Source organism: Streptomyces sp. NPDC002911 (genome assembly GCF_053591835.1).
The window spans coordinates 284,055-341,585 of sequence record NZ_JBSFUO010000006.1 but is presented as its reverse complement, the minus strand read 5'-3'; the positions used below and the strand labels follow the sequence as shown (position 1 = coordinate 341,585).

Annotated in this window: 49 protein-coding genes (1 of these 49 cut by a window edge); 19 read left to right on the top strand and 30 right to left on the bottom strand. The window is 71.1% G+C overall.

Features of this window, described 5'->3' with window-relative positions; genetic code table 11:
* Positions 1-202: 202 nt before the first annotated feature.
* The 3 genes from ACWD04_RS12990 to ACWD04_RS12980 form a co-directional block, all read right to left on the bottom strand.
* Positions 203-1,570, bottom strand: coding sequence for a phosphomannomutase/phosphoglucomutase (locus tag ACWD04_RS12990; RefSeq protein WP_451131104.1), 1,368 nt, complete (start codon positions 1,568-1,570; stop codon positions 203-205).
* Between the two features lie 61 nt (positions 1,571-1,631).
* Positions 1,632-3,248 (bottom strand): L-lactate permease, encoded by a 1,617-nt coding sequence (locus ACWD04_RS12985; protein ID WP_451131102.1) that lies wholly within the window; start codon positions 3,246-3,248, stop codon positions 1,632-1,634.
* Positions 3,249-3,428: 180 nt separating this feature from the next.
* Positions 3,429-3,800 carry a DUF3499 domain-containing protein gene (locus ACWD04_RS12980; RefSeq protein WP_053929176.1) on the bottom strand — a complete coding sequence of 124 codons (372 nt, stop codon included), beginning with the start codon at positions 3,798-3,800 and terminating at the stop codon, positions 3,429-3,431.
* 321 nt (positions 3,801-4,121) lie between these two features.
* Between ACWD04_RS12980 and ACWD04_RS12975 the strand changes: the two genes are divergently transcribed.
* Positions 4,122-4,550 carry a metallopeptidase family protein gene (locus ACWD04_RS12975; RefSeq protein WP_451131152.1) on the top strand — a complete coding sequence of 143 codons (429 nt, stop codon included), beginning with the start codon at positions 4,122-4,124 and terminating at the stop codon, positions 4,548-4,550.
* Between the two features lie 43 nt (positions 4,551-4,593).
* Here the strand turns inward: ACWD04_RS12975 and ACWD04_RS12970 are convergent, their stop codons facing one another.
* From ACWD04_RS12970 to ACWD04_RS12960, 3 genes are all read right to left on the bottom strand, one after another.
* Positions 4,594-6,108 carry a DUF5719 family protein gene (locus tag ACWD04_RS12970; protein ID WP_451131100.1) on the bottom strand — a complete coding sequence of 505 codons (1,515 nt, stop codon included), beginning with the start codon at positions 6,106-6,108 and terminating at the stop codon, positions 4,594-4,596.
* Positions 6,105-9,968 carry a glycosyltransferase gene (locus ACWD04_RS12965; RefSeq protein ID WP_451131098.1) on the bottom strand — a complete coding sequence of 1,288 codons (3,864 nt, stop codon included), beginning with the start codon at positions 9,966-9,968 and terminating at the stop codon, positions 6,105-6,107. Before ACWD04_RS12965 ends, ACWD04_RS12970 begins: the two co-directional genes overlap by 4 nt.
* Before the next feature lie 294 nt (positions 9,969-10,262).
* Entirely contained in the window at positions 10,263-10,526 is a 264-nt protein-coding gene (locus ACWD04_RS12960) for a WhiB family transcriptional regulator (RefSeq protein WP_018846780.1), read from the bottom strand.
* 653 nt (positions 10,527-11,179) lie between these two features.
* Here ACWD04_RS12960 and ACWD04_RS12955 point away from each other — a divergent pair.
* The 3 genes from ACWD04_RS12955 to ACWD04_RS12945 are packed head-to-tail and all read left to right on the top strand — an operon-like array spanning position 11,180 to position 13,998.
* A complete protein-coding gene (locus ACWD04_RS12955; RefSeq protein ID WP_451131096.1) occupies positions 11,180-11,677 on the top strand; it encodes a cysteine dioxygenase in 498 nt (165 codons plus the stop codon).
* Between the two features lie 45 nt (positions 11,678-11,722).
* Complete coding sequence (gene cofD / locus ACWD04_RS12950) at positions 11,723-12,679, top strand: 2-phospho-L-lactate transferase (RefSeq protein WP_451131094.1); 957 nt, start codon at positions 11,723-11,725, stop codon at positions 12,677-12,679.
* On the top strand, positions 12,676-13,998 hold the full coding sequence (locus ACWD04_RS12945) for a coenzyme F420-0:L-glutamate ligase (RefSeq protein ID WP_451131092.1): 1,323 nt from the start codon (positions 12,676-12,678) through the stop codon (positions 13,996-13,998). The genes cofD and ACWD04_RS12945 overlap by 4 nt, the downstream gene beginning before the upstream one ends.
* Positions 13,999-14,022: 24 nt before the next feature.
* Here the strand turns inward: ACWD04_RS12945 and ACWD04_RS12940 are convergent, their stop codons facing one another.
* The 3 genes from ACWD04_RS12940 to ACWD04_RS12930 form a co-directional block, all read right to left on the bottom strand.
* On the bottom strand, positions 14,023-15,027 hold the full coding sequence (locus ACWD04_RS12940; protein ID WP_451131090.1) for a DNA-3-methyladenine glycosylase family protein: 1,005 nt from the start codon (positions 15,025-15,027) through the stop codon (positions 14,023-14,025).
* A 60-nt stretch (positions 15,028-15,087) separates the two neighbouring features.
* The gene (locus ACWD04_RS12935; protein WP_451131088.1) at positions 15,088-16,179 is read right to left on the bottom strand and encodes a sugar phosphate nucleotidyltransferase; all 1,092 of its coding nucleotides are present in this window, start codon (positions 16,177-16,179) and stop codon (positions 15,088-15,090) included.
* An 80-nt stretch (positions 16,180-16,259) separates the two neighbouring features.
* Positions 16,260-17,717, bottom strand: coding sequence for a peptidoglycan recognition protein family protein (locus ACWD04_RS12930; protein WP_451131086.1), 1,458 nt, complete (start codon positions 17,715-17,717; stop codon positions 16,260-16,262).
* Between the two features lie 140 nt (positions 17,718-17,857).
* Between ACWD04_RS12930 and ACWD04_RS12925 the strand changes: the two genes are divergently transcribed.
* From ACWD04_RS12925 to ACWD04_RS12910, 4 genes are all read left to right on the top strand, one after another.
* The gene (locus tag ACWD04_RS12925) at positions 17,858-18,610 is read left to right on the top strand and encodes a TIGR03089 family protein (RefSeq protein ID WP_451131084.1); all 753 of its coding nucleotides are present in this window, start codon (positions 17,858-17,860) and stop codon (positions 18,608-18,610) included.
* A gap of 203 nt (positions 18,611-18,813) precedes the next feature.
* Positions 18,814-20,133, top strand: a complete 1,320-nt coding sequence (locus ACWD04_RS12920; protein ID WP_451131082.1) for an LCP family protein — start codon at positions 18,814-18,816, stop codon at positions 20,131-20,133.
* 558 nt (positions 20,134-20,691) lie between these two features.
* Positions 20,692-20,832, top strand: a complete 141-nt coding sequence (locus tag ACWD04_RS12915; protein WP_451131080.1) for a hypothetical protein — start codon at positions 20,692-20,694, stop codon at positions 20,830-20,832.
* A 154-nt stretch (positions 20,833-20,986) separates the two neighbouring features.
* Positions 20,987-22,660 carry an LCP family protein gene (locus tag ACWD04_RS12910; RefSeq protein WP_451131078.1) on the top strand — a complete coding sequence of 558 codons (1,674 nt, stop codon included), beginning with the start codon at positions 20,987-20,989 and terminating at the stop codon, positions 22,658-22,660.
* Between the two features lie 78 nt (positions 22,661-22,738).
* Here the strand turns inward: ACWD04_RS12910 and ACWD04_RS12905 are convergent, their stop codons facing one another.
* A complete protein-coding gene (locus ACWD04_RS12905; RefSeq protein ID WP_451131077.1) occupies positions 22,739-23,761 on the bottom strand; it encodes a glycosyltransferase family 2 protein in 1,023 nt (340 codons plus the stop codon).
* Positions 23,762-23,902: 141 nt separating this feature from the next.
* Between ACWD04_RS12905 and ACWD04_RS12900 the strand changes: the two genes are divergently transcribed.
* Together ACWD04_RS12900 and ACWD04_RS12895 are read left to right on the top strand one after the other, a co-directional pair.
* A complete protein-coding gene (locus ACWD04_RS12900) occupies positions 23,903-25,453 on the top strand; it encodes an LCP family protein (RefSeq protein ID WP_451131075.1) in 1,551 nt (516 codons plus the stop codon).
* Positions 25,454-25,502: 49 nt separating this feature from the next.
* Positions 25,503-25,694 (top strand): hypothetical protein, encoded by a 192-nt coding sequence (locus tag ACWD04_RS12895; protein ID WP_451131073.1) that lies wholly within the window; start codon positions 25,503-25,505, stop codon positions 25,692-25,694.
* Positions 25,695-25,880: 186 nt separating this feature from the next.
* On the opposite strand, the gene ACWD04_RS12890 is transcribed toward ACWD04_RS12895, so the two are convergent.
* The gene (locus tag ACWD04_RS12890) at positions 25,881-26,429 is read right to left on the bottom strand and encodes an acyl-CoA thioesterase (RefSeq protein WP_451131071.1); all 549 of its coding nucleotides are present in this window, start codon (positions 26,427-26,429) and stop codon (positions 25,881-25,883) included.
* 119 nt (positions 26,430-26,548) lie between these two features.
* Here ACWD04_RS12890 and ACWD04_RS12885 point away from each other — a divergent pair, with 119 nt between their 5' ends.
* On the top strand, positions 26,549-27,817 hold the full coding sequence (locus tag ACWD04_RS12885; RefSeq protein ID WP_451131069.1) for an LCP family protein: 1,269 nt from the start codon (positions 26,549-26,551) through the stop codon (positions 27,815-27,817).
* A gap of 79 nt (positions 27,818-27,896) precedes the next feature.
* Here the strand turns inward: ACWD04_RS12885 and ACWD04_RS12880 are convergent, their stop codons facing one another.
* Positions 27,897-28,106 (bottom strand): DUF397 domain-containing protein, encoded by a 210-nt coding sequence (locus ACWD04_RS12880; protein WP_451131067.1) that lies wholly within the window; start codon positions 28,104-28,106, stop codon positions 27,897-27,899.
* Positions 28,103-28,981 (bottom strand): helix-turn-helix domain-containing protein, encoded by an 879-nt coding sequence (locus ACWD04_RS12875; protein ID WP_451131150.1) that lies wholly within the window; start codon positions 28,979-28,981, stop codon positions 28,103-28,105. The genes ACWD04_RS12880 and ACWD04_RS12875 overlap by 4 nt, the downstream gene beginning before the upstream one ends.
* A gap of 395 nt (positions 28,982-29,376) precedes the next feature.
* On the opposite strand from ACWD04_RS12875, the gene ACWD04_RS12870 reads away from it, so the two are divergent.
* Both ACWD04_RS12870 and ACWD04_RS12865 read left to right on the top strand, forming a co-directional pair.
* Positions 29,377-30,345, top strand: coding sequence for a helix-turn-helix domain-containing protein (locus ACWD04_RS12870; RefSeq protein ID WP_451131065.1), 969 nt, complete (start codon positions 29,377-29,379; stop codon positions 30,343-30,345).
* A 35-nt stretch (positions 30,346-30,380) separates the two neighbouring features.
* Entirely contained in the window at positions 30,381-31,298 is a 918-nt protein-coding gene (locus ACWD04_RS12865; protein WP_451131063.1) for a hypothetical protein, read from the top strand.
* Between the two features lie 79 nt (positions 31,299-31,377).
* Here the strand turns inward: ACWD04_RS12865 and ACWD04_RS12860 are convergent, their stop codons facing one another.
* On the bottom strand, positions 31,378-32,535 hold the full coding sequence (locus ACWD04_RS12860; RefSeq protein ID WP_451131148.1) for an acyl-CoA dehydrogenase: 1,158 nt from the start codon (positions 32,533-32,535) through the stop codon (positions 31,378-31,380).
* Positions 32,536-32,732: 197 nt separating this feature from the next.
* On the opposite strand from ACWD04_RS12860, the gene ACWD04_RS12855 reads away from it, so the two are divergent.
* Positions 32,733-34,076, top strand: coding sequence for a UDP-glucose dehydrogenase family protein (locus tag ACWD04_RS12855; RefSeq protein ID WP_451131061.1), 1,344 nt, complete (start codon positions 32,733-32,735; stop codon positions 34,074-34,076).
* Between the two features lie 56 nt (positions 34,077-34,132).
* Here the strand turns inward: ACWD04_RS12855 and ACWD04_RS12850 are convergent, their stop codons facing one another.
* From ACWD04_RS12850 to ACWD04_RS12840, 3 genes are read right to left on the bottom strand one after another with little or no spacing between them, the layout of a single operon-like run.
* Positions 34,133-35,335: a dipeptidase gene (locus ACWD04_RS12850; RefSeq protein ID WP_451131059.1), complete on the bottom strand. Its 1,203-nt coding sequence runs from the start codon at positions 35,333-35,335 to the stop codon at positions 34,133-34,135.
* A gap of 8 nt (positions 35,336-35,343) precedes the next feature.
* Positions 35,344-35,880, bottom strand: coding sequence for a 5-(carboxyamino)imidazole ribonucleotide mutase (gene purE, locus ACWD04_RS12845; protein ID WP_451131057.1), 537 nt, complete (start codon positions 35,878-35,880; stop codon positions 35,344-35,346).
* Complete coding sequence (locus tag ACWD04_RS12840; RefSeq protein WP_451131055.1) at positions 35,877-37,028, bottom strand: 5-(carboxyamino)imidazole ribonucleotide synthase; 1,152 nt, start codon at positions 37,026-37,028, stop codon at positions 35,877-35,879. Before ACWD04_RS12840 ends, purE begins: the two co-directional genes overlap by 4 nt.
* A gap of 170 nt (positions 37,029-37,198) precedes the next feature.
* Between ACWD04_RS12840 and ACWD04_RS12835 the strand changes: the two genes are divergently transcribed.
* Positions 37,199-37,717 (top strand): GtrA family protein, encoded by a 519-nt coding sequence (locus ACWD04_RS12835; RefSeq protein ID WP_451131053.1) that lies wholly within the window; start codon positions 37,199-37,201, stop codon positions 37,715-37,717.
* Between the two features lie 21 nt (positions 37,718-37,738).
* Here the strand turns inward: ACWD04_RS12835 and ACWD04_RS12830 are convergent, their stop codons facing one another.
* Both ACWD04_RS12830 and ACWD04_RS12825 read right to left on the bottom strand, forming a co-directional pair.
* Entirely contained in the window at positions 37,739-39,007 is a 1,269-nt protein-coding gene (locus tag ACWD04_RS12830) for an ATP-binding protein (protein ID WP_451131051.1), read from the bottom strand.
* 14 nt (positions 39,008-39,021) lie between these two features.
* Positions 39,022-39,699 (bottom strand): response regulator transcription factor, encoded by a 678-nt coding sequence (locus tag ACWD04_RS12825; protein WP_451131049.1) that lies wholly within the window; start codon positions 39,697-39,699, stop codon positions 39,022-39,024.
* A 488-nt stretch (positions 39,700-40,187) separates the two neighbouring features.
* Here ACWD04_RS12825 and ACWD04_RS12820 point away from each other — a divergent pair, with 488 nt between their 5' ends.
* On the top strand, positions 40,188-41,678 hold the full coding sequence (locus ACWD04_RS12820; protein WP_451131047.1) for an oligopeptide:H+ symporter: 1,491 nt from the start codon (positions 40,188-40,190) through the stop codon (positions 41,676-41,678).
* Positions 41,679-41,755: 77 nt separating this feature from the next.
* Here ACWD04_RS12820 and ACWD04_RS12815 read toward each other — a convergent pair whose 3' ends face one another.
* The gene (locus tag ACWD04_RS12815) at positions 41,756-42,247 is read right to left on the bottom strand and encodes an ATP-binding protein (protein WP_451131045.1); all 492 of its coding nucleotides are present in this window, start codon (positions 42,245-42,247) and stop codon (positions 41,756-41,758) included.
* Between the two features lie 202 nt (positions 42,248-42,449).
* Complete coding sequence (locus tag ACWD04_RS12810) at positions 42,450-42,818, bottom strand: STAS domain-containing protein (protein WP_451131043.1); 369 nt, start codon at positions 42,816-42,818, stop codon at positions 42,450-42,452.
* A gap of 293 nt (positions 42,819-43,111) precedes the next feature.
* Here ACWD04_RS12810 and ACWD04_RS12805 point away from each other — a divergent pair, with 293 nt between their 5' ends.
* From ACWD04_RS12805 to ACWD04_RS12795, 3 genes are all read left to right on the top strand, one after another.
* Positions 43,112-44,104 carry an RNA polymerase sigma factor SigF gene (locus ACWD04_RS12805; RefSeq protein WP_451131041.1) on the top strand — a complete coding sequence of 331 codons (993 nt, stop codon included), beginning with the start codon at positions 43,112-43,114 and terminating at the stop codon, positions 44,102-44,104.
* A gap of 186 nt (positions 44,105-44,290) precedes the next feature.
* Entirely contained in the window at positions 44,291-45,451 is a 1,161-nt protein-coding gene (locus ACWD04_RS12800) for a DegT/DnrJ/EryC1/StrS family aminotransferase (RefSeq protein WP_451131039.1), read from the top strand.
* Positions 45,444-47,570, top strand: a complete 2,127-nt coding sequence (locus ACWD04_RS12795) for a lipopolysaccharide biosynthesis protein (RefSeq protein ID WP_451131037.1) — start codon at positions 45,444-45,446, stop codon at positions 47,568-47,570. The genes ACWD04_RS12800 and ACWD04_RS12795 overlap by 8 nt, the downstream gene beginning before the upstream one ends.
* Here ACWD04_RS12795 and ACWD04_RS12790 read toward each other — a convergent pair.
* The 9 genes from ACWD04_RS12790 to ACWD04_RS12750 form a co-directional block, all read right to left on the bottom strand.
* Positions 47,545-48,687 carry a glycoside hydrolase family 26 protein gene (locus ACWD04_RS12790; RefSeq protein WP_451131035.1) on the bottom strand — a complete coding sequence of 381 codons (1,143 nt, stop codon included), beginning with the start codon at positions 48,685-48,687 and terminating at the stop codon, positions 47,545-47,547. The two genes, ACWD04_RS12795 and ACWD04_RS12790, sit on opposite strands and share 26 nt — an antisense overlap.
* Positions 48,684-49,106, bottom strand: coding sequence for a hypothetical protein (locus ACWD04_RS12785; RefSeq protein ID WP_451131033.1), 423 nt, complete (start codon positions 49,104-49,106; stop codon positions 48,684-48,686). Before ACWD04_RS12785 ends, ACWD04_RS12790 begins: the two co-directional genes overlap by 4 nt.
* 70 nt (positions 49,107-49,176) lie before the next feature.
* On the bottom strand, positions 49,177-51,078 hold the full coding sequence (locus ACWD04_RS12780; protein ID WP_451131031.1) for a hypothetical protein: 1,902 nt from the start codon (positions 51,076-51,078) through the stop codon (positions 49,177-49,179).
* 118 nt (positions 51,079-51,196) lie between these two features.
* Complete coding sequence (locus ACWD04_RS12775; RefSeq protein ID WP_451131146.1) at positions 51,197-51,976, bottom strand: polysaccharide deacetylase family protein; 780 nt, start codon at positions 51,974-51,976, stop codon at positions 51,197-51,199.
* A gap of 62 nt (positions 51,977-52,038) precedes the next feature.
* On the bottom strand, positions 52,039-53,310 hold the full coding sequence (locus tag ACWD04_RS12770) for a glycosyltransferase family 2 protein (protein ID WP_451131144.1): 1,272 nt from the start codon (positions 53,308-53,310) through the stop codon (positions 52,039-52,041).
* Positions 53,311-53,393: 83 nt separating this feature from the next.
* Positions 53,394-54,476, bottom strand: a complete 1,083-nt coding sequence (locus tag ACWD04_RS12765; RefSeq protein WP_451131142.1) for a GNAT family N-acetyltransferase — start codon at positions 54,474-54,476, stop codon at positions 53,394-53,396.
* A 144-nt stretch (positions 54,477-54,620) separates the two neighbouring features.
* Positions 54,621-55,796 carry an imidazolonepropionase gene (gene hutI / locus ACWD04_RS12760; RefSeq protein ID WP_451131029.1) on the bottom strand — a complete coding sequence of 392 codons (1,176 nt, stop codon included), beginning with the start codon at positions 55,794-55,796 and terminating at the stop codon, positions 54,621-54,623.
* A 77-nt stretch (positions 55,797-55,873) separates the two neighbouring features.
* Positions 55,874-57,244, bottom strand: a complete 1,371-nt coding sequence (locus ACWD04_RS12755; RefSeq protein ID WP_451131027.1) for a formimidoylglutamate deiminase — start codon at positions 57,242-57,244, stop codon at positions 55,874-55,876.
* Positions 57,235-57,531, bottom strand: the 3' portion of a protein-coding gene (locus tag ACWD04_RS12750) for an allantoate amidohydrolase (RefSeq protein ID WP_451131140.1). It continues 927 nt past the right edge of the window; 297 of the gene's 1,224 nt are visible here — the last part of the coding sequence; the start codon falls outside the window, past its right edge — the gene reads right to left on this strand; the stop codon is at positions 57,235-57,237. Before ACWD04_RS12750 ends, ACWD04_RS12755 begins: the two co-directional genes overlap by 10 nt.

Here is a 57,531-nt window from a genome sequence, read left to right as displayed (position 1 = left end):
CGGTGCGGATCCGGTCCGGACCCGGTTCGGGTCCGCGGAGCGTGGGGCGTGGTCAGCCTACCGCCGGGCCGGGAGGGTCGCGGCCCGGCAGGCCACGCCCGACGGGGCATGCGTCGGGCGGCACGCCACGCGGCGGGCGCGGGCACCGTGGGTACACGCACCCCGGGCGCCGCACGGTGCGTGTGCCCAGGAGGCGCACCGTTCACGCACGGACGAGGGCGAGAACGTCGTCGCGTACCGCCGTCATCGTCTTCTCGTCCCGCGCCTCGACGTTCAGGCGCAGCAGCGGCTCGGTGTTGGAGGCACGGAGGTTGAACCACCAGTCGTCGCTGGTCACCGTGAGTCCGTCGAGCTCGTCGAACCGCACGTCGTCGCGGCCGTCGTACACCGCCCTGATCGCCGCCAGGCTGCCTGCCTGATCGGCCACGGTGGAGTTGATCTCGCCGGAGCCCGTGTAGCGGTCGTACCGGTCGAGGAGTCCGGAGAGCGGGCCCTCCTGGCAGCCGAGCGCGGCGAGGACGTGGAGGGCGGCGAGCATGCCCGTGTCGGCGTTCCAGAAGTCGCGGAAGTAGTAGTGCGCGGAGTGCTCGCCGCCGAAGATCGCGCCGTGCTCGGCCATCTCAGCCTTGATGAAGGAGTGGCCGACGCGGGTGCGGACGGGGGTGCCGCCGTTCTCGCGTACCACCTCGGGGACCGACCAGGAGGTGATGAGGTTGTGGATGACGGTGCCCGTGCCGCCGTTGCGGGCCAGCTCGCGGGCGGCGACCAGGGCCGTGATCGCGGACGGGGACACACCCTCACCGCGCTCGTCGACGACGAAGCAGCGGTCCGCGTCACCGTCGAAGGCGAGGCCCAGGTCGGCGCCCTCGGCGAGGACGCGGGCCTGGAGGTCGATGATGTTCTTCGGGTCGAGGGGGTTGGCCTCGTGGTTCGGGAAGGTCCCGTCGAGCTCGAAGTACATGGGTACGAGGTCGAGGGGCAGGCCCGCGAAGACGGTGGGGACGGTGTGGCCGCCCATGCCGTTGCCCGCGTCCACGACGACCTTGAGCGGCCGGATCCCGGAGAGGCCGACAAGGCCCAGCAGATGCGCGGCGTAGTCGGTGAGGGTGTCGCGCTCGGTGACCGTGCCCGGGGCGGTGGCGGCCGTGGCGGGGAGGCCGTGTTCCGACCACTGCTCGACGAGTGTGCGGATCTCGGTCAGACCGGTGTCCTGGCCCACCGGCGCGGCCCCGGCGCGGCACAGCTTGATGCCGTTGTACCGCGCCGGGTTGTGCGAGGCGGTGAACATCGCTCCGGGCAGGTCCAGCGCCCCGGAGGCGTAGTACAGCTGGTCCGTCGAGCAGAGCCCGATGAGGGTCACATCGGCACCGCGGGCCGTAGCACCGCGGGCGAAGGCCGCGGCCAGGCCGGGCGAGGACGGCCGCATGTCGTGGCCGATCACGATCGCGTCCGCCCTGGTGACTTGGACGAAGGCGGCGCCGAACAGTCCGGCCAGCGGCTCGTCCCACTGATCGGGCACGACTCCGCGGACGTCGTACGCCTTCACGAGCTGCGACAGGTCAGCAACCACGGCCGGTCCTCCTGGGGTCATTACGGAGCGTCCAAACTACCGGGCTCATGCGGCCCCCCGGTCAGGGGAGCATCCAGCCCAGTACCGCCGTGCTCTGGGCCATGACGACCAGGCACATCAGTATCAGCAGCCCCAGGCTCCACGGCAGGACCTTGCGTAGCAGATCGCCCTCACGCCCGGCGAGACCGACGGCCGCGCAGGCGATCGTCAGGTTCTGCGGCGAGATCATTTTGCCCAGCACTCCGCCGGAGCTGTTGGCGGCGGCGAGGAGTTCCGGCGAGAGGCCGGACTCCCGTGCGGCGGACACCTGGAGGGCGCCGAAGAGGGCGTTGGCCGAGGTGTCGGAGCCGGAGACGGCGACGCCGAACCAGCCGAGCACCGGGGAGAGGAAGGCGAGTCCGGCGCCCGCCGCCGCGACGGACTGGCCGATGGTGGCGGCCTGTCCGGAGAGGTTCATGACGTAGGCGAGGGCGAGCACGGACGTCACGGTGAGGATCGCGTAGCGCAGTTCGTGCACGGTGGCCGCCCACTCCCGCGCCGCGGTGCCGGCCCGTACGCCGATGACGACGGCGGTGACCAGGCCCGCGAGCAGGACGAGGGTGCCGCCCGTCCCGAGGAGCGGGAGGGAGAACACGTTGGCGCCGACCGGTTCGCCGTCGGGGCCCGCGACGTCGAGGAACGGCCAGTCGAAGACCTGTGTCGCCTCGGCCAGCAGCCGCTTGACGGGCGGGATCTGGGCGGCGGAGAACACCGCGACGATCAGTGCGTACGGTGCGTAGGCGCGCAGCACCTCGCGGCGCGGGTCCTCCTGGTCCAGGTCCTCGCTGCGCACGCCCGTCAGCACGGCCGCGCGTACGGGTTCGTCGGCGGGCCTGCGTGCGCCGGGGACGCCGATGAGCGCGCCGGCGCCCACCAGCGCCGCCGCGATGTCGGCGAGCTGCGCGGAGACGAAGTTGGATGCGGCGAACTGCGCGACGGCGAAGGCCACTCCGCAGACGAGCGCGGGTGTCCACGTCTCTCGCAGCCCTCGTTTGCCGTCGACCAGGAAGACCAAGATCAGCGGGACGACGAGCGCGAGCAGCGGCGTCTGGCGGCCGACGACCGTGGCGACGTCGTCGAGCGGCAGACCGGTGACCTGTGCGAGGGTCACCACGGGCGTTCCCATGGCGCCGAAGGCGACGGGCGCGGTGTTGGCGACCAGCGAGACGACGGCGGCCTTCACCGGGTCGAAGCCGAGAGCTACGAGCATGACCGAGCAGATCGCGACGGGTGCGCCGAAGCCGGCCAGTGCCTCCAGGAGCGCGCCGAAGCAGAAGGCGATGACCAGCGCCTGGATGCGGGGGTCGTCGGAGACCCGGCCGAAGGAGCGTCGCAGGATGTCGAAGTGCTGGGTGCGCACGGTCATCCGGTACACCCAGAGGGCGTTGACGACGATCCACATGATGGGGAAGAGCCCGAAGAGGACGCCTTGCGCACCTGCGGACAGGGTCTGCCCGACGGGCATGCCGAACGCCGACCAAGCGACGAGCACGGCGACGGCGAGCCCGATGAGTCCGGCGCGGTGGGCCTTCACACGGGTGGCGCCGAGCAGCACCAGCACGGTCACCAAGGGCAGGGAAGCGACAAGAGCAGACAGAGCGAGCGAATCGGCTACGGGTTCGAGTTGTTGGACAAACACACAGACCTCCCCGGATTCCGTGCTGCGGAAGCGATCTCTCACGGGTGGGGGAATAGTCGTGTCCGCGACAATCCAACGTCAATGATCCGTGCCGGGAAATCTCCGTCCGGACAGATACCGGACAGAGTCCGGACGGATATCAACGGAGGTGACGGGTGGCGCAGGAGTGCGGGAAGGGTTTCAGGAGTCCGGGGAGCGCAGCACCCGGAGATGCCCCCGGCGCGCGACCTCCACCGGGTCCGCCGCTCGCGGTCCCCTGCCGCCCTGCTGCCGGTCCTGGGGCCGCGCGGCCTCGCGCACGGCGTTGGCGAGCGCTTCGAGATCGTCACCGCTGGGGCGGGTGGGAGCCGAGGGGTCGGACAGCCGGACGACTTCCCAGCCGCGCGGCGCGGTGAGGCGCTCACCGTGCTCGGCGCAGAGGTCGTAGCAGTGGGGCTCGGCATAGGTGGCGAGCGGGCCGAGGACCGCGGTCGAGTCGGCATAGACGTACGTCAGTGTCGCGACGGCGGGACGGCCGCACGCGGTTCGCGAACAGCGACGTACAGGGCTCACGATGATGGACGGTACCGCACTCTTGAGCGGGCTGCGACGACTCTCCCCAGCCTCGCCCCCTCGTGTCGCCCCGGAAGCCGGGCCCGGCACGGCCCCGGCGGGACCGTTCCGACCTGTGCGGCAGCCGGTGCACGGGGGCTGAGTCGCGTTCGCCGGGGGACAGGAGCTGTCGTTCTGTGTACGGTCCGCGATCGGAACAAGGGCCAGAACCGTACGCAGTCCTGGCCTGAATGTTCATCGGAGGACATCCGAGGGGCATCCGGCAGGCCTGTGGAGAAGCCGTGATCGCCCCGGCCTCAGGAGAGTTACGCTGCGTCGGTGATGGACAGTCCCGTACCGCCCCACCCGTCCGATCCACGGCCCCGCCGCCGCGACCGCCATGGCCGCGGCATGCGCGGACCGGTCGCCCCGCCCCAGGTGCCGCTGTCCGTCAGCAGGGCCGAGAGCTTCCGCGATCTCGTCCAGGACTCGGTGGAGCGGCTGGAGCGGCGCTGGCCGCAGCTGACGGATGTCGACTTCCTGGTCCTCGATGTGCCGGGTTCGCTCGAGGAGACGGTGCCACTGGGGCGCGCGCTGTCGGCCGCGAAGGGACAGCCCGCTCAGATCGTCGTCTACCGGCGCCCCGTCGAGATCCGTACCAAGAGCCGCGACGAGCGCGCCATGCTGGTGCACGAGGTCGTCGTGGAGCAGGTCGCGGAGCTGCTCGGACTCTCACCCGAGTCGGTCGACCCGCGCTACGGGCAGGACTGAGGCCCCGCCCTCAGCGGGGAGGGCCGCCCGCAGCGCGCGGCCCTCAGTCGTCCAGGACCGACAGATCCTGCTCCGCCGCGGGCACGTCGACCGTGCCCCCGTCGTCCGGCAGCGTCTGCACGGTGAACATGTCGACGCCGCCTTCCGCGATCGTCAGCGTGCGCGCGGCGTGCACCGGGCCGCCCGACTCCGTCTCCACCGTCAGGGCGTAGCCGCCCTTGACGCCGGCCGGGGTCTCGGGCGTGACCTCGAGCGTCGTGCCGCCCTTGACCGTGTACGTCTTGACGGTCGGTTCGCCGCTCTCGCTGCCCGCCGACGCCGTGACCTTGACCTTGGCCGTTTCGCCCGGGGCGGTCAGGGAGAGCACCGAGCCCTTCGCCCGGTTGTCGGCGACACTCGCCCGTTCGCCCACGGGGCCGGTCGCCGGGATGAACGCGACCTCCTGCTTGGCGCCGGTACCGCGCACCACGCGCAGCGCCGCGACCACCGGAGTCGTACTGCCGTCGGCGGGCGACAGCCGGAGCGAGCCGGGCGCCCCCCGCGTGACGTCCTTGAGGTCGACGCTCGCGGTCATCCGGGACTTGATGTGCAGGGTGGCGTTCCCCGCCGGTGAGAACGTCGCGTCCTTGCCCAGGAGCTGGACCTTCACATCGGCGTCGTCCTCCCCCGGCGCGTACGCCACCAGGCGTACGGAGGTGGCGTCGGCCGGGATCCCGGGCAGGACCTGGGTGCCCGCCGGGGCCGCGGAGGCGGCCAGCCAGTCGCTGCCCACCCCGTCCTCGGCAGCACTCACGACCGCGCCGACACGTCCCGACCGGGTGGTGACACGGACGGTCACATTCTCAGCGGCCTCGCTGGTCAGAGTCGAGATCAGTATCGGGACGCTCGACCTCGCCGGGACCGTGATGCCCTCCCCCGCATCGGAGTCGAGGGGGCCCTCCGCGCCGTACAGCTCGATGTCGGCGACGGCGGCGGTGTCGTCGGGATTGGTCAGGTGGACGTAGTCCTGACGATCCGCACCGGTGCTCGCGCCCGGGAACCAGAAGTCCGTGTCGGGGGCGGTGCAGCTGACGCCGAGCAGGCCACGGGCGCCGCCCGCGGCAGTCGTGGTGGTCTGCTGGGCGGTCCAGCCGGGGGCGAACTTTCCGGTGGCGGTGCCGACGAGTGCGGGGGCGTCGGACGCGGAGGTGTCGGCCGTGACCGGCTTACCGAGGTCCTTCAGGGAGACGACGGGCTTGTGGTCCGCCGTCTTCTCCTCGTCCTTGCCCTTCTCCTTGGCCGCGTCCTCGTCCGTCGCAAGGGGCTCGGCCGGCTTCAGCTCGGCGGCACCGGCCTCCCCGCCGCTCTTCCCCGGCGGGGTGAAGGACGTGTACGTCGTCTCCGCCACCTCGGACGTGCTCGGCGCCGGGCAGAGCAGGCTGGAGCGCTCGACGGGAAGCCGGGTTGCGGCCATAGTCTCCGGCACGCTCTCGTCACCGGGCGCGGTGACCGCGGCGAAACCGGTGACGGCGGCGAGGGCGACGACGCCCGCGATGAGGGACAGGGGGGTGGACTTCACTCGGACTCGCCTCGCGATGCGTTGCCGTTCGGCCACCGGTTCTGGCCCGGGGCCGTGTTCTCGTCGTGCCCGTCCTGCCCGTCGTACGGGGCGGCTTCGCCCGTCCCCGTGGCGTAGGGCTGCTGCTGGGCGTAGCCGTACGGGTCGTAGGCGCCCTGCTGCTGATACGGGTCCTGCTGGTAGGTGTCGGCCTGGTAGTACTGGCCGGCATCCTGCCCGCCCTGGTACTGGCCGTAGTCGGCGCCCAGGTACTGCTGCGCGTCCCAGTCCCCGTAGTTCTGCTGCGGGACCGTCGCGTAAGTAGCGGTGCCGTCCTGGTCCCCCGGGACCGCCGCGTACGTGCCCGTGCCGTCCTGGTCCGGAACCGCCGCGTACGTGCCCGTGCCGTCCTGGTCCGGAACCGCCGCGTACGTGCCCGTGCCGTCCTGGTCCGGAACCGCCGCGTACGGATCGGCGCTCTGCTGAGCCGGGATGTACTCCGCCGACGCCTGCTCCGGAACGCCGGGAGTCGCCTGGCCGTACCCGGCAGCCGTGCCGTCCTCCGCGTACGCCGCCCCAGCGACGGCGTCGTCCGCGGTCGCCGCTCCCGTCTGGGCCGCCGCGCGCAGCCTGCGTGCCCGGCGCCCCTCCCCCGCGACCGGCTCGGCCGCGACGGCCTCGGTCTCCTCGGGCAGGTCGTCGTCGATCTCTCGGCGGCGGCCCGGCAGGGCCAGCACCAGCAGGACGACGCTCAGCGCCACCTGCGCCCATATCCAGACGGTGTGCGTGACGGGTGCGTCGTAGGTCAGGTCCAGCGTGCCGCCCTCCGCGGGCAGCTCGAAGCCCTGGGCCCAGCCGTCCACGGTCTTCGGCGTCAGAGCCCGGCCGTTCAGCGTGGCCTGCCAGCCCGGGGCGGCCGCGTCGGCGAGGCGCAGCACCCGGCCGGAGTCGCCCTCGGGGATCTCGGTGTGCGCCTCGACGGCCAGCGATCCGACGGGGACGGGCTCGGCCCCGGCATCGCCGGAGGGGACGATCGCGACCCGGGAGACCTGGCGGTCGACCCGCCACAGGGCGCTGCCGTCCAGCTGACTCAGCCTGCTCAGGCCCGGGGTCGAGTCCAGCACCCGGCTCATCTGCCGCGGCGCTCCGTCCCGTACGAGGACATAGCGGATCGCGAATCCGCTGAGCTGGCTGCCCTGGTCGGCGCCGGAGCCCGCGACCAGGTTGGCCACGACCTTGTCGAGGTGGGTGCTGCTGCCGCCCGCCTCGGTGAGTTCGGCGTCGCCCAGGCGGGCACCCGAACCGCGGACCAGGCTGTAGGAGACGGCGGAGGGTGACGTGCCGCCGAGCACCAGAGTGCGCGCCTGGTCGCGGGTACCGCTCTCCTCCGCGACGAAGGCGGGCACCTGCACGGGGTCGCGGCGCTCCACCGGACCGGCCGCGCCGCCGATCATCCAGCCGGCCGCTGCCAGGACCGGGGCAATCCCGGCGGCGAGGGCGATCAGCGCGGCGACCGGCTGACGCCAGCCGAAACTCAGTGCGGCGACCCGTACACGGGCACCGTCCGCGCCGAGCAGGGCGGCGGCGAGCAGCGCGATGCCGTAGACGAGTGTGGCCGGCCCCGCCCAGGTGGCGCCGTTGGAGATCGCCGCGAAGACCAGGGAGACGAACACGACGACCCAGGCGGTACGGATCGCGAGCTGCCGCTCCCCGCGCAGCAGGGCGGCCAGCGCCGCCAGCACGATGCCGAACAGCAGGAAGCCGCCGGCGGCCTTGGGACCGCCGGGGCTGATGCCGAGCAGGTCGAGGGCGGACGCCGTACCCGTACCGATGTCGAGCCCGGCCTCCTTCAGGAAGCCGGACGGGCTGGTCAGCAGGGACAGCGACCAGGGCGCGAGCATCAGGATCGGGGTGCCCACGATGGCCAGGAAGCGCAGCCCGTACGCGGCGATATCGCCCCGGCGCAGCACGAGCACGCCGATACCGAGGACCACTGCGAGCGGCCAGACGATCGGCGTGAAGGCCGTCGTGAGGGTGAGCAGCAGGGTGTACGCCCAGGTGGCGCGCCAGCTGCCGCGTGCGCCGGAGTCGTCGCCCCGCAGCCCGTGCGCGGCGACGGCCGCGCGGGCGATCAGCGGGAGCAGGACAGCCAGGACGGCTGTGCCGAGCCGCCCGGTGGCCAGCGCACCGGTTGCGGCGGGCAGGAAGGCGTAGGCGACGCTCGCCCAGGCCCGCAGGAGCCGCGACTCGATCAGCGGCCGGGAGGCGAAGTACGCGGTGAGTCCGGCGAGCGGGACCGAGCAGACGAGCAGGAGGGTCAGCGCGAAGCCCGTGGAGCCGAGGAACAGCGCTGAGAGGGCGGCGACCACACCGAGGTAAGGCGGTGCGGACTGGGTTCCGCCGATACCGACCGGGTGCCAGCCGTCCGCGTAGCGCCCCCAGAGGTCGGAGACGTCGGCGGGAGCGGGCAGCAGTGCGCCGCCCGCGAGGGCGCCGCCGCTGAGGAGACCCCGGCAGGCCACCAGCGAGACGACGAGGAGGAGCGCGAAGAGCACGGGGCCGGGCTTGCGGCCGACCTTCTTGAGCCGCGCGAACTGTTCGATCTCCAGGAAGTCGGCGTCGTCACCGCCGGGCCCGGACTCGACCGCTCCGTGCCGTGAGCCGCCGGAGTCGGAGTCGGTGCGGCTCCCGAAGTTGCCCGCGACCTGTTCGACGGTGGCGCGGACCGTGGCACCGGGCGGCGGGAAGAGTGACCGCAGCTCCGCCGGATCCACCGTTCCTCTGCCGCGGGCGCGCCGTGCGGCGACGATCCGGCCGGGGCGCAGCAGGGTGCCGAAGAGCCCGGCGACCTCGTCGAGTGCCTGCCCTGGCACCTTGCCGACGAGGTAGGCGAGGGTGCGCAGCAGGGTGCCGACGACAAGGCGGAGCAGCGCCCACGGCAGCTGTTTGCCGCGGGCGTTGACGAGCATCGTGTAGACGGCGCCCGCCTTGTCGACGCGGTGCGGGCTCGCGACGGAGCGTCCGGCACAGTCGATGGGGCGGCGTTCCCTGGCGGAGGCCTCCGCATGCCGCAGGACTGCGTCGGGCGCGACGAGCACCCGGTGGCCGGCCATGTGGGCGCGCCAGCAGAGGTCGACGTCGTCACGCATCAGCGGGAGCCTGCGGTCGAAGCCGCCGAGCTCCTCCCAGACGTCGCGGCGCACCAGCATGCCCGCGGAGGAGACGGAGAGCACCGTACGGACCTGGTCGTGCTGGCCCTGGTCCTGTTCGCGGCGGTCCAGTCCGGTCCAGCGGCGTCCGCTGTTGGCGATGGAGACGCCGACCTCGAGGAGCTGCTTGCGGTCGTACCAGCCACGCAGCTTGGGCCCGACGATCGCGGCGTGCTTGTCGGTGTCGACGACGCGCAGCATCTCGGCGAGCGCGTCCGGCTCGGGGGCGCTGTCGTCGTGCAGCAGCCAGAGCCACTGGACGGGTTCGCCGTGCGGGAGCTCCGGCAGGTCGTACGCGTCGTCGCGCCAGCTCCGGGTGACCGGGTCCCAGCCGCTGGGCCGCTTCAGGTACGGCAGGTCGTCGGGAGTGAGGACGCCCGCCGTGCGGGTCGCCTCCTCGACGGCGGTGCCGAAGCTCGTACGCCGTGCCAGATGGAGGACGCGCTCACCGCCGAGCGCTTCGGTGACCAGGCGGGCGGAGTCGTCGGCGCTGCCGGTGTCGGCGGCGACGACGTTCTGCACGGGGCGCTCCTGCCCGAGCAGTCCGCCGAGCACGTGGGGCAGCCAGCGCGCGCCGTCGTGCGAGACGATCACGGCGGTGACGACGTGCCGGGGGAACTCTGGGGCGGCGGCGGCCTCGTTCGGCGCCGCCGGGTGGCTGTGCACGGACATCGGGGTACGGGCCCTCCGGCCGGGTCCGGAGGGGGTCCCCCCGGGGGCTGCATCGGTGTACACGCGCGCCCCGGCGGGGCGTTGGCGCGTCTCTCGGACGGGGCCCCACACTAACGGTACGGATGTCCGCCCCGCGCCGAGCGGTTGACCGGCGGGAACCGGAGGCAGCCGGAGATGGTCGGACATGGCCGGACATGCCGATGGCCTGGGGGCCACGCCCTGCGTACAGGGCGTGGCCCCCAGGCCATCGTGGTCCCGGCGTACGGGGCATCCGGAACGTCCGGGTACGCGGCGTCAGACGGCCGCCTTCTTCAGGCGTCGCCGCTCACGCTCGGAGAGGCCGCCCCAGATCCCGAACCGTTCGTCGTTGTTGAGGGCGTACTCAAGGCATTCGGAGCGGACCTCACAGGCGAGACAGACCTTCTTCGCCTCGCGGGTGGAGCCGCCCTTTTCAGGAAAGAAGGACTCGGGGTCGGTCTGGGCGCACAGCGCGCGCTCCTGCCAGCCGAGCTCCTCGTCCGCGTCCTCGACCAGCAGTTGCTGGAACAGCTCGGTCATGTGCGCCCCTCGTCCGTCTCTTGCGTCCCCGTGATGCGGCCGTTATCGATGCGGCCGAACGACACGAGTGAAATTACAAGTGTGTAGCTCTGGGCCAGTCAAGCGAAGATCTGCTATTGGCCTCGGTATTCACCCTGCGGAACCAAGCGTATGCGGAAAGTGTTCAAATCACCAAAAACCTGACATATGCCATCGGCGTCACCCACAGCCGCCACCTCTCGCGTGGGGCGGTTCGGAGCCACTCCGATGTTTCGATTTGATCACTGAAGCGACCAAGATCACAGTAGTGTCACGAACTCTCAAGCGCGTTTACGTACACGTTTGATGCGCCACCTTGCCTCCCCGGCGACTGCCAAAACCTTTCTCCACCCTCGACAACCGGATGGGGTGAAACATTGCCGCTAAATCGGGCATTGGGTTGACAGAGGGCGGATCCAGCCGGTCTCCTTGACTTCATGCCAGCGACCGCAGCCACGTACACGACCCGCATCCGTGGGTTCCGTACGGCTGTCCAGGCCCGCTGTTGCTGTTCCAGCTGTCACAGCTGTTGAAGCCCCGGCGCTCCAGCTCTGATCCAGCTTCGTTTCACCGCATTCCGGCCTTCGCGACACCCCCCTGCACGCGCATCCACATGCCGAGGAACCCCCGCAACCATGAACAGCGACAGCGACCTTTCGATCGCCGGCGACATCCTTGAGGTCCAGCACCTTCTCCAGCCGGCCAGCCCCCATCCCTCCACCGTGGCCGGGTTCGTCGGACTCGCCCGCTCCATCGCCGCCGACCGCGCCCGGTGGGCCCCGCTCGTCCGGTACGACACCACGACCCGCTGGTACCACCGGCTGCACGCCGGGCCCGGCTACGAGGTATGGCTGCTCAGCTGGGTCCCCGGCCAGGGCAGCGGCCGCCACGACCACGGTCTCTCCTCCGGCGTACTCACCGTCCTGGACGGCGAGTTGACCGAGCGCACGGCGCGCGGGGCGCAGGCCCTGGGCGGGGGCGCGCAGCGCGTCTTCGCCCCGGGCTACGTCCACGAGGTCGTCAACGACTCTTTCGAGCCCGCCGTCAGCCTGCACATCTACTTCCCGGGCCTGACCGACATGCCGATGCATGCGGCGCAGTGCGCCCCGGCCGAGGACGTCGTAAGAGCCTGACACCACCACCCCGGGGACAGGCCCGCGCCTGACAGACTGTTCTTCATGCGCATTGTGGTTCTGGCCGGCGGTATCGGTGGTGCTCGTTTCCTGCGTGGCCTCAAACAGGCCGCGCCCGACGCGGACATCACGGTGATCGGCAACACCGGCGACGACATCCATCTGTTCGGGCTGAAGGTCTGCCCCGACCTCGACACCGTGATGTACACCCTCGGCGGTGGCATCGACGAGGACCAGGGCTGGGGGCGTACCGACGAGAGCTTCCAGGTCAAGGAGGAACTCGCGGCGTACGGCGTGGGACCCGAGTGGTTCGGCCTCGGCGACCGCGACTTCGCTACCCACATCGTCCGTACGCAGATGCTCGGCGCGGGCTATCCGCTGAGCGCGGTCACCGAGGCGCTGTGTGCGCGGTGGAAGCCGGGGGTCCGGCTGATTCCGATGTCCGACGACCGCGTCGAGACGCATGTCGCGGTGGACGTCGACGGCGAGAGCAAAGCCGTCCACTTCCAGGAGTACTGGGTGAAGATGCGCGCCTCCGTGCCCGCGCGGGCCGTCGTACCGGTGGGAGCGGAGCAGGCCGAGCCCGCGCCGGGGGTCCTGGAAGCCATCGCCGAGTCCGACGTCATCGTCTTCCCGCCGTCCAACCCCGTCGTATCGGTGGGCACCATTCTCTCCGTGCCCGGTATCCGGGAGGCGATCGCCGAGGCCGGGGTCCCCGTCGTCGGGCTCTCCCCCATCGTCGGCGACGCGCCCGTGCGCGGCATGGCCGACAAGGTGCTGGCAGCGGTTGGCGTCGAGTCCACCGCTGCGGCCGTCGCCCGGCACTTCGGTTCGGGACTGCTCGACGGCTGGCTCGTCGACAGTGTGGACGCCGGAGTGGTCGACGAGGTCGAGTCGGCGGGGATCCGCTGCCGGGCCGTGCCGCTGATGATGACGGACGTGGACGCCACCGCCGAGATGGCCCGGCAGGCCCTGGCGCTGGCCGAGGAGGTACGGGTATGAGCGGCGGACCGGACGATTCACCCTCGTACCGGGTGTGGGCACTGCCCGGGATTCCCGAGGTGGTGGAGGGCGACGACCTCGCGAAGCTGATCGCCGGTACGGAACCGGGTCTGGTGGACGGCGATGTCCTGCTGGTCACCTCGAAGATCGTCTCCAAGGCGGAGGGCCGGATCGTCGAGGCCACGGACCGGGAAGCGGCCATCGACGCCGAGACCGTCCGGGTGGTCGCCCGGCGCGGGACGCTCAGGATCGTGGAGAACCGGCAGGGGCTCGTCATGGCCGCGGCCGGGGTCGACGCCTCCAACACCCCGGCCGGGACGGTGCTGCTGCTCCCCGAGGACCCGGACGCGTCGGCCCGGCTGGTCCGGGACGGTCTGCGGGACGCGCTCGGGGTCGAGGTCGGGGTCGTCGTCACGGACACCTTCGGCCGCCCCTGGCGCAACGGTCTGACGGACGTGGCGATCGGAGCCGCGGGAGTCAGGGTCCTCGACGACCTCCGGGGCGGCACCGACGGGCACGGCCATCCGCTGAGCGCCACCGTCGTGGCCACGGCCGACGAGCTGGCTTCGGCCGGTGACCTGGTGAAGGGCAAGGCATCCGGGCTGCCGGTCGCGGTGGTGCGCGGGCTCCCGCACGTGGTGGCGGACCCCGGTGCGGCCGACGAGGGCGCGCGGGCAATGGTGCGGGTGGCGGCCGACGACATGTTCCGGCTGGGTACGTCCGAGGCTGTGCGGGAAGCGCTGAACCTCCGGCGCACGGTGCGGGAGTTCACGGACGAGCCGGTCGACCCCGGGGCCGTACGACGTGCGGTGGCGGCGGCGGTGACGGCTCCCGCGCCCCACCACACCACGCCGTGGCGGTTCGTCCTGCTGGAGTCCCCGGAGTCGCGGCACCGGCTGCTGGACGCCATGCGGGACGCGTGGGTCGCGGATCTGCGGCGGGACGGGCGCAGCGAGGAGTCGGTCGCCGAGCGGGTGCGGCGCGGCGACGTCCTGCGCCACGCGCCGTACCTGGCGGTGCCGTGTCTCGTCATGGACGGCTCGCACACCTACGGGGACGAGCGCCGGGACACCGCGGAGCGCGAGATGTTCGTGGTCGCGGCCGGGGCGGGCGTGCAGAACTTCCTGGTGGCACTCGCGGGTGAGCGGCTCGGCTCGGCGTGGGTGTCGTCGACGATGTTCTGCCGGTCCGTGGTGCGTGAGGTACTGGACCTGCCGGACTCCTGGGATCCGATGGGCGCGGTGGCCGTGGGGCACCCGAAGGGAACACCGCCGGCGAGGGCAGCCCGGGACGCGGGGGCGTTCATCGCGGTGCGGTGAGCCCCTCCGGGGCTTCCCGCCCCGTCACAGACGGGCGATGTCGCGCGGCGTCATCTTGGGGGCCCGGCGGGCCGGGGTGTGGCCCGAGAGCATGATCAGGCGGGTCGCACGGTGGCGCTGACCCTCGTACGGGGCGAGGAGCGCCAGCATCTCCTCGTCGTCCGCGTTCCTGTTGCCCGCGAGCGCGTGGCCGACGATGCCCGGCAGGTGGAGGTCGCCGACCGTCACCGCGTCCGCCGCGCCGTTGGAGCGCTGCAGGGTCTCCGCCGCGGTCCAGGGGCCGATGCCCGGGATCAGCTGTAGCCGGGCCATCGCCTCGGGGAGCTCCATCGCTGCCGCCTCCTCCATGCGCCGGGCCACCCGGACCGCGCGCAGGATCGTGGCGGAGCGCTTGGCGTCCACGCCCGCGCGGTGCCACTCCCAGGACGGGATCAGCGACCAGGTCCTGGCGTCCGGCATGACGTACAGGCCGTGCGCGGCGAACGCCTGTTCGGCGGGGCCGGGGGCGGGGGTGCCGTAGGTGCGGACCAGCAGCCGCCAGGCGCGGTAGGCCTCGTCGGTGGTGACCTTCTGTTCCAGGACCGAGGGGATCAGGGACTCCATGACCAGCCCGGTGCGCAACAGACGCAGACCCGGCCGGCTGTGCTGGGTCAGGGCGACCAGCCGGTGGCGCGGGCGGAAGGCGTCCGGGGTGTCGCCCGCGCCGAGCAGAGCCGGGAGCCCGTCCAGGAGCCACTGCCCGCCCGGCCCCCAGGCCGCCGCGTGGATCACGCCGTCGTGGGACGCCGAGACGCGCAGGGTGCCGGGGCCGGCCGGGGTGCGGGTGGCGCGCCAGAAGGTTCCGTCGGGCAGTGCCCGGTAGGCGGGGTCGGCCGGGCCTCTCCGCAGGGGGCTCAGGACCAGCCGCAGGTCGAGCGGCCCCGGAGGTGTCCAGCTCCGGGTCCGTGGCGCGGCGCACCCCGCGCTGGAGCCGGACACCGGCTTCTGCCGGGGCACGGCGGTGGTGCGGGGTACGGAGCGTCCTGCCACGGGTGAGGTCCTCGTTCGTCGGGGGTGCCTATCGAGGGTAAGGCCGCCGAGGGGGACCGTTCACTGGTCGGACGAGAAGCGGACCGAGCCGGCCGGGAGGACCGCACCGCACCAGATACGGATTCCGTCGCGCAGTTCGTTGTCGGCGCCGACCTGGGCGCCGTCGCCGATCACCGCGCCCGTGAGGACCGAGCGGCTGCCGATCCGGGCACCGGATCCCACCAGCGAGTCGGTGACCACCGCGCCCGGTTCCACGACGGCGCCGTCCAGCACGGTGGAGCCCGAGATTCTGGCGCCCTCTCCGACCAGCGCGCCCTCGCCGATGACCGTACCGCCGGTGAGCTTGGCGTCGGCGGCCACGGAGGCGGTGGGCAGGACGAGCCGGTCGCCGCAGCGGCCGGGGACGGCGGGGGACGGGGCGCGGCCGAGGACCAGGTCGGCCGAGCCGCGTATGAACGCCTGCGGCGTGCCGAGGTCCAGCCAGTACGTGGAGTCCACCATGCCCTGGAGGTGGGCACCGGCGGCCAGCAGGCCGGGGAAGGTCTCGCGCTCCACGGACACCGGCCGGCCGGCCGGGACGGTGTCGATGACCGACCTGCGGAAGACGTACGCCCCCGCGTTGATCTGGTCGGTGACTATCTCCTCGGGCGTCTGCGGCTTCTCCAGGAAGGCCGTCACCCTGCCCGTGCCGTCCGTCGGTACGAGACCGAAGGCGCGCGGGTCCTCCACCCTGGTGAGGTGCAGGGAGACGTCCGCCCCGGAGGTGGCGTGCGCGGCGACCAGGGCCCGGATGTCGAGGCCGGTGAGGATGTCCCCGTTGAACACGATGACGGGTTCGTCCGGGCCCGAGGCCAGTCGCGACGCCACGTTCCGGATGGCTCCGCCGGTGCCGAGAGGTTCGTCCTCGGTGACGTACTCGATGGAGAGGCCGAGCGACGAACCGTCACCGAAGTACGGTTCGAACACCTCCGCGAGGTAGGACGTCGCGAGCACGATGTGCTCGACCCCGGCCGCTCTGGCACGTGCCAGCTGGTGCGTGAGGAACGGCACCCCCGCGGCAGGGACCATCGGCTTCGGGGTGTGCACCGTGAGCGGACGCAGCCGGGTGCCCTTGCCACCGACCAGGAGGATCGCTTCTTTTGCCTCTGTCACAGCACCGTCTCTGCTTCCTGCTGGGGCCGGGCCTTGTTCGGCTGGCCAGTGTATGCAGACCGTTCGGGGTGCCCTCCCGGTCAGCGACCCTGCAGCTTGGCCGAACTGGTCCGGGCCGTGCCGAGCTTCTTGTAGAGACGGATTCCAGGGCATTCGGTTGCGAAACCGTCGCGGTGCCCGGAAATGACGTTGAGTGTGGCCTTCGCACCCTTCTTGTACTTGCCGCTGCCTCCGGAGATCAGCGTGACCTTGCCCTTGGGGTTGCGGCCGAACAGACCGAGCTTCCATGCGGTGAGTCCGGCGACCGCGGTGACCGCGGCGGCGGGCGGGTTCTTCGAGCTGTACGTCCCGAGTACCGCGATGCCCATGCTGTTCGTGTTGAAACCGAGGGTGTGGGCCCCGAGCACCGCCTTCGACACGCCCCCGGCGCGTCCTTCGTAAATTCTTCCGCACTTGTCGACGGCGAAGTTGTAGCCGAAGTCGCGCCAGCCGCTGCTCTTGACGTGGTAGCGGTAGATACTGCGCAGGACGGAGGGCGCCTGGGCGCAGGTGTAGTTGTTGCCGGTGGCACTGTGATGGACGAAGGCGGCCTTGACCGTCGAGGTGTAGGCGAAGTTGCGCTCGCGCAGGTTCTCGTCGGCACCCCAGCCCTTGCGGGTGACGATGCCCGGGCGCGGTCCGACGAACGGCTTGGCGCCCGCTGCGACGCCTGCCTGTTCCTCCGACTCGGCCTTGCTCAGGGCGGTGATCTCGGAGGCGCCCAGCGGGGCGAGGTCGGCGTTGACCGCGGAGCTCTCCGCCGCGGCCACGGTGAGGCCCGCGGTCTCCGGGAGGGCGCCGGCCTGGGCGGCCGTGGCCGGCCCAGCGGTTCCCGCCGACGGAGTGACGGCGGTGACCGCGGACGACGTGCCGGGGGCGGGGGTGCCCTCGGCGAGCGGTAGCTCCGGGTCGTCGCCCGGGTCGACGAGTTCCACCTGGAGGCCGACGGGGAGGGGCGCGGTGCCGGCGGCGCCGTCTCGCGGTCCGGCGTTCTCGGAACGTACGCGTACCTCGACGCCGTCCGAGTCGCCGACCCAGAGGGGAGCGGTGGAGCCGCGCACCGTGCCCGACTCGCGCTCGGGGCTGCCCGAGTCGGCGGCATGGTCGGTGTTGTGGGTCTCGAGGGACTGCCAGCCGGACCACTTGGTGGTGCCGGTCGCTCGGGTGCGGACCTGGACGGTGCCGTGCAGTTCGGTGTCGGCGTCGTCCCAGACCACGCCGACGAGCGAGAAGCGGTGGGAGCCGCGCCGGAGCAGTCCTTGCGCGGTCGCGGGATTCGTGGTTCCGGTGGGTTCACCGGTGGTCCTGGGTGCCGCGTCGATGAGCGGCCGCAGGGGCAGCGACTGGGTCGAACCCGCGGGTTCGGGGGGAGCGGCCGCGCGCGCCTGCGCGACCGGGGCCTGGGCGGGGGCGGCGGGCGCGGGCGCGGGCGCGGCGAGCGGGAGGGTGAGTGCCGTCGCGCAGGTGACGCCGATCGAGGTTGCAAGAAGTGCACGCATACAGGAAATCCTTGACAGAGTCCGGCATTCCCGGCTACTGGAGCAAACCCGCCCCCCAGCTGACGCGCCGTCTGCCGAACCGGTGCACGAAGCACCGGTCACACCCTGTCGGGCCGACGCCGCCGCGTACCCTTGCGCGGATGAACGCCAGTGATCGCACCCCCGCCGACCTGCTGCGATCCGCGCTCGCCGCGGACCCCGCCCGACCCCTCGTCACCTTCTACGACGACGCAACCGGAGAGCGCGTCGAACTGTCGGTGGCCACGTTCGCCAATTGGGTGGCCAAGACGGCCAATCTGCTCCAGGGCGACCTGGCCGCCGAGCCGGGCGACCGGCTCGCCCTGCTGCTCCCCGCCCACTGGCAGTCGGCCGTCTGGCTGCTCGCCTGCTCGTCGGTGGGGGTCGTCGCCGAGGTGCAGGGCGACCCGGCGTCCGCCGGACTGGTCGTCAGCGGACCGGACACGCTCGACCGGGCCCGCGCCTGCCGCGGCGAGCGGGTCGCGCTGGCCCTGCGCCCGCTGGGCGGCCGGTTCCCGCAGCCTCCCGAGGGCTTCGCGGACTACGCCGTGGAGGTGCCGGGCCAGGGCGACCGTTTCGCTCCGTATGCCCCGGTGGACCCGACGGCCCCCGCGCTGACCGTCGGCGGCGCCGCCCTGACGGCGGAGCAGCTGGTCGCACGGGCCCGCGAGGACGCGGCGGAGCTGGGACTCGGTCCCGGGTCCAGACTGCTGACGGGGCGTACGTACGACACCTGGGAGGGTCTGTCCGCCGGGCTCTTCGCGCCGCTGGCCGCCGGTGCCTCCGTGGTCCTGTGCCGTCACCTGGACCGGCTGGACGAGGACGGGCTCGCCAAGCGCACCGAGAGCGAGCGGGTCACCGGCACCGCGGCCTGACAGGCTCGCGGTATGACAAGCGCCCCGAGGGCCACTCGTCCGGCCCATGGCGTGTTGAGCCCCCGGGACTGAGCACCGGCGGCGGTACATGATCGGGCGGTATCGAGCACCGCCGGGAACGCTTGCCTGAAAGCACAACCAAGCGTGAGGTTCAGCCGTCTACTTCTGCGACCGGCGGCCCCTCGCGCCGCCGAACGTGAAGGATGGACGCAGACGTGAGCGACAGCCCCGGCACCCCGGCCGAACCGGAACGCCCGGACGACTCGGCCGGGCGCGGGCCGGAGGGCGGGGCGCAGGACGGGACGCAGGACGGGACGCAGGACGCCTCCGCGGCGGCCGGGACCTGGGGCAGCCGGCCTGAGCGCGGACCGCAGACCCCCAGGCGCCACTGGCTCCGCTGGACCGCTCTCGGCGCCTCGTTCCTCGTGCTGGGCGCCGCCGGGACCGGCTGGTGGCTGTACAAGAAGCTCGACGGCAACATCACGACCGACACGAGCGCCGCCGCCGAGCTCAAGGCGTACGAGAAGGAGCGCCCGCTGCCTGTCGCGCGGGATGCCCAGAACATCCTGCTCATCGGCTCCGACACCCGATCCGGCGACAACAGCGCGTACGGACGGGACGACGGCGGCAGCCAGCGCTCGGACACCACGATCCTGCTGCACCTCGCGGCCGACCGCGGGAGTGCGACGGGGGTGTCGATCCCGCGCGACCTGATGGCAGAGATCCCCAGCTGCCACACGGCTGACGGCAAGGCCACGAGGCAGCAGTTCGCCCAGTTCAACTCGGCTTTCGAGCTGGGCGGCACGGCCTGCACGATCCGTACGGTCGAGAAGATGACGGGCATCCGCGTCGACCACCACATGGTCATCGACTTCAACGGTTTCAAGGACATGGTCGATGCCGTGGACGGTGTCGAGGTCTGCCTCAAGGCGCCGGTCGACGACGCCGCCGCCCATCTCAAGCTTCCCGCGGGCCGCCAGGAACTCGACGGCGAGGAGGCCCTGGGATACGTACGGGCCCGCAAGTCGATCGGCGACGGCAGCGATACCGAGCGCATGGACCGGCAGCAGAAGTTCCTGGGGGCCCTCGTCAACAAGATGCAGAGCAACGGGGTGCTGCTGAACCCGACGAGGCTCTACCCGGTGCTGGACGCGGCGACCAAGTCGCTCACCACGGACCCGGGCCTCGACTCCCTGAGGGACCTGTACAACCTGGTGCGCGGGATGCGGAACGTGCCGACGGAGAAGGTGCAGTTCCTGACCGTGCCCAGGCAGGCCTACCACGCCGACCCGAACCGTGACGAGCTCGTGCAGCCGGACGCGGACCGGCTGTTCACGCAGCTGCGCAAGGACGAGCCCGTCGCCGTGGTCCCCGCCGGCGAAATGAATTCCGGGGATTCACAGGCGGATCACAGCTCCGACAAGGACCCGTCCGGCCAAAAGCCCGCGGATTCGGACGCGAGCCCGACTCCCGCACCCACCTATTCGGGGTCGAATGCGGCGGACGACCTGTGCGACTCGTAAAGCAGTTTCCAGGCCATGGACGACAACCGAAGCAGAACAGGCAGAATGCCCAGTTGTAAAGGGCGTGGAATGAGTCACGCACGCACCCTGTGGCCGATTCCGCCGGATAGTGTGACGCGATCCGGCGCTCGTGGCCATCAGGCCGCGCACGATCGGAGCGGACAACCGAGCGCCCTGCCGGGGCAGGCGGCTCGCGTGGCACCGACGGAGGATTCAGGCAACCGTGGAGGCGCATGGCCGTGGGCGGCCGGACGAGATCGATCCCGCCGACCAGTGGATACGAAACCCGCGGACCGGCAACGACCAACTGCGGCTGAACCACTCCGGAACAGAGTCGCCCGCGGCGGAAGAAGGACAAGCGGGCCGGCGAAGGCGCCGAGGGCTACGGCGACAAGGGCAGCACGGGCCACGCCGACACCGACGGCCTGATGACGGACATACCGGACTGCGCCACCACGCGCGCCGCCCTTCGTCCGCACCCGGCACGGCTTCGGGAAGCAGAGCGACCCCGACCGGGTCGAGGTCCGGCAGCAGTTCATCGGCTCGATGATCCGTCAGATGAAGTCCGACGACACAGTGACCGACCCGGGCGAGCTCTTCGAGCTCGCCGACGCTGCGGCCGAGGCACTCACCGTCGACTTCGGCACCGGGTCCAGCAGGGAGCAGCCGACGCCGAAGGCCTTCAGGCCACGGTGCTGACCCCGGGAGCGGGCTTCGAGGGCGCGGGGCCGCCCGTCACCGGTCCGGTGAAGGCGCCGGAAGACATACAGAGGGCAAGCGCCGACAAGGCGGAAGGCGCGAAGTGACGACGGGTCGTCGCGCCAAGCAGAATTCTGAGGAACAGGGGGTCCTGGTGGGACGAAGCAGCATACGCGGGGAGGGGACACGGCCGCGCGGGCGGCACGACGGGCCGCCGGGCGAAGGCGACGCGGCCGGCGGCCCGGCCGGGCGCAGCGGTCACGGCGGGCAGAGCCGGCCGGCCCCGCCGGAGGGCGGACACGAGCCGGTGGGGCCCAGCCACCCTGCACAGCGGGCCGCCCAGGGCGGTAAGCGACGGGTTCTCCGCTGGGCGGCGTCCGTCGTCGCGCTGCTGATACTCGGCACCGGCGGCGCCGGTTACGTGTATTACAAGCAACTCAACGGCAACATCAGGAAAGAGGATCTGACCCTCGGCGACAAGCAGATGGCCGACCACAAGGCCAACGCCGCCGGGCAGACACCTCTGAACATCCTGCTCATCGGATCCGACGCACGGGACTCCACGGCCAACCAGGAGCTGGGCGGCGCGAAGGAGACCTTCGGCGGTACGCCGCTCGCCGACGTGCAGATGCTGCTCCACCTCTCCGCGGACCGCAGCAACATCTCGGTCATCAGCATGCCGCGCGACACCATGCTGAAGATGCCCAAGTGCACCGACCCCGACTCCGACAAGGTCTACCCGGCCGGCACGGTCGATACCCAGACCAACGAGAGCCTGGGCCGCGGCGGTCCCGGGTGCACGGTGGCCGCCTGGTACGAGCTCACCGGCATCACCATCGACCACTTCATGATGATCGACTTCGCGGGTGTGGTGTCCATGGCCGACGCGGTCGGCGGCGTCCCCGTCTGTGTCGATGCCAACGTCTACTCGCACACCGGCGACGGCAAGGGGTCGGGGCTGAAGCTGGAGAAGGGCACCACCTCCGTCAAGGGCGAGCAGGCCCTCCAGTGGCTGCGCACGCGGTACGGCTTCGAGGACAACACGGACCTCGGCCGGACCAAGGCCCAGCACCAGTACCTGAACTCGATGGTCCGTGAGCTGCGCAAGGGAACCAAGCTCACCGACCCCGTGAAGCTGATGGACCTCGCCGAGGCGGCCACCAGCGCGCTGACGGTCGACAAGGGCCTCGACACCGTCAAGAAGCTGTACGACCTGGCCGAGGAGCTCAAGAAGGTCCCGACCGACCGCATCACCATGACGACCATGCCGAACGTCTACGGCACGGGACAGTTCAGCGGCCGGGTCTACCCCAAGCCCGACGAGGCCGAGCAGGTGTTCCGGATGATCCGCGAGGACATCCCGCTGGACGGCAAGGCCTCGAAGCGCAAGACGCCCGTCGTCAAGGACCAGGCCGCCCCCGACGCCGAGATCGCGGTCAGCGTGCGCAACGCGACCTACACGGACGCCCTCGGCACGGCCCAGGGCCGTGCGAGCACGGTCAAGGAATTGCTCACGGAGGCGGGCTTCAGCAGGGCGAGGGTCGACTCGCAGAACGTCGAGGCGACTGCCAGGACCGGCGTCCTGTATCCCAGCGTGGACATGGAGGGCGACGCGCAGGCGGTCGCCAAGGCGCTCGGGGTCCCGGTGTCCCAGGTCAAGAAGTCGACCGACGTCTCAGGCATCGTCCTGGCCGTGGGAGCCGACTGGCGCAAGGACGAGGCGTACCCCGCGAAGGCCGCCGAGGAGAAGACGCCGGACTCGGCGAACCCCCTCAACGGCGCGGACGAGCAGGTGTGCATGGAGGTCAACCCGAACTTCACCTGGTGACGTCGTACAGATGGAGGGCCCTTCGAATCCGCCGGCGGATTCGAAGGGCCCTCCATCTGTTTCCTGCGGATACGGCGATCAGGCCGTCTGCTCGCGCACGGCCGGGCGGCGGCTGGCGATGACCTTCTTCGCCAGTGAGCGGGGGCTGGTCAGGAAGCCGTACCCCCAGGACATGTGCATGGTGGCCAGCGCCACCGGGATCTGCGCGCGCGCCTTCAGCGGCAAACCCTTCCCGGCGGGCAGCGACCCGGCGACGATGGCCGCGGCGTACCCGGCCGGCACGACGAACGCCCACGGGGTGACCGCGGCGCCGACGACGATTCCCGCGGCTATCGCGCAGACGGCGGTCGGCGGGGCCAGGTAGCGCAGGTTGATCGAGCCGGAGTGGTAGCGGGCCACGACGTGGCGCCAGCGGCCGTACTCCTTGTACTGCTTGGAGAGGGCACGGATGCTGGGCCGCGGGCGGTACTGCACCTTCAGCTCGGGCGAGAACCAGATCAGGCCGCCCGCCTCGCGGATCCGGAAGTTCAGCTCCCAGTCCTGGGCGCGGATGAACTCCACGTTGTAGCCGCCGGCACGCTCCAGCGCCTCCCGGCGGAAGACGCCCAGATACACGGTCTCGGCGGGGGCCGCCTTCCCTCCGGTGTGGAAGGCCGCGTTCCCGACGCCGATCTTCGAGGTCATCGCGGCGGCGACGGCGTCCTCCCAGGCGTTCTCGCCCTCGGCGTGCATGATGCCGCCGACGTTCTGCGCGCCGGTCTCCTCCAGGAGCCGGACCGCGGTCGCGATGTAGTTCGGCGAAAGCATGCCGTGGCCGTCGACCCTTACCACGATCGGGTGATGCGACGCTTCGATCGCGGCGTTGAGCGCAGCCGGGGTCCGGCCGGTCGGGTTGGGGACGGTGTGGACCCGGGAGTCCTCCCGTACCAGTTCGGCAGCGATCTCATTCGTACGGTCGCTCGAGGGGCCGAGGGCGATCACCACCTCCATCTCACCGGCGTACTCCTGCTCCAGGATGTGCCGGACCGAGTTCCTGAGATGGCGTTCCTCGTTGAGCACCGGCATGATCACGGAGACGGCGGGGTACTGCGCGGCAGACATGTGATCCTCGGGGGGTCCTCGGGGGTGCCAGGGTTCCGGGGGATTTCGCACCCCAGGAGGCGGCGTGATTCGGCCGCCACGTTACCGCGAACGGGGGACGGCGGCGCGCGCCGCGGGGCCTCCTCCCGGCCTGCCGATCGTATGGGCCTACCGTGCGAAAGTCCTACTCGCACCGCGGAGGTGTCCCTCGTGCCCACGCCGCACCGATCGCCCCGTCCACCGCACCCCCGCACCGCTCCCCCGCAGCGGAGGCCGTCACGGCAGCCCGGAGCCGACGGCCGCGCCGCGCAACGGAACCGGGCCGGGCGGAAGCCGCCGCCCCGGTGGGGCATGCGGGTCGCCACCGGGCTGTCCGTGCTGGTGCTCGGCGCCGGCGGCATCGGCCATGCCGTGGTGAGCGGTCTGGAGACGGGGATCGACCGGGTCGACCCGTTCAAGGACATGAAGAACCGCCCCCAGGGCGGCCACGGCATGAATTTCCTGCTCGTCGGCACCGACGGCCGCGACAAGATCAGCGCGGCGGAGAAGAAGAAGTACAAGCTGGGCGGCGCGCCCTGCCGCTGCACCGACACCCTCATGCTCGTCCATGTCTCCGCCGACAAGCGGCGGGCCAGCGTCGTCAGCCTGCCGCGCGACAGCTACGCCGAGCTCCCGGCCCACACGGACGGCACCGGCAAGGAGCGCTCCCCCCACCCGGTGAAACTGAACGCGGCCTATGCCGAGGGCGGACCTCATCTGACGGTACGGACCGTCGAGCAGATGACCGGCGTCAAGATCGACCACTATCTGGAGATCGACTTCACCAGCTTCATGAAGACGGTCGACACCCTCGGCGGGGTGGAGATCTGCACCACCAAGCCGCTCAAGGACTCATACACCGGCCTGGACCTCACCGCGGGCACCCACAAGCTCGACGGTGGCCAGGCCCTCCAGTACGTACGCTCCCGGCATCTCGACGGCGCGGCCGACCTGGGCCGGATGCAGCGCCAGCAGAGGTTCATGGCCTCGCTGTTCAAGCAGACGACCAGCAGCGGTGTGCTGATGAACCCGGTGAAATTCCAGCAGGTCGCCTCGTCGATGCTCGAATCCGTCCGCGCCGACAAGGGGTTCGGTACGGACCAGATGCTGGAGCTCGGCAGGGCCATGCGCGGCTTCACCCCGGCCTCGTCCGAATTCGCCTCCGTGCCCCTCGAGGCGGGGGGCTTCCAGGTCAAGGGCATCGGCTCCACGGTGAAGTGGGACGCCGAGAAGTCGAAGAAGATGTTCCAGGCCCTGCGCGAGGACCAGCCGCTCGCCCCGCACCTGCCGAAGCACTCCCAGGCGACGCCCGTCGATGTGGCCCCGGAACAGATCCGGGTGCAGGTCTACAACGGCACGCCGCGGGACGGGCTCGGCCAGAAGGTCGACGCGGCACTGCGCGGCACCGGATTCAACACCACCCGCGCCCCGCTGAACGGCGGACCGCAGAATCTGCGGCGGACGCTGGTCACCTACGACCCGCGCTGGGACCGGTCGGCGAAGTCCCTGGCCACCGCGCTGCCCGGATGCGAGCTCAAGGCGATGAAGGGGCAGGGCGGGACGATGAAGGTCACGGCCGGCTCGGACTTCGCCAAGGTCCTGCCGGTGAAGGCCAAGGACGCGCAGCGTGGCGAATTCGACACGGTGACGGGCGACCAGGTGGTCTGCCCGTGACCCCGTCCGACCAGCTGGTCTGCCCGTGCCCCCGTGCCCCCGTCCCCCTGTGCCCCCTCTCCGGGCCCCCGGGTGGTCCGCCCTCGCGGCGCCGGGAGAACACGGCGCCGCGAGGGCGACGACCGTCGCGGCCGTGGTGGGGGCCATGCCGACGGTGATCGCGCTGGGCGGCGCCGTGGCGAGAGGTGTCTTCGCCCCCCTGCTCGGCGCGTTCCTGTCGGACTCCACCGGCGAACGGTAAGACATCGTCCCCGAGCGGGGACCGTTGTCGAGGCTGAACATCGCGTCGTACCGGGCCAGGGTGCGTGCCCTGAGTTGACCCCGCCCGGCGCTGCCGGTCATCGGGAAGACAGAGACAGCGGGCGACCCGATATGCCCCAATTCGCCTGTCCGTGATCTCCCAACGACCCAGATTCACGCGCTACTGTCAGTCGTCGATTCCTTCGGCGGCCCGTTGCTCCCGCAGTTCCTTGATCGCGCGGCGCCGGGCGAGGCGGTGCGTGCGGCGGATCTGGGCCTCCTGGTAGCGCCGCTTGTCGCGCTCCGTCTCCGGGGCCACCTGCGGTACGCGGCGCGGCCTGCCGTCCTCGTCGACCGCCGCGAACACCAGATAGGCGCTGCCGACCTGCTGGGCGGGGGTCGACTCGTTCCACCGCTCGGCCATGACGCGGACGCCGACCTCCATCGAGGAACGGCCGGTCCAGTTCACCTGGGCGCGGACGTGAACAAGGTCACCCACGCGTACCGGCTCCAGGAAGACCATTTCGTCCATCGAGGCCGTCACGGCCGGCCCACCGGAGTGCCGGCCCGCGACCGCCCCCGCCGCGTCGTCGACCAGCTTCATGATCACGCCGCCGTGCACCGTGCCCAGGAGGTTGGTGTCGCTACCGGTCATGATGTGACTGAGGGTGGTCCGGGAGGCCGAGGTCGGCTTGACCGGGATATCGCCCTCCGGTGACGGGGACTGTTCTGTCATGCCGTCCACCTTATGCGGGGGCTTGCACCCGGTTGCATTGCATCAGCTTCGCAACAGCCATGCCCCGATCTCCCGTACGCCCTGTAAGAGGCACAGGTCGACACGGCACACTGGTCCGCATGAGCGATTGGCCCGAAGGACGGAACGGCGGACCCGACGAGCGCTACGGGCGAGGCAGTGCGAGCCCTCGGCCCGAGAGCGCCCGCGCCATGCCGCACGTCCGGCGGCGCCCCGCGCCGCCGCAGTCCCCGCCCCGGATCCCGCCGCAGCAGGGCCAGGGTCCGGGCCAGGACGGTTACGGCGAGGCACCCGGTTACGACAGCGGCTACAACACGGGCCAGGTCTACGGCGGCGGCCAGGGCGGTGGCCGCCGCGATGACAGCGGCTACGTGCAGCCCCGGCCGGCGCCCGACTGGGGCCGGCGGATCAAGGTCGGCGCACTGACCCTGGTCGTCGTGGTGCTCGCCGTCTCCATCGGCACGTACTTCTGGGCCGACGGCAAGCTCAAGCGCGAGGTCGACCTCGCCAAGGTCATCGACCGCCCCTCCGAGGGCGACGGCACGAACTACCTGATCGTCGGCTCCGACAGCCGCGAGGGCATGACGGCCGAGGACAAGAAGAAGCTGCACACCGGCTCCGCCGAGGGCAAGCGGACCGACTCGATGATGATCCTGCACGACGGCTCCAACGGCCCGACGATGATCTCCCTGCCCCGGGACTCCAACGTCGAAATCCCCAGCTTCGTCGGCTCGGAGTCCGGCAAGAAGTTCGAGGGCACGGGCCGCCAGGTGAAGCTGAACGCCGCCTACGCGGAGGACGGCCCGGAGCTGCTGGTCCGCACGGTCGAGTACAACACCGGGCTGCACATCGACCACTACGTCGAGATCGGCTTCGGCGGCTTCGCCAACATCGTGGACGCCATCGGCGGTGTCGAGATGGACATCCCCAAGGCATTCAAGGACAAGAAGTCCGGCGCCGACTTCCAGGCCGGCAAGCAGACGCTGAACGGCGAGCAGTCCCTCGCCTTCGTCCGCACCCGGTACGCCTTCGCGGGCAGCGACCTGGACCGCACGAAGAACCAGCAGAAGTTCCTCGCGGCCCTGGCCTCCCAGACGGCGACCACGTCGACGATCCTCAACCCGTTCAAGCTTTACCCGACCATGGGCGCGGGCCTGGACACCCTGATCGTGGACAAGGACATGTCGCTCTGGTCGCTCGGCAACATGTTCTTCGCGATGAAGGGCGTCACGGGCGGCGAGGGCACGTCGATGAACATCCCGCTCTCGGGCCAGAGCGCGAACGGCAATCTGGTCTGGGACAAGGACAAGGTGAAGCAGCTCGTCGAGCAGCTGAAGAACGACGAGAAGGTCACGGTCAAGGGCAACTGACCGGCGGCGTCACACGACGAGGGCGGACCGGGGGCTTCTCCCCGGCCCGCCCTCGTCGTACGTACCTGCCGCTGCCCGGTCAGCCCCGGGAGGCGTGCTCCACGAACGCCGCCCAGGCTGACGGGGCGAATCCGAGGCGGGGGCCGGTGGTGTTCTTGGAGTCGCGGACCAGGACGGAGTGCGGGCGGGCGGCGACCTCGACACAGTCGTTGCCGTCGCTGCTGTCGCTGTAGCTGCTCTTGAACCACTCCAGCCCGGATGCTTCCTCGGCAATGGCCTTGCGGATCATGTCTCTCCCAGCACTTGCTCGATGAAGGCCAGCGACTCCCCTGGCGAGAGAGCCCGAGCCCGGATGATGCCATACCTCAGTTCGAGGATTCGGAGCTGCTTGGGGTCGGATACGGGGCGGCCTGCGAACTCGTTGTCCGTACGCCCCACAGCCGAGCCGTCCCCGAACTTCAGCACCTGGATCCGCCCACCCGTGCCGGGGTGATCTCCCCGGCATGTGGGCATCACCTGGATCTCCACGTTGGGCAAGTTCCCTACCTCCACGAGGCGTTCAAGCTGTTGGCGCAGCACCATTGTCCCTCCGATCGGGCGGCGCAGGGTCACCTCTTCCTGGACAAAACTGAACTCCGGAGCTGGTTCGCGATCAAAGACCGAACGCCGAGCCATGCGAGCCTCCACCATGCGCTCGAGCTCCGGTCGGGAGTACGCAGGACGGCGGGTGACAAGCAGCGCCCGCATGTATGTCTCGGTCTGAAGCAGCCCGTGGATGTTGTGGTTGCCGTATGCCGCGAGCTCGACCGCCTTGGCCTCCATCTTCGCCAGATCCCGCACCTTCTTCGGGTACCGCACCTCCGCCACGTCCCGCTTCATGGCGGCGAGCTTGCCGCCCGCCCGCAGGACCTCGTCCGCCCTGTCCAGGAACTCGGGCCGGGGGATGCGCCGCCCGCCCTCCACCTTGTAGACCAGGTCCTCGCCGTACCCGATCGCCGCCCCGAACTCGCCGGCCCGCATGCCCGCCGACTCCCGCCACGCCTTGATCTGGCGGCCCACCGTGGCGATCACCGCGACGCCGGACTCGTCGTCGGGATCGACGTCCCAGCCATGCTCGTCCGCTCCGCCGTCACCGTGCTGCGTACCGGCCCCGTCCACACTCATCCGCGCCCCGCCTTCCACGTACATGCCGTCACCGTTCAACCCCGGATGTACCCCGCGCGTCACTCGGGACAGACAGGACAACGCCGGACAAGCACAGGACGAACCGCACCGTGACTGCGCGCACCGGGTCGCGGGAGTCCACGACCCGGTGGACCACGGCCTGGTGGACCGCGACGTAAAAAGCTTTCAAATATGTGAGAAAAGAACTTTCCCCACCCCAACCCGACCCCGCCCCACCCCAGTCACTCGCGCGGGTGACATATGGCAACTGAGCTGGATTTGAGATGGGTTGAGTGTCATATGCTCGCCGCGACAACCCACCAGACATGCGACGGCCCCCGTCGGGACTGCAATCCCGGACGAGGGCCTGACCACCCAGGAAGAGCCCCTTCCCGATGGATACACAGCAGGATATCGCGCCCCCGTGCGCCCCACCCGGTACGACCGAGGATGCGAAGCCGTCCTCCGGCGTCGTCCACATCAACTCCCGGCACACCACCGACTTCACCGTCATCGGCAACCACCTCAGCCGACATAGGGAGCTGTCCCTGGTCGCCATCGGGCTCGCCGTGCACATCCAGTCGCTGCCCGCCGGAGCGAGGATCGGCATCAAGCGGCTGGCCGAGCGGTTCCCGGAGAGCGAGACGCGCATCGCCGCCGCCCTGCGGGAGTTGGAGGCCGCCGGCTATCTGCACCGCAGCCGGGTACGGCTCCTCGACGGCCGTGTCGTCACCCGCACCGTCTCCCGCAACCGGCCGGACACCGAGCAGGCCGCACCACAGCCCCCTCGGCCGCCGGAGAGGCTTCCGGAGAAGCCCCCGGAAAGGCCCCCGGCGCGAACAGCCCCTCCACCCGCACCACATGAGCCCGCGCCCGTGCCCGAGGCACCGGCGTCACCGCCGCCCGCCCCGGTCTGCGTACCCGCCCCCACAGCGCGTACGGCGCCGCCCCCGCCCGTCCCCCACCCGGCGGCGGAGACCCCGGAGCTGCGGCGCGCCGCCACGTCACTCCTCGCGGACCTCCGCCGGCTGTCACCCCAACTCGTCCTGTCGGAGCGAGACATCGCGATCCTCACCCCGGGCGTGGTCACCTGGCTCGAACGCGACGCCCACCCCGACACGGTCCGCCACGCCCTCACCGCCGACCTGCCCGTGCCGCTGAGGCACCCGGCCAAGCTCCTGCGGCACCGGCTCACGACCCTGCTGCCGCCACCGCTCCCCGGCGCCCACGACCTCGCACCCCCGCTGCGCCCCGGCGTGATCGTCATCCCGCTCCAGAACTGCGACCGATGCGACCGCGCCTTCCGCTCCCGCCACCCCGGCCACTGCCGCGACTGCCGCGCGGAGGCACCTGCGGCGGCCTGACCCGGCACACCATCCACCAACCCGAACGGACCTCCATGGTCAGCGCACCCCACGAGGCGATACACCGCGTCTTCCAGGAGTACCCGGAGCTCTTCTCCCGAGTCTCCGAAGTGCTCGGAGTCGCCTTCCCGCCATTCGTTTCCGCCGATGTCGTCACCACCGACCTCACGGAGTCCCGGCCTGTCGAACGCCGCGTGGACACCCTGCTGCGCATCGAGACGGAGCACGACGGACCCTTCCTCCTCGCTGTGGAAGCACAGGGCAAGAAGGACCCCGACAAACCCACGAGCTGGGCGTACTACGTCTCCTACCTGCTGGAGAAGTACCGGCTGCCCACCACGCTGCTGGTCGTCTGCCAGGACCGGGCCACCGCCGCGTGGGCTGCCCGCCCGCTGCCGCTCGGCTCGCCCCAGTGGCCTGTGCTCACCCTCCGGCCGCTCGTCGCGGGCCCGCACAACATCCCCGCCGTCACCGATGTGGCCGAAGCCCGCAAGGACCTGGCACTCGCCACGCTGTCCGCCATCACACACGCGGGCGAACCGGACGTCGGTGCCATACTGAAAACGCTGTCCGCGGCCCTTCGCGGCGCCCCGGACGAAATCGCCGCCCCCATCGTCGAACTGACCGCACAAGGCCTGGGCACCCGCCCCGCCGCACAACAGTGGAGGAACCTGGTGGCCGTGGATCTCTCCTTCTACATCTCCCCCCTCTCGGAAGAAATCCGGGACGAAGGCCGTGCCGAAGGCGAGGCGCGGGGCCGTGCCGAGGGCGAGGCACGGGGCCGCGCCGAAGACATCCTGCTCGTGTTCGACGAGCGCGGCATCGATGTGCCCGACGGCATCCGCAACACCATCACCGGCTGCCGCGACCTCGACGTCCTGCGCCGTTGGCTTCGCCGAGCCGCCACCGCCGCCACCGCCGACGAGATCCTTGACGGGGAACGGCCCGCCTGAGCCGGCCGCTCCCCCATGGGCACAACGGAGAGGGAGCCCCCACCGAAGCGAGGGCTCCCTCATCTGATGTGCAGGGGGACTACGGCAGGTTCCGCGCCATGACTATCCGCTGGACCTGGTTGGTGCCCTCGTAGATCTGCGTGATCTTGGCGTCGCGCATCATCCGCTCCACCGGGTAGTCACGGGTGTAGCCGTAGCCGCCCAGCAGCTGGACCGCGTCCGTGGTGACCTCCATCGCGACATCGGAGGCGAAGCACTTGGCCGCGGCGCCGAAGAAGGTGAGGTCGCCGTCGAGGCGTTCGGACTTGGCGGCTGCCGCGTAGGTGAGCTGGCGGGCCGCCTCCAGCTTCATCGCCATGTCGGCGAGCATGAACTGGATGCCCTGGAAGTCGCCGATCGGCTTGCCGAACTGCTTGCGCTCCTGGACGTAGCCCTTGGCGTAGTCGAGGGCGCCCTGGGCGATGCCGAGGGCCTGGGCCGCGATCGTGATGCGGGTGTGGTCCAGGGTCTTCATCGCGGTGGCGAAGCCGGTGCCCTCCTCGCCGATCATGCGGTCGGCGGGGATACGGACGTTGTCGAGGTAGACCTCGCGCGTCGGGGAGCCCTTGATGCCGAGCTTCTTCTCCGGGGCGCCGAAGGAGACGCCTTCGTCGGACTTCTCGACGACGAACGCCGAGATGCCCTTGGAGCGCTTCGTCGGGTCGGTGACGGCCATGACCGTGTAGTACTCGGACTCGCCCGCGTTGGTGATCCAGCGCTTCACACCGTTGAGGACCCAGAAGTCGCCGTCACGGACGGCCTTGGTCTTCATGCCCGCCGCGTCGGAGCCGGCGTCCGGCTCCGAGAGGGCGTACGAGAACATCGCGTCGCCCTTGGCGAGCGGGCCCAGGTACTTCTTCTTCAGGGCTTCGGAGCCGGAGAGGATCACCGGGAGCGAGCCCAGCTTGTTCACGGCCGGGATGAGGGAGGAGGACGCGCAGACGCGGGCCACCTCCTCGATCACGATGACCGTGGCGAGCGCGTCGGCGCCCGCGCCGCCGTACTCCTCCGGGACGTGGACCGCGTGCAGGTCGGAGGCGACCAAGGCGTTCAGGGCCTCCCGGGGGAAGCGGCCCTCCTCGTCCACCGCGGCGGCATGCGGGGCGATCTTCGCCTCGGCGAGCGAACGGATCGTCTCGCGGAGCATGTCGTGCTCCTCGGCCGGACGGTACAGGTCGAAATCGGTCGAACCCGCCAAGACGCTCACTCCCCAAGGATGCTAACTACCGTTAAGTAACCCGATTTTAGTGGCCCCTCCGAGCGCAGGCATACGGGCGGGGCACGTGAGCTTGCCGACAGCCACTGAGGCACACCCGGCCGCGGCCGCGAAACAGCGTTCCGCACGCACGGTTATGCTCGCTTCCGCACGTCTGTCCGCATCGTTCAGGAGCACCCATGGCCCTCAGGATCACCGTGATCGGCACCGGCTACCTCGGCGCCACCCATGCCGCGGCCATGGCGGAGCTGGGCTTCGAAGTCCTCGGGCTGGATGTCGTACCCGAGAAGATCGAGATGCTCTCGGCGGGCAAGGTGCCGATGTACGAGCCAGGACTCGAGGAGATCCTGCAGAAGCATGTCGCGGGCATCCCGGGGTCCACCGGGCGGCTGCGGTTCACCACCTCCTGGGAGGAGATCGGCGCGTTCGGCGATGTGCACTTCGTCTGCGTGAACACTCCCCAGAAGCACGGCGAGTACGCCTGCGACATGAGCTACGTGGACAGCGCCTTCGAGTCGCTGGCCCCGCAGCTGACCCGGCCCGCGCTGGTCGTGGGCAAGTCCACCGTCCCGGTCGGCTCCGCCGCACGGCTGTCGGCGCGGCTGGCCGAGCTGGCGCCGGTGGGTACGGACGCGGAGCTGGCCTGGAATCCGGAGTTCCTGCGTGAGGGCTTCGCGGTGAAGGACACGCTGCACCCGGACAGGATCGTCGTCGGTGTCGAGAGCGAGCGGGCCGAGAAGCTGCTGCGCGAGGTGTACGCCGGACCGGTCGCCGAGGGCTCGCCCTTCGTGGTGACGGACTTCCCGACCGCCGAGCTGGTGAAGACCTCCGCCAACTCCTTCCTCGCCACCAAGATCTCGTTCATCAACGCCATGGCCGAGGTCTGCGAGGCCGCCGACGGCGACGTGGTGAAGCTCGCCGAGGCGATCGGCCACGACGAGCGCATCGGGAAGAAGTTCCTGCGGGCCGGGATCGGCTTCGGCGGGGGCTGCCTGCCCAAGGACATCCGGGCCTTCATGGCGCGCGCAGGCGAGCTGGGCGCCGACCAGGCGCTGACCTTCCTGCGGGAGGTCGACTCCATCAACATGCGCCGCCGGGGTCACATGGTGGAGCTGGCTCGTGAGGCCGTGGGCGGGGCGTCGTTCCTGGGCACGCGGGTCGCGGTGCTGGGCGCCACCTTCAAGCCGGACTCCGACGACGTACGAGACTCACCGGCCCTGAACGTCGCCGGGCAGATCCATCTGCAGGGCGGCCAGGTGACGGTCTTCGACCCGAAGGGCATGGACAACGCCCGGCAGCTCTTCCCGACCCTCGGCTACGCGGACACAGCGCTGGACGCGGTGCGCGGGGCGGACGTGGTGCTGCACCTGACGGAGTGGCGCGAGTTCCGCGAGCTGGACCCGGCGGCGCTGGGCGAGGTCGCGGGGCGGCGGATCATCCTGGACGGGCGCAACGCCCTGGACCCGCTGGTGTGGCGCGAGGCCGGGTGGACGTACCGGGCGATGGGCCGCCCGAAGGCCTGACACGAAGAGGAGGTGTACGGCCCCGGGGCCGCCCACCTCCTGCCGAGCCGTACGGCTCAGCGCGCCGGACCGTCCAGCTCGTCGATCGTCGCGTGGGACGGGCCGACCCGGGCGCTCAGGTCGCGGGACACCGCTTCCGCCTCGCGCAGGACCCTTACGGCGTTCTGCCACGTCAGCTTGGCCACGTCGGCGTCCGACCAGCCGCGCGTGAGCAGTTCCGCGATCAGGTACGGGTAGCCGGACACGTCCTCCAGCTCCAGCGGGAGAAACGCCGTGCCGTCGTAGTCGCCGCCGACGCCGACGTGGTCGATCCCGGCGATCTCGCGCATGTGGTCGAGGTGGTCGGCGATCGTGGCCACGGTGGCCATCGGGCGCGGGTTGAGCGCTTCGAAGTCCGCGTGGATCCGCATGGCGGCCGGCGTGGTGTCCAGGTGGTGCAGGCCGTGCTCCCGCATGTTGCGGTCGGCGGCGAGCGTCCACTCGACGGCCTCCGGAAGGACGAACTTCGGTACGAACGTCGCCATGGCCACGCCGCCGTTGGCCGCGAGCATCCGCAGCACGTCGTCGGGGACGTTGCGCGGGTGGTCGCAGACCGCGCGGGCGGAGGAGTGCGAGAAGATCACCGGGGCCACGGAGGTGGCGAGCGCGTCGCGCATCGTGGTGGCCGCCACATGGGACAGGTCGACCAGCATGCCGATGCGGTTCATCTCGCGTACGACCTCACGGCCGAACTCCGACAGGCCGCCGACGCGCGGGGAATCGGTCGCCGAGTCCGCCCAGGCGGTGTTGTCGTTGTGCGTGAGCGTCATGTAGCGGACGCCGAGGGCGTGCAGCGCGCGCAGGGTGCCCAGGGAGTTGTTGATGGAGTGGCCGCCCTCGGCCCCCATCAGGGAGGCGATACGCCCCTCGGCGCGGGCCCTCTCCATGTCGTCCGCGGTCAGGGCGCGCCGCAGGTCCTCCGGGTAACGGGCCAGCATCTCGCCGACCACGTCGATCTGCTCCAGCGTGGCACTGACCGCGGCGTCGCCCGCCAGGCGGGGTGCCACGTAGACGGACCAGAACTGCGCGCCGACGCCACCGGCCCGCAGCCGCGGGATGTCGGTGTGCAGGGTGCCGGTCTGGTCCTTGGAGATGTCGCGGGCGTCGAGGTCGTAGCCGACCTGCTCGCGCAGGGCCCAGGGGAGGTCGTTGTGGCCGTCGACGACGGGGTGGTCGGCGAGGAGCAGCCGGGCACGGTTCAGGTTGCCAGGAGTGGTCACGGCGGCGCCTACTTCCCGAAACCGAAGGAGTCCGCGCCCTGGGTCTTGGCGCGCAGCCGCTTGCCCTTCTCCGTCGCCTGCTCCTTGAGCTCCTGCTGGAAGTCCTTCATCCGCTCCAGCAGCGCGCTGTCGTGGGCGGCGAGGATACGGGCGGCGAGCAGGCCCGCGTTGCGGGCGCCACCGACGGAGACCGTCGCGACGGGGACACCGGCCGGCATCTGGACGATGGACAGCAGGCTGTCCATACCGTCGAGGTACTTCAGCGGGACCGGGACGCCGATCACGGGCAGCGGGGTGACGGAGGCGAGCATGCCGGGCAGGTGTGCCGCCCCGCCCGCTCCTGCGATGATCGCCTTGAGACCGCGGTCCGCGGCCCTCTCGCCGTACGCGATCATCTCGTGCGGCATGCGGTGCGCGGAGACGACGTCGACCTCGTACGGGATCTCGAATTCGCCGAGGGCCTCCGCGGCCGCTTCCATCACGGGCCAGTCGGAGTCCGAGCCCATGACGATGCCGATGACGGGGGCGGAACCTGGTGCGGTCATTCGGTGATCGTTCCTCGCAGGTAGTCGGCCGCGTGCCGGGCGCGCTCCCGCACGTCCGCCAGATCGTCGCCGTAGGTGTTGACGTGGCCCACCTTGCGACCGGGCTTCACGTCCTTGCCGTACATGTGGATCTTGAGCTGCGGGTCGCGGGCCATGCAGTGCAGATACGCCTGATACATGTCCGGGTAGTCGCCGCCGAGGACGTTGCACATGACCGTCCAGGTGGCGCGCGGGCGGGGGTCGCCGAGCGGAAGGTCCAGGACGGCCCGCACATGGTTGGCGAACTGTGAGGTGACCGCGCCGTCCTGCGTCCAGTGCCCGGAGTTGTGCGGGCGCATCGCGAGCTCGTTCACGAGAATGCCGGGCTTCCCGTCGGGTCCGCGCGTCTCGAAGAGCTCGACCGCGAGGTGCCCCACCACACCGAGCTCGGCGGCGATCCGCAGGGCGAGCTGCTGGGCCTCGCCGGCGATGCGTTCGTCCAGGTCGGGCGCCGGGGCGATGACGGTGTCGCAGACCCCGTCCACCTGGATGGACTCGACGACGGGGTAGGCGACGGCCTGACCGTGCGGCGAGCGGACGATGTTGGCCGCCAGCTCCCGCCGGAAGGCGACCTTCTCCTCGGCGAGGACGGGGACACCGGCCCGGAAGGGCTCGGCGGCGTCCGCCTCGGAACGGACCACCCAGACACCCTTGCCGTCGTAGCCGCCGCGGACCGTCTTGAGGATGACCGGGAAACCTCCCACCTCGTCGGCGAAGGCGGCGGCGTCCGCCGGGTCCGCGACGATGCGGTGTCGGGGGCAGGGCGCGCCGATCTCCGTGAGCTTCGCGCGCATCACCCCCTTGTCCTGGGCGTGCACGAGAGCGTCGGGGCCGGGACGTACGGGTATGCCGTCCGCCTCCAGGGCCCGCAGGTGCTCGGTCGGCACATGCTCGTGATCGAAAGTGATCACGTCACAGCCGCGTGCGAAGGCGCGCAGGGTCTCCAGGTCGCGATAGTCGCCGACGACGACTTCGCCGACCACTTGCGCGGCCGACTCCTGGGGAGTGTCACTGAGGAGCTTGAATTTCAGGCCGAGGGGGATGCCCGCCTCGTGGGTCATTCGGGCGAGCTGGCCGCCGCCGACCATGCCGACTACAGGGAACGTCACGGGTCCAGGGTATCGGGCGCGCGCAGCTCCCCTCACCTTCTCCGGCCGGGCCCCCGGCGCCGCGGGAAGGAAGCCTCGTCACGCGGCGGCAGGCTCACCGACATCACACGGGAGGGCTGGTTAGCATGGCCGGGTTGACGAAACCGACCGGACGGGGCTGAGCGATCACCATGAGCGAACGGGGCGCACTGCGGACCCGGCTTGATCTGCTGGCCCGGGAGGTCGCCAAGTTCGGCGCGGTCGGCGCTCTCGGGCTGGTCGTGAATATCGTCGTATCGAACCTGATCTGGCGCACCACGGAGATTCCGGTGGTGCGGGCCGGACTGATGGGGACGGTCGTCGCCATCCTCTTCAACTACGTCGGCTTCCGCTACTGGACCTACCGGGACCGTGACAAGAGCGGCCGGACCCGGGAGCTGACGCTGTTCCTGCTGTTCAGCGCCGTCGGAGCGGTGATCGAGACGGGCGTCCTCTATCTGGCGACGTACGGCTTCGGGTGGAACAGCCCGGTCCAGAGCAACGTCTTCAAGATCGTCGGCATCGGGATCGCCACGCTGTTCCGCTTCTGGTCCTACCGCACCTGGGTGTTCAGGGCGCTGCCTGCCAAGGAGGCCGTGCTCAGCGCGGAACGATTTCTGGAGCAGCGACGAGCCCCCGACGAGGTGACGCCCGGTCCCGTGCCTCACTGAGGCCGGGCGGCCCCGGCCGCCTCAGCGGACCGGGCGTACGGATTCCTTGCGGCTCGGTGCGACCCGGCTGAGGAAGAGGGCGAAGACCGGAGGCTGCTGCTGGAGCAGTTCGAGCCGGCCGCCGTCCGCCTCGGCGAGGTCCCGGGCCACGGCGAGGCCGATCCCGGTGGAATTACGGCCGCTGATGGTGCGCTCGAAGATCCGCGCCCCGAGGTCGGCGGGGACACCGGGGCCCTCGTCCGTGACCTCGACGACCACCTGGTTGCCGGTGACGCGCGTACGCAGCGCGACGGTGCCGCCGCCGTGCATCAGCGAGTTCTCGATCAGCGCGGCGAGCACCTGGGCGACGGCACCCGGGGTGCCGACGGCGTCCAGCCCGTGCTTGCCCGAGCAGACGACGGCACGGCCGGCGCTGCGGTAGGCGGGGCGCCATTCCTCGATCTGCTGCTTGACGACCTCGTCGAGGTCGAAGACGACGGCGGAGCCGGTGCGCGGGTCACGGGAATTCGTCAGCAGCCGCTGCACCACGTCCGTGAGCCGCTCGACCTGGGTGAGCGCGATGTTCGCCTCCTCCTTCACCGTCTCCGGGTCGTCGGTGACGGAGATCTCCTCGATCCGCATGGAGAGGGCGGTCAGGGGCGTACGGAGCTGGTGCGACGCGTCCGCGGCGAGGCGCCGCTCCGCGGTCAGCATCCGCGCGATCCGCTCGGCCGAGGAGTCCAGGACGTCGGCGACCCGGTCCAGCTCCGTCACCCCGTACCGCTTGTGCCGGGGGCGCGGGTCACCCGATCCGAGTCGTTCCGCGGTCTCGGCGAGGTCGGTGAGCGGGGAGGTCAGCCGGTCGGCCTGGCGTACAGCGAGGAGCACGGCGGAGATGATGGCGAGCAGCGCCACCGCTCCGATGATCAGCAGGGTCCGGCCGACTTCTCGGGTCACGGCGGAACGGGACTCCTCGACGGTGACCCTCTCGCCCTGCTCCCCCATCTCCGTGCTGCGGGTGACGTTGCTGTCCGTGGGGCGTTCGCCGACCTCGATGGGAGCGCGTCCGGGGATCTCGACGCGGGCGTAGCGGCTGGCGTCCACCTGCTCGGCGAGTACCTGGGGGGTGATCCGCTCGGCGCCGAGCAGCCGGCTCTCGACGACGCTGATCAGCCGGAAGGCCTCGGAGTCGACGCTTTCCTGGGCGCTGTTGCTGATGGTGCGGGTCTCGACGATGACGAGGGAGACGCCGAAGACGGCGATCACGACGAGCACCACGGCGAGTGTGGAGTTGATCAGTCGGCGGCGCATGACTGTTCTGTACGTCAGCTCTTCTCGAACCGGAAGCCGACGCCCCGGACGGTGGCGATGTAGCGCGGATTGGCCGCGTCGTCGCCGAGCTTCTTGCGGAGCCACGAGATGTGCATGTCGAGGGTCTTGGTGGAGGACCACCAGGTGGTGTCCCAGACCTCACGCATCAGCTGGTCGCGGGTGACGACCCGGCCGGCGTCCCGTACGAGGACCCGCAGCAGGTCGAACTCCTTGGCGGTGAGCTGGAGCTCCTCGTCACCCATCCAGGCCCGGTGGGACTCGACGTCGATCCTGACGCCGTGGGTCGAGGGCTGCGGGGCGGGCTCGGTGGCGCCGCGGCGCAGCAGGGCGCGGACCCGGGCGAGGAGCTCGGCGAGGCGGAAGGGCTTGGTGACGTAGTCATCGGCGCCGGCGTCCAGGCCGACCACCGTGTCGACCTCGTCGGCCCGGGCGGTCAGCACCAGGATCGGCACGGCGTGGCCGTCGGCCCGCAGCCGCCTGGCGACCTCGAGGCCGTCCATCCCGGGCAGCCCCAGGTCGAGGACGACCAGATCGACGCCCCCCTGGAGTCCGGCGTCGAGTGCGGACGGACCGTCCTCACGGACCTCGACCTCGTAACCCTCACGACGCAGGGCGCGGGCCAGTGGCTCCGAGATGGATGCGTCGTCCTCGGCGAGCAGTACACGGGTCATGCAGTGATGGTAGTCCGCACAGGCCTGATGAGGTGAGGCACTGCTCAAACCCTGCGGGTCAGGGCCACTGTCCGGGCATCCTCCTTCGAATATGGGACCGTGACTCCGTCCCTACCTGTGATCCATCTCTCAAGTCCTTTCAAATCCCCGAGTGTCATGTCGTATGGTTGCTCGACGCCTGTTGCACCACCAAAGGACCTTTGGGTAGCTTTTCGCGCCAAGGGTCTCTTTTGTGTACGGGCCGGTTCCCGCCGGCCCCGACCAGTGAATGACCTGTGGGCCGGGCCCGGAGCGTGAGGACGCGCGCCGGGTGTGGATCCCGGAGCGGTCTGTCCCACGACCCCGTCCCCGAGCTCCGTGCGGAGCGGGTGGCCGGATCGAATCCCCTCGAGGCGTCGGGGGTGGGGTGTGTCCGCCCGGTGCCGGCTGCCCCCCACCGGGCGCGTACCGCTCACGAGGCGGCGCGTCCCGACCAGCAAGGATCGACCATGGCGTCCAGCCTGACGAAGGACTCGGCCAGTACTTCCGGTTCGCAGAAGACCTTCTTCGGCCACCCCCGCGGCCTGGCCACTCTCTTCATGACGGAGATGTGGGAGCGCTTCAGCTATTACGGCATGCGTGCCCTTCTCCCGCTCTACCTGATCGCTCCCAACGGGCTTCACATGAATCCCGCCACGGCCACGGCGATCTATTCGGTCTACCTGTCGCTGGTGTACCTGCTCGCCTTGCCCGGCGGCTGGTTCGGCGACCGCGTCTGGGGTCCCCGCAAGACCGTCGCCGTCGCGGGCGGCGTCATCATGCTCGGCCATCTGACGCTGGCACTGCCCTCCGAGGGCACGTTCTTCGCCGGACTCGGACTCGTCGCCATCGGCTCCGGCCTGCTGAAGTCCAACATCTCCACGATGGTCGGCCACCTCTACGACGGCCCGGACGACCCGCGCCGCGACGGTGGCTTCACGATCTTCTACATGGGTATCAACATGGGTGCCTTCGCCGCCCCGCTGATCATCGGCACCGTCGGCGAGAACGTGAACTGGCACCTGGGCTTCGCCCTGGCGGCCCTCGGCATGGGCCTCGGTGTCGCGCAGTTCCTGCTCGGCACCCGCCACCTGAACGAGCGCAGCCTCGTCGTGCCGAAGCCGCTCTCCACCGACGAGCGCGCGTCCACGCTGCGCAAGTCGATGATCTGGCTGGGCATCGCGGCCGTCTTCTACATCGGCACCGTCGTCACCGGCGTCTACACACTGAACTGGCTGCTGGTCCCGATCACGGTCGCCGGCCTGGTCATCCCGGTGATGGTCCTGACACGCATCAAGCGTGACAAGGAGCTCAGCCAGGCCGAGCAGGCGAAGATGTCCGGTTACATCTGGTTCTTCGTGGCCGCCGCCATCTTCTGGATGATCTACGACCAGGGCGGTTCGACCCTGGCGATCTTCGCCGACTCCTCCGCGGAGAACTCGGTCCTCGGCTGGGACTTCCCGGTCTCCTGGTACCAGTCGGTCAACCCGGTCCTGATCATGGCTCTGGCCCCGGTCTTCGCCGCCTTCTGGATGGCGATGAACCGGCGGGGCAAGGAGCCCAGCACGATCGTGAAGTTCAGCTCCGGTCTGGTACTGGTCGGCGCGTCGTTCTTCCTCTTCCTGGCGCCGCTGACCATCGCGGGTGACGGCCACAAGGCCGCCGCGATGTGGCTGGTCGCGATCTACTTCGTGCAGACAGTCGCCGAGCTGACGCTGTCCCCGGTCGGCCTGTCGGTGACCACGAAGATGGCCCCGGCCAAGTACGCCAGCCAGATGATGGGTGTCTGGTTCCTGGCAGTGACCGCCGGTGACTGCACCACGGGTCTGCTGTCCATCGCGGGTGTCGAGCTCAACGGCACCGGGGTGGTGGCCCTCCAGGCCGCGCTCGCGGTCGTCGCCGGTGCGGCGATCTTCATGTACCGCGGCAAGGTCAAGGCACTCATGGGCAACGTCCGCTGACACGGACACCGCCCGTACGACTCAGGCCCCGCACCGGACGGTGCGGGGCCTGAGTCGTACGGCGAGAGCGGTCGGGGCTACGCGGGTGCCGCGAGCTCCGCCCAGACGGTCTTGCCGGGCTGGTCCGGTGTGCGCGCCACACCCCAGTCGAGGCAGAGCCGCTGCACGATGAACATGCCGTGCCCGCCGGGCCGCCCCGCCCGGTGCGGGGTGCGCGGCGCCGGCTGCCCGGCGCCGCCGTCGACCACCTCGACCCGGAACATCTTGGGCGAGCACGCGATACGGAGCTCCTCGGGGCCGTCCGCGTGCAGACAGGCGTTCGTGACGAGCTCGGAGACGACCAGCAGGACGTCCTCGGCCGCCGCCCGCCGGTCGGCGCCCGACGCGGGGAGCCAGCCCCAGTCGTGGAGCGCCTGCCGGGCGAAGTCGCGGGCCATCGGCACGATGCCGCTGGCCTGTCTCAGCGAGAGCGTGCGCCACTGCCGGTCAGCGGGCACGGCAGAGGCGGGGCCTGTACCGTCCGGCTCGCGGCCGAGGCCGCCCGGCGGATGCTGCCGGGTGGTGCTCATCAGCGCTTCACCTCACCGATTCACCGTGTGTTTTGCCATCGAACAGATACTGATCAGGTACAGAGTGTCGGGTTTCACGACCCCGACGGAGTGTCTTCTGCCCGGCCGCGTGGCCACGACACCCGGTTCGCCTACGCCAGGAGCGTGATCCGCAGGATAGCGGGGGCTCCCGGAGCAGGGGGCATGCATGGGAACGCTGCTGTCAGCTGCTCAGAGCGTCTTCGAGCGAGGCATGGACGGTGAAGACCGCCGCAGCCCCCGTGATCTCGAAGACGCGAGCCACCACGGGCTGCATTCCGGCCAAGTGGACCCCTCCCCCGGCGGCCTCGGCCTTCTGGCGCGCACTGAGCAGCACATTGAGCCCGGTGGAATCGCAGAAGTCGAGTCGCGAGCAGTCGACCACCAGGCGCGTACGCCCTGCCTCCACCGCGTTGTCCAGAGGCTCCCGCAGCAGATCGGCGGTGTGGTGATCGAGCTCACCCACCGGCGTCAAGACTTCACTGCGGCCCTCTGACCGGACTTCGACCTGTAGCCGACCCCGGTTCGCACTGCCGACCGTCCCGCGGTCCATGCCCGATCCTCTTCGCCGTCCGTCGCTGCCCGCGCACCCGTGTGTACGCGGCTTCATCGTGGCTGCCCCCGACGTGCGTAAAACATTACGCGTTTCCCTCGCCACACGGTAGTCGAAGAACTCAACAAACCGGACATATAGGCGTATTTGGCGCTTGTAACTCACGGCTGGAACCGGGTAAGGGTAGAAGAGACATCACAACCAGAAACCCGATCGGCTTCGGAGGCGCCGCTTCACCGCAGGAACACGTATGGGCATCGGCAGCCATATGCCGAGAACGATGGAGGAGAACCATGTCACCCCGGCTCGACGTATCGCGTACCCACATCGCGGCGTCGGCATGTCCTCAGGGACCGACCGATTCCGACTCCGCTGTCGCGAGCGCCGTACCCGGCCCGCGCACCAGCATCAGCACCACCGGCCCCACCATTGAACCGACCGCCGACGACCACCTCGCGATCGAGGACTTCGAGGGCCTCGAGGGGCTCCCCGAGATCCCGCCCTACGCCGAAGTCGGCGCCCTGGATGCCAGGGCACTGTCCAAGACGCTCTTCGCGCGGCTCGAAGCCCTCCACGAGGGCACCCCCGAGTACGCGTACGTCCGCAACACCCTCGTCGAACTCAACCTGGCCCTGGTCAAGTTCGCCGCCTCCCGGTTCCGCACCCGCAGCGAACCCATGGAGGACATCGTCCAGGTCGGCACGATCGGCCTGATCAAGGCGATCGGCCGCTTCGAACTCAGCCGGGGCGTTGAATTCCCGACGTTCGCGATGCCCACCATCGTCGGCGAGATCAAGCGCTTCTTCCGCGACACCAGCTGGTCCGTGCGCGTCCCGCGCCGACTGCAGGAGCTGCGGCTGGACCTGGCCAAGGCGGGCGACGAGCTGGCCCAGAAGCTGGACCGCGCACCCACGGTCGTCGAACTCGCCGACCGCCTCGGCCTCAGCAGGGACGAGGTCGTAGAGGGCATGGCCGCGAGCAACGCGTACACCGCGAGCTCGCTGGACGCCAAGCCCGATGACCACGACGACGGCAGCGAGAACGCCCTCGCGGACCGCCTCGGCTACGAGGACCACGGCATCGAGGGCATCGAGTACGTCGAGTCCCTCAAGCCGCTCATCGCATCACTCCCGCTGCGCGACCGCACGATCCTCTCCATGCGGTTCGTCTCCAACATGACGCAGTCGGAGATCGGCGAAGAGCTCGGCATCTCGCAGATGCACGTGTCCCGGCTGCTCTCACGGACCTTGGCCAAGCTCAGGAAGGGCCTGACCGTGGAGGAGTGACCCGGCGTCACCGGCACCACCGGTACGTCGTTGCGGAAGGACCTGCCCCGGCCGAGGGGCGGGTCCTTCCGCATTGTTGACGAAGTGCCACGGACTGGGCGACATTGAGCAGGGTTCTGGGGGGAACACATGGCTCTTGGGGAGAGCGGTCCGGCGGACCGTGCTGTGCTGGAGACAGTGGAAGCAATGGAGTCGGCCGTGGGTACCCGGCTCGGCCGGGAGTGCCTGTACGTCCCGTCCTGCCGGCTGGGCCTCTACCTGGCGCTCCGCCACTGGTGCGAACCCGGCGGAAGAATCCTGATGTCCCCGGTCAACGACGACGTCATCCTCTTCGTCGTTCTCGCCGCCGGTCTGCGGCCCGTCCAGGCCCCGCTGTCCGCCGCGGACGGCTCGATCGATGTGGACGCCGTCCCCGAGGCCGTGTGGAACGGCCTCTCGGCCGTCCTCACCACCAATCTGTACGGAAATCCCGACCCGGCCGGGCGGCTCCGCGAGCGTTGCGACCGCCTCGGCATCCCGCTGGTCGAGGACGCCGCGCACGCCATCGGCAGCGTCACGGACGGCAAGCCGGTCGGCTCGTACGGGGACGCGGCCGTCTTCAGCCTCTCCAAGCACGTCGGCGCGAAGGCCGGAGGCTTCCTCACCGTCGCCGACCCGGCTCTGCGCGCCCCCCTGGAACAGGCACGGGACGCCCTGCTCGACCCGGCCCGCCTCACCGCCGAACTCGCCTACTCCATACGCCCGTACGCCGAGTCGGCCGTACGCGGACTGCGGGTCGCCCCGGCCGCCTGGTGGGCGCTGCGGCTGCTCGGCCTCCAGGAACGGGAGGGGATCCGGATGCCGTTGCGGCCGGCGGAGCTACGGCAGGCGCTTGACGCCGCGCCCTCGCTGGCGGCCTTCCATTCCTGGGTCCGCGTCGACATGCACGACTACCGCATCGCGCCGGGGCGATTACGGCTGCGGCGCCTCCGGTACCTGCTGGGCCGCCTCGACGAACGGCTGGCCGCGCACCGGACGGGCACCGAGCGCCTCCTCGCGACCCGCTGGGCGCCTCCGGTCCGGGCCTGCTCCTCCGTACAGCCGCTGTTCCGGGTGCCGTTGCTGGTGGCCGACCGGGACGCGGCCGTCGCCGCACTCGCCCGCCACCGCATCACCGTCGGCTATCTCTACGACCCGCCGCTCGACACCTACGCGGGCGAGGCGTTCACCGACCCGTCCCCCTCCCCCGCCGAGGCAGCCTGGTTCGCGCGCCACGCCCTGCCCGTGGATCCGCTGCGCGCCGGCCCGGTCATCGAGATCCTGACCTCAGCGGGTGCCGGGCCGGCGAGAGAGCTGCCCGGTGGCTGACACGACGAGAGTCGGCCCGCCGAAGGCCGGCGCGGCGCCCTCACCCGCCCCGAAGGACGGCGCGAACGGCGACTCGATGTTCCGTAACGCCTACGCCCTGATGCTCTCCACCGGTGTCTCCGCCGCCCTCGGCCTGGGTTTCTGGCTGGTCGCCGCCCGCTACTACACGGAGGAGGCCGTCGGCCAGGGCTCCGCCGCCATCGCCGCGATGCGGCTCCTCGCCTCGGTCACCGCGACCACCATGATCGGTGCCGTCGTGCGCTACGTGCCCCGCGCCGGGCGTGCCACCGGATCCCTGGTCGCCCGTACCTACCTGGTCAGCTCCGTCGTCGTCAGCCTGGCCTGCGTGGTCTTCCTGCTCAGCCTGGACCTGTGGGGTGATTCGTACGCCCCGCTCGGCACCCTGTCCGCCGGGCTCGTCTTCACCGGCTCCTGCGTCGCGTGGGCGGTCCTCACGCTCCAGGACGGAGTGCTGACCGGGCTGCGCGAGGCCGTCTGGGTGCCCGTCGGCAACGCCGTGTTCTCCATCGGCAAGCTGCTGCTCCTCGCCGCGTTCGCGACCGCCCTGCCCGTGCTCGGCGTCTTCGTGTCCTGGGCCGCCGCCATCGCTCTGTCCGTACTGCCGCTCGGCTGGCTGATCTTCCGCCGGCTGATCCCGCGCCAAGCGGGAGCCGACCGGGACCGCGAGCCGCCCCGGATGCGCGAGATCGGCAGATTCCTCGCCGGGGACTCGGTCGGCGCGCTCTTCAGCCTGGCCATGATCAACCTGCTGCCCGTCATGGTGGCCGTGCGCTTCGACGCCGCGCAGAACGGCTTCTTCTACATCGCCTACACCGTCGGCGGCACCATGGAGTTCATGGCCATCAACATGGCCTCCTCCCTCACCGCGCACGCCTCGCGCAGCCCCGGTCATCTGGCCGAAGGCGTACGCGGGGCGCTGCGCCGCATGGCGGTCCTGCTGGTTCCCGTCGTCGTCGTGCTGGTCCTCTTCGCCCCGCAGATCCTCGCCCCCTTCGGCGCCGACTACGCCGACCACGGCACCCTGGTCCTGCGGCTGCTGGCCGCCGCAGCACTGCCCCGGGTCGTGGTCGAGCTGTACATCGGCGTGCTGCGGGTGCAGGGCCGTACCGGTGCCCTGGCCGTTCTGCAGGGCGCGATGTGCACCCTCGTCCTGGGCAGCGCGGCCGTGCTGCTCGGCCCGATGGGGATCGCCGGGGCCGGCTGGGCGATGCTGATCGCCATGACCGCGGTGGCGGCCGTGTCCGCCCTGGGACTGCGCTCGGCCCTCACCGGGCGGACGCCGTGGGGTTCCCGGCGCCCGGCGCCGGAGCGCGAGGAGTTCGGGACGAGCTGGGCCCGGCTCGCGGCGCAGCGCGCCCGGGAGCGGCGGGCCGAGGAGTACGAGGCGGACCGGACCTCGGACACGGTGTATCTGCGCGCCGCCCGCGAGACGGTGACTCCCGCCTACGGCCTCCCCGTCCGCGTACCGGCGGCCCGGGCGGACACCAAGCGCGCGCGGGCCGACGCGCTGTGGCTGTGGGGGCTGCTGGGGCTCGCGGCCGGTCTGTTCTGGGTGCCGTTGTCGCGGGCGGCGCACGCCGGGCGCGCACGGCTGACCGGTGCGGAGCTGATCGACGCCCTGCCACCGGTCACCGTGGCCGCCTGGGTGCTCATGATCGTCGTCTACAGTGCGGCCGTCGCCCTGCGCCGCCCGCGGCCCGCGCTGCTGGGCGCGGCCCTGCTGGTGACCGTGGCGGCCCTGCACTCCGCCCCCCTGATCCTCGGCATCCGGCCCGCCGCCGCCTCACGGGAGTGGCACGGCACGCTCGCCGGCTTCCTCGCCGGAGCGGCGGGGCCGGACTGCCCGGCCGCGGTGCTCCGGGCCCTGCCGTTCGCGCTCCAGCTGCTCTGCCTGGCGCTGGCCACGGTCCTGCTGCGGACCGCGGGTGCGAACTGGCGGGTCACGGCGGCGGTGCTGTGGGCGCTCGCGTTGGCCGGGTGGGTCGCGCAGGACGCCTTCGCCGCGGCCGGACTTCCCGTGTCCGTGGGGCTGTTCGCGGCCACGGCGGTGGCGTACGGCGTCCGCGGGTGGGTCAGCGGCCGGGCACCGGCTGCTTGAAGTAACGGTCCTCGCCGGCCGTGCGGTAACCCTCCAGACCCGGACCGTCGTTGACCGTGAGGTCGCAGCCCTTGCCCGGGACAGCCCGGTTCCAGTGGACCAGTGCCTTGGCCTGGGGCATGGTCCGGACCACCTCCGGGATCTCCTCGTACCACTCACGCTGGCGGTCCCTGTCCGCCGGATCGGGCACCGTGGCGAACTCGGCGAACATCAGCGGCTTCTCGGCACTGATGTGGGTGCGCAGCCACTCGTACGTCGGCCGCTGGCTGCGGTCGAAGTCCTTCCAGTCCGTGGTGTCGTGGCAGGTGAAGTAGTTGTACTGGTCCATGCCGATCCAGTCGACGTAGTCGTCGCCCGGGTAGAGCTGTTCGAAGAGCTCTCCCGACGGGAGGTAGCCGGACACCGTCCACACCCACACCACGTTGTCCACCCCCAGCTCCTCGAACCGGTCGTGGATGTGGCGGTAGGCGGCGACGTATTCCTCCGCCGTGCCCGCGTCACCGACCCGGGCGTCGACCTCCTGGTCGAAGGAGAAGAACACCCGCTTCCCGTAAGCCTTGAGGCGACGTGCCTGCGGGTCGATGATCTCCCGGTCGTGCCTCCCCGACGCGATGTTCGCCCAGCCGAGCTGGTCCTCGGTCCAGTCGGCGTGATGGGGCTCGCGCCACACCGTGGACTCCCAGGCCAGCATCAGCATCCGGTCCCGGCCGAGAACCTGCTCGTCGGGGGTCAGCAGCTGTCCGTCGAGGTCGGTGTCCGACATGTCATGGTAGGTGTACAGGAGGTCGAGCTTCCGGCCGATCTTCTTCTCGAACGCGTACACCGCGTCCGTCAGCGAGCCGTTCGCGGCGTACGGCACATAGGCGCCCCACCAGGCCCCGCACGGCGGCACGAGTGTGGTGGTGGGTGCGCACGTCCCGCCGGGCACCGGGCCGGTGGCGGCGTCGGCGGGAAGGACGTCGGCGGAAGGCGCACCCCCGGCGACGCCGTCGTCCTCGCCGGACGAGCGCGTGCCGATCCAGGCGAGGAGTCCGGTCAGCAGCGCCGCGACGGCGACCAGGGCGAGCACCGGATACCTACGGGGGCGGCGCTCCTCCGGTGCGCGGTGGCGGGTCACCCGCGCCTCACGGGTGTCGCCAGGGCCCGCTCGACGGCTCCCCGGGTGACGGCCGGCAGCGGAAGACCCGGGAGGGCCGAGGCCAGGGTGCTGAACGCGGCGAGCGACACCAGGAACGCGGTCCCCGAGAAGCCCTTCACCAGGAACAACGAGGTGGCCGCGATGACGGCCACGGAGAGCCCCAGGGGCGCGGCGAGCGCGGCCGCTTCGAGGCGGGCACCCGGCCTGAGCAGACCGGGCTGCGGATGCAGCAGGGCGAGCCCGGGGCCGAAGCAGACGAAGAGGAACACGGGGGCCCAGCGCAGGGGCGAGCCCGCCGGCAGCGCGGTCGCGGCGAGCGCCACCCACCCGGAGAGCGCCAGGGCGGCTCTGGTCAGGGTCTGGCGGGCGGGGAATGCCGGTTGCCGGTTCTCGGACACGTGGTTCTGCCTTCCTGATCTGGGTCTGCCGTGCGCACGCCCTCAGGGGCCGCGGCCGGCCGGTCGTGGCTCAGGGGCTGTCGTAGCGCAGGACGACGCCGTGCCGGGTCCGCTCGACCACGCTGAAGAGCGGCGAGACGGCGAGGTCCCGGGCCAGTGCGGCGAAGCCGCCGGGAGGCAGCAACCCCTCACCGGCGGTGTAGATGTCCTGGGTGCGGGTGAGGATGACGTAGGCCGTGGTGCCGGAGGGCAGCCGGGTCGAGAGGTAGCGTGCCGGATCCTTGAGCATCTCGACGTTCGCCGGAAGCTCCTGTTCGGCGAAGAACCAGTGCTCCAGCCGGTCGTAGCGGCGCAGCGCCTGCGGGAAGGAGCCGGTGGTGGCCAGGATCAGCGCCCCTTCCGGGGCCCGGTCGATGGCGCGGGTGACGAGCGCGGTCTCGGCGGGCGGGGTGTAGTTCATCTGCTCCTTGCCGTAGTACGACGGCATGAAGCCGACCAGCAGCGCGGCCAGTGACACCGGGAGCGCGACGGCGCAGACCCTCCGTACGGCCGGCCGTACCCGGTGTGCTCCGGTGCCTCCGGCCGCCGGTACGAGCGCCGCGGCGGCGAAGAAAGCGGCGCCGGGGAGCGCGAACAGATACACCCGGAAGAGCATTTCGCCGCCGTAGTCGTTGACCACGAACAGAGGTACGGGTGCGGCGGAGGCCAGCAGCAGAGGCAGGGCGCTGTGCACCAGGCGGCGACGCAGCAGGACGGCCGCGCCCGCGAGGACGGCGACGGCCAGCACCATCAGGATGTTGGCCCGCCCCGCGAGTTCGGGCCCGGCCCCGGTGAGCTGTCCCGCGTATCCGGCCCGGGAGTTCTGGGTGAGTTCGCCGAGGGAGTCGCGCAGGGTGCCGAGGGTCTCGGTGAACAGGGGACGGCCCATGGTGAGGTCCCAGGCCAGCATGAGCAGCCCGGCCACGGCGAGGAGCCCGACGTTGCGGTAGCGGCGCGTCAGGTTGAGCGCGAGCAGGGTGACGCAGAGCATGACCGGGGTCAGCTGGTGCACCGCGTTGACGGCCAGGATCAGGGGCGCGAGGACGACGACGCAGACCGCGCGCTGCCCCGTTCCGGTGGGCGGCGGGACGGCCGCCGCGGCCGGGTCGAGGTACGCGCGCGAGCGCAGCCGTCCGGCCGACCCGGGGCGCACGAAGTGCCGCACCACGACGGCGAGGACGGCGAGGTGGAGGAGGAAGGCGAGGCCCTGCGGGGCGAGGTAGTCCTGGCCGACCCAGTTGGCGAGCTGGAAGATCCAGACGGCGGCCCATACGAGGCGCCAGTCCTCGGTGAAGGTGCGGTAGATCAGGATCAGGACCGGCATCATCAGCAGGCCGAAGACGACGGGGGCCCAGTTCAGATAGGTGGCGGCGCTGTCGGCCCCGAAGGTACGGACGAGTCCGCCGTTGAGCGTGAAGAAGCCGGGCCACTGGTCGTAGGCGGACATGTTGCCGGACAGGCCCTCGTTCGGGCGCAGTTCGCCGTTGGCCAGCAGGTGGTCGATGACGGCGTCGTGCTTCGAGGCCCAGGGGTAGCGCTCCGAGTCGTACAGGACGGCGGGTACGCCCTTGAGGGCCACCAGCAGTCCGGCGCAGTACAGCGCGGGCCACCACGGGGCCGTGCCCGCGCGGCGGAGGCTGACCAGGAAACCCGCGGTCAGGACGAGCAGGGAGAGGTAGTAGGTGACGGGCAGCCGGTCCAGGAGGCCGTATTCGCCCATCGAGCGGAACCCGATGGACGGCAGCGAGATGATCCAGAGTCCGGCCGCCAGGAGTAACGGCAGCCAGGTGAGGAAGGTCCGGGGTCTCAGCGCGTCGACGAGACGGCGGGGTGTCCCGCCGGGGGCGGCGCCGGGCGGCTGCCCGGGAGAGAGCACCGGCCCTGCGCTCCCCGTGGTGTCCCCCTCGACCGGCGCGGGCACATGCTGCTGCACGGTGCGACTCCCCCCACGGATGTGGTCACGGCCGTCACGCCGCTGTCCCCTTGAGCGAAGTATAGGAATGTACTTCGGCTTTGTGGCGCTCTCGTCGTTTTCCGTGCGGTCTGCCGCCTCACCCCGCGAACACCGGCCCCCGTACGGCGGCCCGCGCCCGCCGGTACCACCGCCAGCCCACGGTGGGCACGGAGTCGTGGTACGGCGCCACGCGTGCGCCCTCGCCCGCCATCCAGCGCTCGACGTCGCGCACCGTGTGGCTCTGCCGCAGGATCAGGCGCGCGATACGGTACGGCTCGTCCCGGCCGGAGCTCAGCGCGTGCCGGACTGCCACCGCACTGTCGTATCCGGTGGCACGGGCGGCACGGCGCACCCGAGCGCTGTTGTATCCGTGCGGATAGGCGAGGTGGGTCACCCCGTGACCCAGCACGTCCTCCAACGCCTTCTTGGAGTCGACGAGTTCGGACCGCAGGGCGGCACCGGACAGCGTGTCCAGCTGGGCGTGGGTGACGGTGTGCCCGCCCACCTCCATGCCGTACTGCTCCAGCAGCGGCGCCTGCTCCAGGCTCATCATCGGTCCGGGCGGCAGCAGGCTACCCGGGCCGGAACGGGTCAGCGCGCCGGTCGTGAGGTACGCGGTGGCCGGCATCGACCGTCCCGCGAGTGCCTCGGCGGTCGGGCCCGGCAGGTCCGCGAAGCCGTCGTCGAAGGTCAGGACGACCGCACGGTCGGGAAGCGGCCCACGTCCCGCGAGATGATCGACGAGGGCGCCGACCGGGACAGGGGTACGGCCACAGGCTGCGATCGCGTCCAGCTGGGCGGCGAACGACCGTGGTGTGACGGTGAATTCGGCGATCCAATCCGGCGGGTCGTCCATCACCGCGTGGTACAGCAGCACGGGTATCCGGGACGCCGATCCGCGCCCCTCCGGCCTGCCGGGCACCTCGGGTACCCGCGCGCTCATCTCCCCTCCCAGGGGCGTGATGCGCCACGGACCGCGAGCCGGGCGCGTACGTATCCGAGGGGGCCGTACAGCAGACCGCGCCGCTCCAGCCGGGACAGATGTCCGGGCCACGGGTGGGTGTACGCGCCGTGTGTGCCGGGAACACCGGTGCTTCCTGCCGCGTCGGTGGCACGCGGCGCCGTCATCGAAAGGGCATGGGCGAGACCGCGCGGCAGCCGGGCCAGCAGGGGCGGCAGCAGGGCGGGCCTGCGGACCAGGAGCGCGGCGAGGCAGGCGGTGAGCCCGGCCCCGTAGCCGTACGCCTGCGCGCACAGGTCATCCCAGCGCTCCCGGTGGTGGTGCCAGACGATCGCGTCGGGCGTGTAGTGCAGCGGATACCCCTCCGCGAGGAGCCGTACGAAGGCGTAGAGGTCGTCGCCCCCCTTGGCCGGGGTCCCGGTGCCGGTGGCGGGGTCGAAACCGCCGACCGCCCGCAACGGCCCCGCGCGGAAGGCCATGTTGGCGCCGGAGCCGAACCGCCCGGCGGCGAACGGGAAGAGCGGCTCGTCGGCAGGCGGGTGCGCGGGGTCGTAACGGCGCGCGGCGAACCCCTTGGCGAATCCGCCGTGGCTCTCCAGCAGGACCTGCGCCGGGGTGGTCAGCCTGGCCGGCAGGATCAGGCCGGTGACACAGGCCGTCCTGGGGTCCTCGCAGAAGGGCCTGGTGAGGGCGGTGAGCCAGTGCGGGTCGGCGATGACGTCGTCGTCGGTGAAGGCGAGCACGCCGGCCCCCGCGACGGCGATGCCCCTGTTGTGCGCGGCCGCCAGACCGGGCACCGGCTCCAGCACGTAGCGCACGCCCCGGCCGGCGTAGGCGGAGGTGACGAGCTCGCGGGTGGCCCCGGTGGACGGGGCGTTGTCGACGACCACGATCTCGAAGTCCGGGTGGTCCTGGGCGAGCAGCGAATCGAGGGCGCGGGCGAGTGGCGCGGGGCGCTCCCTGGTCGCGACGACGACGGTGGCCCTGGGCACCTCCCCGGCCGGTGGACGTTCCAGGACGTCGGGGACGACGATCTCGTCCGCCGCCTGCCCGGCGAGGACGGAGGCCGGGTCGTCACCCGCCCTGACACGCCCGACGACCGTGCCGATGGGGCGCCCGCGCAGCCGTACGAGGGCGAAGACCCGCTGCTCGTCACCGTCCCGCATGTCCAGGGGCGGGCCGCCGGGGGCGGGCCCCAGCCGCACGCCCGTTCCGTCGGCCGCGTCGAGTTCCAGTTCGGCGACGGCCATGCCGCCGAGCCGGCCGATGTCCGGCAACCGCTGCGTGTTCCTCGTCTGTCCGTTCCCGTACGGCATCCGGTTCCCCCCGGTCACTATGGACGTTTCGGTTCGCGCAGACGGCCGGCCCGTTCCAGGCCGCGCTGCGCCAGGCCCGCGAGCCGGGGCCTTTTCCGTACGAAGCTGTGCGCACGGCGGGAGGGCTCACGGCCGAGCCACTGCAGGGCCGCGCCCGCACCCGGCCTGACCGAGGCGCCCTCGTGGACCGTGAGCTCACCGGTCTTCAGCGCGTCCTTGTACTCGGCCGCCCCGCGCCCCATGTCGAGCATCACGATGCCGTCGCCCGCCGCCGCCCGCGCCATCCGCAGATGCAGGATCAGGCCCGGCGAGTACTTCGCGAACTCGGGGTCGTACGCCGGGAACCAGCATGAGAGCACCGTCCGCGAGCGCAGCCCGAAGTGGGCGGCCACGGGCCTGTCACCCGCGTACAGGACGGAGAGCAGGCCGGAGCATCCGGGCGCCCGGGTGTGGAAGAGGAACTCCACCAGCCCGCGGATCCACGCCTTGGCGAAGCGGTCGCGGCGGCCGGTCCTGCGGTACTGGGCGGACTTCCACTCCATCAGGGTCCGCAGCACCTTCGGGTCCCGTTCGTCGAGGACGAACCGCACCTCCCCCGCCGCGCGGCCGAGCTTGCGCTCCTTGGCCAGGGTGGTTCTGAGGAACTTCGGCGACTGTGCGCGCAGCGCGTTCTCGTAGCTCTCGTAACCGTCGCCGACATCGATGACGTACGAGGCGTGCGAGCGGGCGGCGTCCGGCTCGAAGAGGCCCTGGCGCGCCTCCAGATTGTCGAACTCCCAGGCGGAGAGGCCGCAGGCCCGCAGCAGCTCCTTCGCGTCCAGCGGAAGGCCGGGGCGCAGCACCGCGCCCTGGACGTCGGAGACCCCGAAGCCGATGGCCCGTCCGTGGCCGAGCCGTCCCCGCTCGAAGGGGAGAAAACCGGCCGTTCCCCCGGGTTCCTCGCTGATCACCGCCACCCACGCGCGCGGCCGGACGCGGCCGACGGCGAGGGTGAATTCCGGTTGCATGAACGGATGAGCGGGGGCGCCGGACTTCGCCCGCAGCTCCCGCCAGATCTCGATGTCCCCCGCGCCCAGATCTCCGGGCCTGACCACACGTATGCGCCTGCTGCTCACCAAGACCCCCCGGTCCTACCCCCCTGAGCCACGCTGTCGGAAACGGTACCGGGCGCGGTCACTCGGCGGTAGACAGCCGCGACATCCTGTGACCGACCGGTGAATATCGGGTCCGCTCGGACGGGAGCGTCACACGACCCGCTCCCCCCGCCGCCATACGGCGCTGACCAGCGGGACTCCCGGCCGGTAGGCCAGGTGGACATGGCTCGGCGCGTCGAGGAGCACGAGGTCGGCGCGCGCTCCCGGGGTGATGCGGCCGATGTCGGTGCGGCGCAGCGCGGCGGCTCCTCCGGCGGTGGCGGACCAGACCGCTTCATCGGGGGTCATGCCCATGTCCCGTACGGCGAGGGCGATACAGAACGGCATGGAGGAGGTGAACGAGGAGCCCGGGTTGCAGTCGGTGGACAGGGCGACGGTGGCGCCCGCGCCGAGGATGCGGCGGGCGTCGGGCCAGACCGCGCGGGTGGAGAACTCGGCGCCGGGGAGAAGGGTGGCGACGGTGCGGCCCTGACCGAGCGCGTCGAGGTCGGCGTCGTCGAGGTGGGTGCAGTGGTCGGCGGACGCGGCGTCGAGCTCGACGGCGAGCCGGACTCCGGGACCGTGGCCGAGCTGGTTGGCGTGGACGCGGGGGTGCAGGCCCCTGGCCAGACCCGCGGTGAGGATCGTGCGCGCCTGGTCCTCGTCGAAGGCACCCCGCTCGCAGAAGACGTCGATCCAACGGGCGTACGGGGCGCAGGCGTCCAGCATCGGCCCGGTGACGAGGTCCACGTAACCGGCGGGGTCGCCGGCGTAGTCCGGGGACACGATGTGGGCGCCGAGGAAGGTGACCTCGTCGGTGTGGCGGGCGGCGATGCGCAGGGCGCGTGCCTCGTCCTCGACGGTGAGGCCGTAGCCGGACTTGGTCTCGAAGGTGGTGGTGCCCTGCCGGAGTGCCTCGGCCAGATAGCGCGCGACGTTGGCGGAGAGCGCGTCGTCGGAGGCGGCGCGGGTGGTGGCCACGGTCGCGCGGATGCCGCCCGCGGAGTAGGGACGGCCGGACATACGGGCGTTGAACTCGGCGGTGCGGTCGCCTGCGAACACCAGGTGGGAGTGGGAGTCCACGAAGCCGGGGATCACGGCGCGGCCGCCCGCGTCGACGGCGTTGTCAGTGGCGGGTGCTTTGCTGGATTCACCGGTCCACACGATGCGGTCGCCGTCGATGACGACGGCCGCGTCCCGGATCAGGCCCAGGGGGGTCCCGTCGCCGAGGGAGGGGTCGTTGGTGACCAGGTTCGCGATGTGGGTGAGGGCGGTCGTCGTCGTCATCCGGGCACAGCTTTCGTCAGGTTCGCCCGGCTGGACTGCCGGGGTCGTCGGCCGGGGTCGTCCATCCGGCAGGCCGCTCAGCCGTGCAGGGCGGCGACGGCCGAGGCCAGCGCTTCGGGTACGTCCTCGATCCGTGTGTGCCGGCCGTCCCGGACGATGTGCCGGCCCGCCACCACGGTGTGCCGCACATCGGCGGCGGTGGCGGCGAATACGGCTGCTTCTGCTGCCAGCCGGGGCAGCGGCCCCGCTGTTCTGACGGAGTCCAGCGCGACGGTGGCGAGATCGGCGGGCGCGCCGGGTTCGAGCAGGCCCGCGTCCGGACGGCCGAGCGCGGCATGCCCCTCGGCGGACGCCGCCCTGAGCAGGGCTGCCGCCGTCCAGTGACCGCGCGCATGGGTCCGCAGGCGTTCGTTGAGCTCCATCGCCCGCGCCTCTTCGAAGAGGTCGATCACGGCGTGGCTGTCACTGCCCAGCGAGAGGGGAGAACCCGCGCCCTGGAGAGCGGTCGCGGGGCCGATGCCGTCGGCGAGGTCGCGTTCGGTGGTGGGGCACATGCAGGTGCCCGTCCGGGAGGAGCCCAGCAGCTCGATGTCCTCGGCCGTGAGGTGCGTGTTGTGGATGCCGGTGGTGTGCGGACCGAGAACACCGTGGTCGGCGAGGAGCCGGGCCGGGGTGCGGCGGTGGGCGGCGAGGCAGGCGTCGTTCTCCGCGGTCTGCTCGGAGAGGTGGACATGGAGCGGGACCGCCCGTTCCTGGGCCCACCGGGCGACGGTGGACAGCTGCCCTGCGGGGACGGCCCGTACGGAATGGATCGCGGCGCCGATCACCACCAGGTCGTCGTCGCCCTTGAGGAGGGAGGCACGTTCGGCCCAGGCGTCGGCGGTGGTGTCGGAGAAACGCAGCTGGTGCCGGCTCGGCTTCTCGCCGAATCCGGCGGCGAGATAGGCGGTGTCGAGCAGGGTGATGCGGATGCCGGCCTCGGCCGCCGCGGCGATGAGCGCCTCGCCCATGGCGTTCGGGTTCTCGTAGGGCGTGCCGCCGGGCGCGTGGTGCAGATAGTGGAATTCGCCCACCGCGGTGATCCCGGCCAGCGCCATCTCTGCGTACGTCGCACGGGCCAGGTCGTAGTAGGTGTCGGGGGTGAGACGGGAGGCCGTCCGGTACATCAGCTCGCGCCATGTCCAGAAGGTGCCGGATCCCACCTGGGCGGTGGAGCGCAGCGCGCGGTGGAAGGCATGCGAATGGGTGTTGGCCAGTCCCGGGACGGTCAGGCCGTGCAGCGCGGTGGCTCCGGGCGGCGGCGTGTCGATGCCCGTCCGGACTCCGGCGATGCGCCCGCCGGCCACGTCCAGGAGGACGCCCGGCTCGACATGGGTGCCGAGCCAGGCGTGCGACATCCAGTACGTCGCGGTGACCGGTGTGCCCGTCGGTTGCGTAGTCAGCTGCACGCGAGACCTTCCAGTACGTCGGCGAGTGCCCGCACCCCGGCCACGCAGTCGTCCTCCGCGGCGTGCTCGGCGGGTGAGTGCGAGATCCCGGTGGGGTTCCGTACGAACAGCATGGCGGTCGGCACGGAAGCGGACAAAATACCCGCGTCGTGTCCAGCCCCCGTGCCGAGCACCGGCACGGGGCTCTCGGCGCCGTCAGCGCCGTCGCAGCCCCGCTTCTCCAGCACCCGGCGGATCTCGTCCCGCAGCGCGTGCTCGAAGTCCACCACCGGGGTGAACGACTCGCG

Bases quoted from the DNA above. Each gene is read 5' to 3' on its own strand.
- ACWD04_RS12975 (WP_451131152.1), top strand. From the start codon at position 4,122: ATGGACAGTCCCGTACCGCCCCACCCGTCCGATCCACGGCCCCGCCGC.
- ACWD04_RS12965 (WP_451131098.1), bottom strand. From the start codon at position 9,968: ATGTCCGTGCACAGCCACCCGGCGGCGCCGAACGAGGCCGCCGCCGCC.
- ACWD04_RS12960 (WP_018846780.1), bottom strand. From the start codon at position 10,526: ATGACCGAGCTGTTCCAGCAACTGCTGGTCGAGGACGCGGACGAGGAG.
- ACWD04_RS12955 (WP_451131096.1), top strand. From the start codon at position 11,180: ATGAACAGCGACAGCGACCTTTCGATCGCCGGCGACATCCTTGAGGTC.
- cofD (WP_451131094.1), top strand. From the start codon at position 11,723: ATGCGCATTGTGGTTCTGGCCGGCGGTATCGGTGGTGCTCGTTTCCTG.
- ACWD04_RS12945 (WP_451131092.1), top strand. From the start codon at position 12,676: ATGAGCGGCGGACCGGACGATTCACCCTCGTACCGGGTGTGGGCACTG.
- ACWD04_RS12930 (WP_451131086.1), bottom strand. From the start codon at position 17,717: ATGCGTGCACTTCTTGCAACCTCGATCGGCGTCACCTGCGCGACGGCA.
- ACWD04_RS12925 (WP_451131084.1), top strand. From the start codon at position 17,858: ATGAACGCCAGTGATCGCACCCCCGCCGACCTGCTGCGATCCGCGCTC.
- ACWD04_RS12920 (WP_451131082.1), top strand. From the start codon at position 18,814: ATGGACGCAGACGTGAGCGACAGCCCCGGCACCCCGGCCGAACCGGAA.
- ACWD04_RS12915 (WP_451131080.1), top strand. From the start codon at position 20,692: ATGAAGTCCGACGACACAGTGACCGACCCGGGCGAGCTCTTCGAGCTC.
- ACWD04_RS12905 (WP_451131077.1), bottom strand. From the start codon at position 23,761: ATGTCTGCCGCGCAGTACCCCGCCGTCTCCGTGATCATGCCGGTGCTC.
- ACWD04_RS12900 (WP_451131075.1), top strand. From the start codon at position 23,903: ATGGGCCTACCGTGCGAAAGTCCTACTCGCACCGCGGAGGTGTCCCTC.
- ACWD04_RS12890 (WP_451131071.1), bottom strand. From the start codon at position 26,429: ATGACAGAACAGTCCCCGTCACCGGAGGGCGATATCCCGGTCAAGCCG.
- ACWD04_RS12885 (WP_451131069.1), top strand. From the start codon at position 26,549: ATGAGCGATTGGCCCGAAGGACGGAACGGCGGACCCGACGAGCGCTAC.
- ACWD04_RS12880 (WP_451131067.1), bottom strand. From the start codon at position 28,106: ATGATCCGCAAGGCCATTGCCGAGGAAGCATCCGGGCTGGAGTGGTTC.
- ACWD04_RS12875 (WP_451131150.1), bottom strand. From the start codon at position 28,981: ATGAGTGTGGACGGGGCCGGTACGCAGCACGGTGACGGCGGAGCGGAC.
- ACWD04_RS12870 (WP_451131065.1), top strand. From the start codon at position 29,377: ATGGATACACAGCAGGATATCGCGCCCCCGTGCGCCCCACCCGGTACG.
- ACWD04_RS12865 (WP_451131063.1), top strand. From the start codon at position 30,381: ATGGTCAGCGCACCCCACGAGGCGATACACCGCGTCTTCCAGGAGTAC.
- ACWD04_RS12855 (WP_451131061.1), top strand. From the start codon at position 32,733: ATGGCCCTCAGGATCACCGTGATCGGCACCGGCTACCTCGGCGCCACC.
- purE (WP_451131057.1), bottom strand. From the start codon at position 35,880: ATGACCGCACCAGGTTCCGCCCCCGTCATCGGCATCGTCATGGGCTCG.
- ACWD04_RS12835 (WP_451131053.1), top strand. From the start codon at position 37,199: ATGAGCGAACGGGGCGCACTGCGGACCCGGCTTGATCTGCTGGCCCGG.
- ACWD04_RS12830 (WP_451131051.1), bottom strand. From the start codon at position 39,007: ATGCGCCGCCGACTGATCAACTCCACACTCGCCGTGGTGCTCGTCGTG.
- ACWD04_RS12825 (WP_451131049.1), bottom strand. From the start codon at position 39,699: ATGACCCGTGTACTGCTCGCCGAGGACGACGCATCCATCTCGGAGCCA.
- ACWD04_RS12820 (WP_451131047.1), top strand. From the start codon at position 40,188: ATGGCGTCCAGCCTGACGAAGGACTCGGCCAGTACTTCCGGTTCGCAG.
- ACWD04_RS12815 (WP_451131045.1), bottom strand. From the start codon at position 42,247: ATGAGCACCACCCGGCAGCATCCGCCGGGCGGCCTCGGCCGCGAGCCG.
- ACWD04_RS12810 (WP_451131043.1), bottom strand. From the start codon at position 42,818: ATGGACCGCGGGACGGTCGGCAGTGCGAACCGGGGTCGGCTACAGGTC.
- ACWD04_RS12805 (WP_451131041.1), top strand. From the start codon at position 43,112: ATGTCACCCCGGCTCGACGTATCGCGTACCCACATCGCGGCGTCGGCA.
- ACWD04_RS12800 (WP_451131039.1), top strand. From the start codon at position 44,291: ATGGAGTCGGCCGTGGGTACCCGGCTCGGCCGGGAGTGCCTGTACGTC.
- ACWD04_RS12770 (WP_451131144.1), bottom strand. From the start codon at position 53,310: ATGGCCGTCGCCGAACTGGAACTCGACGCGGCCGACGGAACGGGCGTG.
- hutI (WP_451131029.1), bottom strand. From the start codon at position 55,796: ATGACGACGACGACCGCCCTCACCCACATCGCGAACCTGGTCACCAAC.